This is a genomic window from Ligaoa zhengdingensis, assembly GCF_014384885.1.
GTDB classification, from domain to species: domain Bacteria; phylum Bacillota; class Clostridia; order Oscillospirales; family Ruminococcaceae; genus Ligaoa; species Ligaoa zhengdingensis.
The window spans coordinates 1-57,671 of the sequence record NZ_JACRST010000004.1; the positions used below are offsets into that span (position 1 = coordinate 1).

Annotated in this window: 53 protein-coding genes, 2 pseudogenes and 1 other annotated feature (1 of these 56 running past the window's edge); of the genes and pseudogenes, 27 read left to right on the top strand and 28 right to left on the bottom strand. The window is 61.0% G+C overall.

All coding sequences use genetic code 11. The features are described from left to right. Positions 1-36 precede the first annotated feature (36 nt). From H8711_RS14325 to H8711_RS04160, 6 genes are all read left to right on the top strand, one after another. Positions 37-135 (top strand): SPOR domain-containing protein, encoded by a 99-nt coding sequence (locus H8711_RS14325; protein WP_430413565.1) that lies wholly within the window; start codon positions 37-39, stop codon positions 133-135. Positions 136-321: 186 nt separating this feature from the next. Next, positions 322-1,506, top strand: coding sequence for an alanine racemase (gene alr, locus H8711_RS04140; protein ID WP_249282279.1), 1,185 nt, complete (start codon positions 322-324; stop codon positions 1,504-1,506). Between the two features lie 28 nt (positions 1,507-1,534). Next, the gene (locus H8711_RS04145; RefSeq protein ID WP_249282280.1) at positions 1,535-2,230 is read left to right on the top strand and encodes a DUF4190 domain-containing protein; all 696 of its coding nucleotides are present in this window, start codon (positions 1,535-1,537) and stop codon (positions 2,228-2,230) included. Positions 2,231-2,399: 169 nt separating this feature from the next. Then, positions 2,400-3,056: a hypothetical protein gene (locus H8711_RS04150; protein ID WP_249282281.1), complete on the top strand. Its 657-nt coding sequence runs from the start codon at positions 2,400-2,402 to the stop codon at positions 3,054-3,056. A 147-nt stretch (positions 3,057-3,203) separates the two neighbouring features. Continuing rightward, positions 3,204-4,307, top strand: coding sequence for a peptidylprolyl isomerase (locus tag H8711_RS04155; RefSeq protein ID WP_249282282.1), 1,104 nt, complete (start codon positions 3,204-3,206; stop codon positions 4,305-4,307). 87 nt (positions 4,308-4,394) lie between these two features. Further along, complete coding sequence (locus H8711_RS04160; RefSeq protein WP_249282283.1) at positions 4,395-4,910, top strand: GNAT family N-acetyltransferase; 516 nt, start codon at positions 4,395-4,397, stop codon at positions 4,908-4,910. An 883-nt stretch (positions 4,911-5,793) separates the two neighbouring features. Here H8711_RS04160 and H8711_RS04165 read toward each other — a convergent pair. After that, positions 5,794-6,357 (bottom strand): hypothetical protein, encoded by a 564-nt coding sequence (locus tag H8711_RS04165; RefSeq protein ID WP_249282284.1) that lies wholly within the window; start codon positions 6,355-6,357, stop codon positions 5,794-5,796. A 47-nt stretch (positions 6,358-6,404) separates the two neighbouring features. Then, positions 6,405-7,310 carry a M15 family metallopeptidase gene (locus H8711_RS04170; RefSeq protein WP_249282285.1) on the bottom strand — a complete coding sequence of 302 codons (906 nt, stop codon included), beginning with the start codon at positions 7,308-7,310 and terminating at the stop codon, positions 6,405-6,407. 310 nt (positions 7,311-7,620) lie between these two features. Here H8711_RS04170 and H8711_RS04175 point away from each other — a divergent pair, with 310 nt between their 5' ends. The 9 genes from H8711_RS04175 (at position 7,621) to prmA (ending at position 20,009) form a co-directional block, all read left to right on the top strand. Further along, complete coding sequence (locus H8711_RS04175; protein WP_249282286.1) at positions 7,621-8,550, top strand: homocysteine S-methyltransferase family protein; 930 nt, start codon at positions 7,621-7,623, stop codon at positions 8,548-8,550. A gap of 104 nt (positions 8,551-8,654) precedes the next feature. Next, entirely contained in the window at positions 8,655-10,463 is a 1,809-nt protein-coding gene (gene lepA / locus H8711_RS04180; protein ID WP_249282287.1) for a translation elongation factor 4, read from the top strand. A 16-nt stretch (positions 10,464-10,479) separates the two neighbouring features. Next, entirely contained in the window at positions 10,480-10,998 is a 519-nt protein-coding gene (lepB, locus tag H8711_RS04185; protein ID WP_249282288.1) for a signal peptidase I, read from the top strand. 1,606 nt (positions 10,999-12,604) lie between these two features. Continuing rightward, positions 12,605-13,789, top strand: coding sequence for a radical SAM family heme chaperone HemW (hemW, locus tag H8711_RS04190; RefSeq protein ID WP_249282289.1), 1,185 nt, complete (start codon positions 12,605-12,607; stop codon positions 13,787-13,789). A gap of 188 nt (positions 13,790-13,977) precedes the next feature. Further along, positions 13,978-15,015 (top strand): heat-inducible transcriptional repressor HrcA, encoded by a 1,038-nt coding sequence (gene hrcA / locus H8711_RS04195; protein WP_249282290.1) that lies wholly within the window; start codon positions 13,978-13,980, stop codon positions 15,013-15,015. Then, entirely contained in the window at positions 14,957-15,592 is a 636-nt protein-coding gene (gene grpE / locus H8711_RS04200) for a nucleotide exchange factor GrpE (RefSeq protein WP_343274637.1), read from the top strand. The genes hrcA and grpE overlap by 59 nt, the downstream gene beginning before the upstream one ends. A 206-nt stretch (positions 15,593-15,798) precedes the next feature. Further along, entirely contained in the window at positions 15,799-17,640 is a 1,842-nt protein-coding gene (dnaK, locus tag H8711_RS04205) for a molecular chaperone DnaK (RefSeq protein WP_249282292.1), read from the top strand. A gap of 278 nt (positions 17,641-17,918) precedes the next feature. Further along, complete coding sequence (gene dnaJ / locus H8711_RS04210) at positions 17,919-19,082, top strand: molecular chaperone DnaJ (protein ID WP_249282293.1); 1,164 nt, start codon at positions 17,919-17,921, stop codon at positions 19,080-19,082. Between the two features lie 3 nt (positions 19,083-19,085). Further along, positions 19,086-20,009, top strand: a complete 924-nt coding sequence (prmA, locus tag H8711_RS04215) for a 50S ribosomal protein L11 methyltransferase (RefSeq protein ID WP_249282294.1) — start codon at positions 19,086-19,088, stop codon at positions 20,007-20,009. A 1,218-nt stretch (positions 20,010-21,227) separates the two neighbouring features. On the opposite strand, the gene H8711_RS04220 is transcribed toward prmA, so the two are convergent. From H8711_RS04220 to H8711_RS04250, 7 genes are all read right to left on the bottom strand, one after another. Next, entirely contained in the window at positions 21,228-22,970 is a 1,743-nt protein-coding gene (locus H8711_RS04220; protein WP_249282295.1) for a sensor histidine kinase, read from the bottom strand. An 8-nt stretch (positions 22,971-22,978) separates the two neighbouring features. Next, a complete protein-coding gene (locus H8711_RS04225; RefSeq protein WP_249282296.1) occupies positions 22,979-23,668 on the bottom strand; it encodes a response regulator transcription factor in 690 nt (229 codons plus the stop codon). 116 nt (positions 23,669-23,784) lie between these two features. Continuing rightward, positions 23,785-24,453 (bottom strand): phosphate signaling complex protein PhoU, encoded by a 669-nt coding sequence (gene phoU / locus H8711_RS04230; protein WP_249282297.1) that lies wholly within the window; start codon positions 24,451-24,453, stop codon positions 23,785-23,787. 621 nt (positions 24,454-25,074) lie between these two features. Next, positions 25,075-25,827: a phosphate ABC transporter ATP-binding protein PstB gene (pstB, locus tag H8711_RS04235; RefSeq protein WP_249282298.1), complete on the bottom strand. Its 753-nt coding sequence runs from the start codon at positions 25,825-25,827 to the stop codon at positions 25,075-25,077. A gap of 12 nt (positions 25,828-25,839) precedes the next feature. Continuing rightward, a complete protein-coding gene (gene pstA / locus H8711_RS04240) occupies positions 25,840-26,733 on the bottom strand; it encodes a phosphate ABC transporter permease PstA (RefSeq protein WP_249282455.1) in 894 nt (297 codons plus the stop codon). Further along, a complete protein-coding gene (gene pstC, locus H8711_RS04245) occupies positions 26,733-27,572 on the bottom strand; it encodes a phosphate ABC transporter permease subunit PstC (protein WP_249282456.1) in 840 nt (279 codons plus the stop codon). The genes pstA and pstC overlap by 1 nt, the downstream gene beginning before the upstream one ends. A 173-nt stretch (positions 27,573-27,745) precedes the next feature. Further along, positions 27,746-28,600, bottom strand: a complete 855-nt coding sequence (locus H8711_RS04250; RefSeq protein ID WP_249282299.1) for a phosphate ABC transporter substrate-binding protein — start codon at positions 28,598-28,600, stop codon at positions 27,746-27,748. A 255-nt stretch (positions 28,601-28,855) separates the two neighbouring features. On the opposite strand from H8711_RS04250, the gene H8711_RS04255 reads away from it, so the two are divergent. Beyond that, positions 28,856-29,611: a M23 family metallopeptidase gene (locus H8711_RS04255; protein WP_249282300.1), complete on the top strand. Its 756-nt coding sequence runs from the start codon at positions 28,856-28,858 to the stop codon at positions 29,609-29,611. A 53-nt stretch (positions 29,612-29,664) separates the two neighbouring features. Here the strand turns inward: H8711_RS04255 and spoIIID are convergent, their stop codons facing one another. Further along, positions 29,665-29,925, bottom strand: a complete 261-nt coding sequence (gene spoIIID / locus H8711_RS04260) for a sporulation transcriptional regulator SpoIIID (RefSeq protein ID WP_249282301.1) — start codon at positions 29,923-29,925, stop codon at positions 29,665-29,667. Positions 29,926-30,045: 120 nt separating this feature from the next. Further along, complete coding sequence (locus H8711_RS04265) at positions 30,046-31,977, bottom strand: dockerin type I repeat-containing protein (RefSeq protein ID WP_249282302.1); 1,932 nt, start codon at positions 31,975-31,977, stop codon at positions 30,046-30,048. 661 nt (positions 31,978-32,638) lie between these two features. On the opposite strand from H8711_RS04265, the gene H8711_RS04270 reads away from it, so the two are divergent. The 5 genes from H8711_RS04270 to H8711_RS04290 all read left to right on the top strand — a co-directional run bounded on the left by H8711_RS04270 (position 32,639) and on the right by H8711_RS04290 (position 38,403). Continuing rightward, entirely contained in the window at positions 32,639-35,260 is a 2,622-nt protein-coding gene (locus tag H8711_RS04270; RefSeq protein WP_249282303.1) for a valine--tRNA ligase, read from the top strand. 93 nt (positions 35,261-35,353) lie between these two features. Next, the gene (locus tag H8711_RS04275; RefSeq protein WP_249282304.1) at positions 35,354-36,661 is read left to right on the top strand and encodes a bifunctional folylpolyglutamate synthase/dihydrofolate synthase; all 1,308 of its coding nucleotides are present in this window, start codon (positions 35,354-35,356) and stop codon (positions 36,659-36,661) included. A 317-nt stretch (positions 36,662-36,978) separates the two neighbouring features. Continuing rightward, complete coding sequence (locus H8711_RS04280; RefSeq protein ID WP_249282305.1) at positions 36,979-37,299, top strand: STAS domain-containing protein; 321 nt, start codon at positions 36,979-36,981, stop codon at positions 37,297-37,299. Beyond that, positions 37,296-37,742, top strand: coding sequence for an anti-sigma F factor (gene spoIIAB / locus H8711_RS04285; RefSeq protein ID WP_249282306.1), 447 nt, complete (start codon positions 37,296-37,298; stop codon positions 37,740-37,742). Before H8711_RS04280 ends, spoIIAB begins: the two co-directional genes overlap by 4 nt. Beyond that, positions 37,735-38,403: a sigma-70 family RNA polymerase sigma factor gene (locus tag H8711_RS04290; protein WP_249282307.1), complete on the top strand. Its 669-nt coding sequence runs from the start codon at positions 37,735-37,737 to the stop codon at positions 38,401-38,403. Before spoIIAB ends, H8711_RS04290 begins: the two co-directional genes overlap by 8 nt. A 43-nt stretch (positions 38,404-38,446) precedes the next feature. Here H8711_RS04290 and H8711_RS14330 read toward each other — a convergent pair. Continuing rightward, positions 38,447-38,674, bottom strand: a pseudogene (locus H8711_RS14330) (DUF6794 domain-containing protein); the annotation flags it as partial. 90 nt (positions 38,675-38,764) lie between these two features. On the opposite strand from H8711_RS14330, the gene H8711_RS04295 reads away from it, so the two are divergent. Then, the gene (locus H8711_RS04295) at positions 38,765-39,010 is read left to right on the top strand and encodes a helix-turn-helix domain-containing protein (RefSeq protein ID WP_249282308.1); all 246 of its coding nucleotides are present in this window, start codon (positions 38,765-38,767) and stop codon (positions 39,008-39,010) included. 104 nt (positions 39,011-39,114) lie between these two features. Here the strand turns inward: H8711_RS04295 and H8711_RS04300 are convergent, their stop codons facing one another. The 7 genes from H8711_RS04300 to H8711_RS04330 form a co-directional block, all read right to left on the bottom strand. Beyond that, the gene (locus H8711_RS04300) at positions 39,115-39,777 is read right to left on the bottom strand and encodes an ECF transporter S component (RefSeq protein ID WP_249282309.1); all 663 of its coding nucleotides are present in this window, start codon (positions 39,775-39,777) and stop codon (positions 39,115-39,117) included. A gap of 158 nt (positions 39,778-39,935) precedes the next feature. Next, on the bottom strand, positions 39,936-40,703 hold the full coding sequence (locus tag H8711_RS04305; RefSeq protein ID WP_249282310.1) for a type III pantothenate kinase: 768 nt from the start codon (positions 40,701-40,703) through the stop codon (positions 39,936-39,938). A 32-nt stretch (positions 40,704-40,735) separates the two neighbouring features. Beyond that, positions 40,736-42,397 (bottom strand): DAK2 domain-containing protein, encoded by a 1,662-nt coding sequence (locus H8711_RS04310; protein WP_249282311.1) that lies wholly within the window; start codon positions 42,395-42,397, stop codon positions 40,736-40,738. A gap of 23 nt (positions 42,398-42,420) precedes the next feature. Beyond that, a complete protein-coding gene (locus H8711_RS04315) occupies positions 42,421-42,774 on the bottom strand; it encodes an Asp23/Gls24 family envelope stress response protein (RefSeq protein ID WP_249282312.1) in 354 nt (117 codons plus the stop codon). A 64-nt stretch (positions 42,775-42,838) separates the two neighbouring features. After that, entirely contained in the window at positions 42,839-44,362 is a 1,524-nt protein-coding gene (locus tag H8711_RS04320) for an ABC transporter substrate-binding protein (RefSeq protein WP_249282313.1), read from the bottom strand. Positions 44,363-44,522: 160 nt separating this feature from the next. Next, positions 44,523-44,783 (bottom strand): stage V sporulation protein S, encoded by a 261-nt coding sequence (locus tag H8711_RS04325; protein WP_249282314.1) that lies wholly within the window; start codon positions 44,781-44,783, stop codon positions 44,523-44,525. A 221-nt stretch (positions 44,784-45,004) separates the two neighbouring features. Continuing rightward, the gene (locus H8711_RS04330; RefSeq protein WP_249282315.1) at positions 45,005-45,772 is read right to left on the bottom strand and encodes a TIGR00282 family metallophosphoesterase; all 768 of its coding nucleotides are present in this window, start codon (positions 45,770-45,772) and stop codon (positions 45,005-45,007) included. A gap of 252 nt (positions 45,773-46,024) precedes the next feature. On the opposite strand from H8711_RS04330, the gene H8711_RS04335 reads away from it, so the two are divergent. Further along, a complete protein-coding gene (locus tag H8711_RS04335; protein ID WP_249282316.1) occupies positions 46,025-47,176 on the top strand; it encodes a hypothetical protein in 1,152 nt (383 codons plus the stop codon). Positions 47,177-47,318: 142 nt separating this feature from the next. Here the strand turns inward: H8711_RS04335 and H8711_RS04340 are convergent, their stop codons facing one another. Beyond that, positions 47,319-47,561 (bottom strand): helix-turn-helix domain-containing protein, encoded by a 243-nt coding sequence (locus tag H8711_RS04340; protein ID WP_249282317.1) that lies wholly within the window; start codon positions 47,559-47,561, stop codon positions 47,319-47,321. A gap of 63 nt (positions 47,562-47,624) precedes the next feature. Further along, positions 47,625-47,807 carry a CopG family ribbon-helix-helix protein gene (locus H8711_RS04345; protein ID WP_249282318.1) on the bottom strand — a complete coding sequence of 61 codons (183 nt, stop codon included), beginning with the start codon at positions 47,805-47,807 and terminating at the stop codon, positions 47,625-47,627. A gap of 119 nt (positions 47,808-47,926) precedes the next feature. On the opposite strand from H8711_RS04345, the gene H8711_RS04350 reads away from it, so the two are divergent. Next, entirely contained in the window at positions 47,927-48,385 is a 459-nt protein-coding gene (locus tag H8711_RS04350; protein ID WP_249282319.1) for an SLOG family protein, read from the top strand. A gap of 65 nt (positions 48,386-48,450) precedes the next feature. Here H8711_RS04350 and rplL read toward each other — a convergent pair whose 3' ends face one another. From rplL to H8711_RS04380, 6 genes are all read right to left on the bottom strand, one after another. Beyond that, positions 48,451-48,828: a 50S ribosomal protein L7/L12 gene (gene rplL, locus H8711_RS04355; RefSeq protein WP_249282320.1), complete on the bottom strand. Its 378-nt coding sequence runs from the start codon at positions 48,826-48,828 to the stop codon at positions 48,451-48,453. 69 nt (positions 48,829-48,897) lie between these two features. After that, complete coding sequence (rplJ, locus tag H8711_RS04360) at positions 48,898-49,446, bottom strand: 50S ribosomal protein L10 (protein WP_249282321.1); 549 nt, start codon at positions 49,444-49,446, stop codon at positions 48,898-48,900. A 78-nt stretch (positions 49,447-49,524) separates the two neighbouring features. Then, positions 49,525-49,684 (bottom strand) — a sequence feature (ribosomal protein L10 leader region). 46 nt (positions 49,685-49,730) lie between these two features. After that, positions 49,731-50,006, bottom strand: a complete 276-nt coding sequence (locus tag H8711_RS04365) for a hypothetical protein (protein ID WP_249282322.1) — start codon at positions 50,004-50,006, stop codon at positions 49,731-49,733. 19 nt (positions 50,007-50,025) lie between these two features. Beyond that, positions 50,026-51,198 carry a SpoIIE family protein phosphatase gene (locus tag H8711_RS04370; protein ID WP_249282323.1) on the bottom strand — a complete coding sequence of 391 codons (1,173 nt, stop codon included), beginning with the start codon at positions 51,196-51,198 and terminating at the stop codon, positions 50,026-50,028. 7 nt (positions 51,199-51,205) lie between these two features. Next, the gene (locus H8711_RS04375; RefSeq protein WP_249282324.1) at positions 51,206-52,915 is read right to left on the bottom strand and encodes a [Fe-Fe] hydrogenase large subunit C-terminal domain-containing protein; all 1,710 of its coding nucleotides are present in this window, start codon (positions 52,913-52,915) and stop codon (positions 51,206-51,208) included. Between the two features lies 1 nt (position 52,916). Further along, a complete protein-coding gene (locus tag H8711_RS04380) occupies positions 52,917-53,174 on the bottom strand; it encodes a (2Fe-2S) ferredoxin domain-containing protein (protein WP_249282325.1) in 258 nt (85 codons plus the stop codon). A 914-nt stretch (positions 53,175-54,088) separates the two neighbouring features. Here H8711_RS04380 and H8711_RS04385 point away from each other — a divergent pair. The 3 genes and pseudogenes from H8711_RS04385 to nrdG all read left to right on the top strand — a co-directional run bounded on the left by H8711_RS04385 (position 54,089) and on the right by nrdG (position 57,124). Then, on the top strand, positions 54,089-56,404 hold the full coding sequence (locus H8711_RS04385; protein WP_249282326.1) for an anaerobic ribonucleoside triphosphate reductase: 2,316 nt from the start codon (positions 54,089-54,091) through the stop codon (positions 56,402-56,404). 91 nt (positions 56,405-56,495) lie between these two features. After that, a pseudogene (gene nrdD / locus H8711_RS04390) lies at positions 56,496-56,621 on the top strand (anaerobic ribonucleoside-triphosphate reductase); the annotation flags it as partial. Then, positions 56,621-57,124, top strand: a complete 504-nt coding sequence (nrdG, locus tag H8711_RS04395) for an anaerobic ribonucleoside-triphosphate reductase activating protein (RefSeq protein ID WP_249282328.1) — start codon at positions 56,621-56,623, stop codon at positions 57,122-57,124. The pseudogene nrdD and the gene nrdG, both read left to right, overlap by 1 nt. A 55-nt stretch (positions 57,125-57,179) precedes the next feature. Here the strand turns inward: nrdG and H8711_RS04400 are convergent, their stop codons facing one another. Continuing rightward, a protein-coding gene (locus H8711_RS04400; RefSeq protein WP_249282329.1) for an NCS2 family permease crosses the window boundary here: on the bottom strand, positions 57,180-57,671 show its end. 909 nt of this gene lie beyond the right edge of the window; only the last 492 of its 1,401 coding nucleotides appear in the window; the start codon falls outside the window, past its right edge — the gene reads right to left on this strand; the stop codon is at positions 57,180-57,182.

Below are 57,671 nucleotides of genomic sequence, written 5' to 3' on the forward strand. Positions count from 1 at the left end.
GCGGGCCAGCCCCAGCGGGACAGGCCGATTTACCTCGTGCAGGCCGGCGCTTTCGCCGACAAATCCAACGCTCACCGCCTCGCACAGCAGCTCAGCCACCTGGGGTTTGACGCCTTTGTGAAGGAAGAGCGGTGACAAAACAGGAAAGATTTGTGCGCGGGTGGGCGGAAAAGCCCGCCGCGCGGCTGTTTCAGGGGCCTCACCCCGCCGATTTCGGCGGGGTGAGGCCCCTGTTTTTTGCGTGGAATTGATTGATTCTTTCCCGCTGCGCGCATATAATGGAGAAAGGTTCAATTTTTTCAAAGGGAAGCAGGTTGGGATATGAGCGATTATCTCCGGCGCACCTGGGCGGAAATCGACCTGGACGCGCTGTCATACAATGTCGAACAGATACAGAAGCGGCTGGCCCCCGGCTGCGGGATGCTCGGCGTGGTCAAGGCGGACGCCTATGGGCACGGGGCGCAGCAGGTGGCGGGGGTGCTGGCTCAGCACGGAACCGCGTGGTTCGGCGTCTCGAACATCGAAGAGGGGGTGGCGCTGCGCAACAGCGGGTTTGCCCAGCCGATCCTGATTTTCGGCACCACCCCGCCGGAGCTCGCGGGGGAGCTGGCGCAGCAGCGGATCACGCAGGCGGTGTACTCGCTGGAGTACGCGCGGGCGCTACAGCAGAAGGCGGAGGCCGCGGGCGCTGTGGTGGACTGCCACATCAAGCTGGACACCGGCATGACCCGGCTGGGCTTTTTATGCGACGACGGGCAGTTTGAGCGCTCGATGGCCGAGATCGAGGAGATCGCCGGGTTTGCAAATCTCAGGCTGGGCGGGGTGTTCACCCATTTTGCCAGCGCGGACGACTACGAGGGGGACGCGCCGGACTACACGCGGATGCAGTTCGACCGCTTCCAGCAGGCGGTGGCGCATCTGCGCGCGCGGGGATTGGCGCTGCCGGTCCGCCACTGCGCCAACAGCGCGGCGGTGATCAGCTACCCCGAGATGCACCTGGAGCTGGCGCGTCCGGGCATTATTTTGTACGGCATCGACCCGTCGGACCAGTGCGCAGGCCGGCTGGATTACCGGCCGGTGATGTCGCTCAAGAGCACGGTCGCTTCGATCAAGCGGATCGGGCGGGGCACGCAGGTGAGCTACGGGCGCACCTACCGTGCGCCGCGCGACATCGATGTGGCGGTGGTGCCCATCGGATATGCGGACGGCTACAGCCGGGCTCTTTCGGGGCGCGGCCGCATGCTGGTGGGCGGGCGGTACGCCCCGGTGTTGGGCCGGGTGTGCATGGATCAGCTGATGATCGATGTGACCGGCATCCCGGATGTGAAGCGCGGGGACGAGGTGGTGGCGTTCGGCCGGCAGGGCGGCAACGCCATCACAGCGGCCGAGCTCGCGGAGCAGATCGGCACCATCCCGTATGAAGTCACCTGCCTGATCTCCAAGCGCGTCCCGCGGGTATATCTGCGGGGCGGCCGGGCGGTCGAGGTGGTCAACCACATTTTATAATTGCGAAGTTTTGTGAGGAGGAAAAAAGATGTCCCGTTTTATGATCGATCTGCCGGTGAACCAGCCGGAGGAATTTGTGCGCTTTGTATCGCAGGATTTTTTCGCCAAGGAGGGGTTTGAGCTCAGCCGCTACAAGCAGGAGACGGTTTGGCGCAAGGGCATGGGCCTGCTCACCTGCCCGCAGTTTATGAAGGTGGAGTACCGCGGCGGGGTGGTGCATCTGGAGGCGTGGATGTCGCAGTTCGCGCTGCCCGGCATCTACCTGGGCGAGATGGGCGTCACCGGCGCGTGGGGCTGGGCGGTGAAGCAGACGCTGAAGAGCCGTGTGGACACGCTGATCGGGCTGCTCAGCCAGCAGGCACCCACGCCGCAGGCTGCCGCGACGGTCCCCGAAGCGCCCGCGTCCGCTGCGGGACAGGCCCCGGCGGTAAGCGCGCCCGCGGCGCCCGCAGCGCAGCAGCCGATCCCGGTGGCGGTGCACGACCCGCGCGGCAAGGCGACCGCATCGCTGGTGCTGGGCATCGTGGGCCTGCTGGCGTGGCTTTCGCCCATGTTGGGCACGGCGATCGGCGTCATCGGCATTGTGATGGGCACGATGGGCCGCAAATCCACCGCGCGCGGCCGGGCCACGGCCGGCCTGGTGCTGAGCATTTTGTCGGTGGTGGCGAGCGCTGGCAACTTCATCCTCTCGGTTTATCTGATGTTCTCGGGCATCTTCTGGTGAGGAACCATGATTTTTTGAGCGGGCTGCAACAATTTCCCACTTTCTTTGCACTGATGAAATAGCGGCCTGTTTGCGCGGCGGGGGTGGGCTTGTCAATCCCTGTCAAATCGTGTATGATGGTACAAGCGACGGCCGACTGCGGTGTACGGCGAAGAGAGGAGATTTTTCGATGATGGATTCAGCAACCGGCATGGCTGCGGCCTCCGGGATCATTACGGTACTCAAATACATACTCATCACGCTGGGGGGCGGCATTGCGCTGGGCGCGGTGGGCGGCCTGATTTATGCGGGCATCCGCTACCCAAACCCCAATAAAAGGTCGATTTTTACTGCGCGGCAGAAGGTTATCATGCTCATCTGCGTGCTGCTGGGCGTGGGATTGATTGTCACCGCGTTTGTCTATCAGCCGGGGGAAAAGGACTCGGGCGGCGACCTGATGGTGAACGCGATGATCGACCCGGCCACGGGAATGCCGATGACCGATGAATCCGGCCATGTGCTGGGCCAGGACGGGATGCCGCTGATGGATGAAAACGGCAACTATCTGGATATGAACGGGATGCCGGTTGCGCCGGGCGACGAGATGGAGCCGGACGGCGAGGAGCCCGTGGACGGCGCCCTGCCCGAGGGCGAGGACGGCGAAGCTGAAGACAGCTCGGAAGCGGACGGCGAGGAGAGCTCCGGCGAAGAGGACGCCGGCAGCAGCTCTGAGGATGCCGGCTCGGACGGCGGTTCCACGGTGACAGGCGGCTCGGTGCCCGGCGGCAACGGCGGAGGAGCGGTTGCGATCATCGGCGGCATGGGCGGCGCTGTGCGTGTTGGATAATCGACAAAATTTTGCCATGTAATTTGAACAGCCTGTAAAGTTTTGTGCTTTGCAGGCTGTTTCCATTGCTTTTTGTCCCATGCATGTTGTATAATGGATTCTTGTACAGAAGACCCTATTTTATGAGAAGTATACTGGAGGCTTAATATGAACCTGTTTCAAAAATCAACCGCGCTGCTGATGGCGGCAATTTTGAGTGTCGCCGCGCTTACCGGCTGTTCGAGCGCTGGCAAGGGGGATTCCTCGGACGCGGCCGACCCGGACAAGACCTATTATTTGTACGACGAAAACGACCGGCCCGTGGAGGTGGAGAACATCGCCACCGTCAACGGCGAGCCGATCTCGCTGGAGGAGTACCGCTACTACTTCCTTTCCGAGAAGAGCTACTATGAGCAGATGCTGGCGGCCCAGATGGGGGACGAGGCGTCCTCGGGCCCCGAGGTGATCTGGGCGAACAACCAGGAGACCCTGGACACCGTGAAGGAGCAGGCGCTGCAATACTCGATTTTTGACCGCGTGGCGAAGAAGTACGCGGCGGATAACAACATCACGCTGACCGAGGACGATCAGAAGAAGATCGATGAGATGATGCAATCCACCAAGGACCAATACGAGACCCCCGAGGCGTTCCAAGAGGCGCTGGTGGGCCAAAACATGACCGAGGACCTGTACCGTTTCCTGCTGGAGAGCCAGACGATCCAGGAGAAAATCCAGTCCACGATGGTGGCGGTGGGCAGTCCCCTCGCCCCCACCGAGGAGGAGATCAAAAAGAATTTTGACGAAAACTATCTGCACGCCAAGCATGTCCTCATTATGACCCAGGGCATCACCGACCAGGCCGAACTGGATGAGAAAAAGGCCATTGCCGACCGCGTGGCCGAGCGCGCCAAAGCGGGCGAAAACTTCGACGACCTGGTGAAGGAATACAACGAGGACCCCGGCATGGAGCAGCAGCCCGAAGGCTACTACTTCGGCGAGGGCGAGATGGTGACTGAGTTCTACGAGGGGACCAAGGCGCTCGAGGTAAACGGCATCAGCGATCCGGTGCAGACCAGCTATGGTTGGCACATCATCCAGCGGCTGCCCATCGAGGACGACTATTACGAGACCAACAAGGATCAGATTCAGAGCAAAATCCTGCAAAACGAGGTTATGCCCAAGCTGAACGAGCAGGTGGGCGCCCTGATGGACAGCGCTGTGGTGGAAAAAGCGCCTGAGTTCGACCTGATCGGGGCCACCAACCTGAAGTAATTCGGAAGATGACGCGACACCAAATAAGCCGTGGGGCCTCTGAACGGCTCCGCGGCTTTTGTTTTTGAGCGGAATGGAGGAATTTTGATGAGCGAACAAACGCTGACCCTGCGCCCCGCGCAGCGGGAGGATGTGGGAACAATTTTGGAGCTGATCCGGTTGCTGGCCGAATATGAGCATATGACCGATCAGGTGGTGGCCACCGAGGCGCTGCTGGCTGAGACGCTGTTTGACAAGCGCCAGGCCGAGGTGCTGTTGGCCGAGCTGGACGGACAATCGGTGGGGATGGCGCTGTTTTTCCACAACTACTCCACCTTTTTGGGGCGCGGCGGGCTGTATTTGGAGGACCTGTTTGTGCGCCCGGAGTATCGCGGGCGCGGGTTTGGCAAGCAGATTCTCCAGCGGCTGGCGCAGATTGCGGTGGAGCGGGGATGCGGCCGCATGGAGTGGGCGTGCCTCGACTGGAACGCGCCGAGCATCGGGTTTTACCGTTCGCTGGGCGCGCAGCCCATGGATGAATGGACGGTGTACCGCCTGACAGGCGACACGCTGGCCGCAGTGGCCGGCAACGCCGGCAGGAAAGCCGGGGATGGCACTTGCTAAGGCACAGTGTTTTGCGCACTGTAGCGCAACTGGCCCGGCTTGGGCCTGGGCGCTTTAGTTTGCACCCGGCCTTGCAGCTACGGGCACTGCACCCCACGCCTTAATAAGCACTTTCCTCGGCATTGCTGCCGGGCGCTTGCCCAACCCGGAGCCAAAAATCAAGCGGTGCGGTGCCTGCGCGCTTTGCGGGTATCGCCCGAGGGCACCCCGCAGGGGCAATGGTTCGTGGGAGCGAAGTGCAACCCTGCCACTTTTCACGAAGCGACTTCAGAACCATTGCCGAGGGGGCTTGCCGCACTTCGCTTTCACCAGCGCAGATTTTATCTCCGGGCGTGTAACGGGGTTTTCAAAGGGGTGCCCCCTTTGACACGTTTTTGCTCGCTTTTGGCGTGTACCAAAAGCGAGTCGTCGTGCGGGGCCGAAACCCCGCCGCCAAGTGAATTGCCGACATTTTCTTTTTAAAAGAAGGACATTTAAAAATGAAACATTAAATTAAAATTGCACCAGCCGTCCCGCGGAGGCGCAACCCCGCTGGCCAGTGGCCAGGGCCAAGCCGGGCCAGTTGCGCTACAGTGCGCAAAACACTGTGTCTGTAGCTGCACAGCTAAATGCACACCCCGCCGGGCAGCGCCCGGGGTGCTATGCCGGGTTAGCGTATGGCAATGCGCAAAACGCTCTGCCCGTAGCTGCAAAGCCAAGTGCCAACCCGCCCAGGGATGCTCCTGGGGGCAATGCCGGGTTAGCGCATGGCAATGCGCAAGACCACTCTGCCCGTAGCTGTACAGCTAAGTGCAAGCCCGTCGGGCATGCGCCCGGGGACAATGCCGAAGAAAACACTTGCTAAGGCGTGGGGCACACTGCCCGAAGCCAGTAATTTGCTTTGTCACTCGATGAGCTCCAGCCCGAGCTGCCCCTCGCTGACCTGCGGGATACAAATCACCTCAAAGAGGCAGGAACCGTCCTCGCGCTGTTCCAGGTCGTTTCTGCTCACGCTGGAAAAGGCGCTCTCCTCGAGCAGGCGCTGATAAAACAGGTCGGCGGCTTCGGCGGTCTCGGCCTCGCAGGTGAGGATAATGTCATGGTGATCGTAGGCCATGCCAGTGGGTTTTACCTCCTCGGGCATGGCGGTGGCCAGGCTGAGAAACACCTTGCCATCCAGTTTGGGCACCGAATCGAAGTTGATGGCCGCATCCGCAAAGGCGAACACATACTGCTCAAGCAGGGATACCGTCTTGCCGCGCAGCAGCTTGTTCTGCGCGCCGCGCACCGATACCCCCTGCTGGCGGAACACCTGCGCCACCACCATCTCGCCGCCCTTATCCTTGAGCGCCTGCGCCAGAAAAGTGCCGGTAAACAGGATACAACCCGCCAGGGCGACGCTCGCCGCAGCGGTCATAGCGCTCACGCCGGGCAGGGTCTCACGGTTCCATCTTGCGGTGCGGTTCAACGGCGCGCCTCCTTCCGCCGCCGCATCGCCCAACCGGCATGCGGCAGTCAATCCAACTCGCCCAGATATTCTTCCAAACAAATCTTTTGCTCCATAATTTTTTTCGCATGTTCGCGGCCCACATAGCGGTAGTGCCACGGCTCGTAGGTGATGCCGGTGATCTCCTGCTTATCCTTGGGATAGCGCAGGATAAAGCCGTAATCGGCGCAGTTGGCGTACAGCCATTTGAACTCGTCGAAGGTTTCAAAGTCGTGTTCCAGGTCGGCGTACTTGGTGAAGTAGTCAGCCGATACGATATCCGCCGCCAGGCCGGTGTTGTGCTCGCTGGTGCCCGGAGGCGCAACCCACTTGGCGGCCTCCACCGCCGCGTCCTCGTCGGAGTAGCCCGCCGCCTTGTACTGGTTCACCTTGTTGTTGTAAAGCACGCGGCTGCGGTCGGTGGAGCGGTAGGCCGAGCAGATTTGCAGACTGTAGCCCGCCTCCTTGGCCGCCGCGATCATCGCCTGCATATCCTCGACGATGCGCGCGTCGAGCTGATAGTTGGCGTTCACCGGGGCCAGCTCCACATCGTAGTCCCCATTCAGCTTGTGGGTGGGGTTGACGAGCACCAGCCGCCAGTCGCCGTCGGTTGTGGCGGACGCGGGAAGATCCTCCGGCTCGGACGGCGAAGAGGGGTCATCCGCTGCGGAGCTCGAGGAGGGAATCGCCGCGCCCGAAAGCTCGGACGACGAGGACGGGGATTCGGAGGAGGTGCTGCCGGGGTCTGCCTGCCGGCTGCAAGCCACCACGCCCACCGCGACCGCGCCCACCAGCAGCGCGGCCAGCAGGATGGCGGGCCAAGGGTTGCTGCGGCGCCGACGGCGGCGGTGCGGGGGAGGGGACGAGGGCCTGCCCGCGCGGGCCCGGCCGTTTATTTCGCGCGGGTTGTAGCCGCGCCGTGATTCATTGCTCATTGTTTCATCCTATCCTTTGTACGTACTGTGATTGTGGTGTAGTTTATGTTTGTATTAGGTTACCACGGATATTATATCATAAAAATATGAAATGAAAAGCGGAAGCCTGACGACAAATCGTTCCTTTTCTGGGGGCGCGGGCCTGTTATTCTGTCGGTTTGTGGGGACCGGGGGCGTGTGGAGCGCCCCGCTTCGGCGGCGGAATATTCGATATTGTGTATGGAATCAAAAGTATGGTATAATAGCCGCAATACGGCTATTATATCTTTGCTGCATCATCTGCGGCGGCAGCGGTCAGGGGGTACACGGCATGGACCTTGCGCAGCGGCTCGCATCCTGCCCCGCCATTTTAATGGAGGGTGCGCTGAGCGAACGGCTAAAACGGGAATACTGTCTCACATTCGACGGCCGGGTGGCTCTGGCCGGGCTGGTGTCCACTGAGGCGGGTCGGGATGCGCTCGCCGCCCTGTGGCGGGAATACATCGACATCGCCCGCATCTACCGCCTGCCGTTTCTGGCAACCACGCCCACCCGCCATGCCAACCGCGAACGGGTGGCTGCCTCCCGCTATGACGAATCGATTCTGGCGGAAAACGCGGCGTTTTTGTGTTCGCTGCGCGACCAGAGCCGCCACGAGATGTATGCGGGGGGCCTCATGGGCTGCAAGGGGGACGCCTACACCGGCGAGGGCGCGCTGAACGCCGGGGAGGCCCGCTCGTTCCACGCCTGGCAGGCCGGGCGCCTGGCGCGCGCGGGGCTGGATTTCCTTTACGCGGGCATCATGCCCACCCTGCCCGAGGCGCTGGGCATGGCGCAGGCGATGGGGGACACGGGCCTGCCCTACTTCATCAGCTTCACCCTGCGGCCGGACGGGCGGCTGATCGACGGCACGAGGCTGTGCGACGCGATCGAGCAGATCGACGCGGCGGCCGACCCGCGGCCCCTGTGCTACCTCACCAACTGCATACACCCCGACCGGCTTTACGAGGCGCTTTGCCAGCCGTTCAACCGCACCGCCGCCGTGAAGGAGCGGTTTTGGGGCATCCAGGCGAACGGGTCGCCGCTTTCGTTCGACGAGCTGGACGGTTGCGCCGAGCTACAGTGTTCAGAACCCGACCGCTGGGCGGCCTCGATGCTGCGCCTGCACGACGAGATGGGGCTCAAGCTGTTCGGCGGGTGCTGCGGCACCGACGCGCGGCACCTCGCCGCGATCGCGCGGCGAATCGCCAAACAACCATAAGCGGCGGGGGAATCCGCCGCATTTCCCGCCCGGCCCTGTGTGGGCGGATATTTTGAAATTTGCGGACCGCGTTCCATCCGGGCCGGCCGCAAGGAGGCAAATCTATGGACAATCTCCGCGACACCATCCGCAACTTCAGCATCATCGCGCACATCGACCACGGCAAATCCACCTTGGCCGACCGCCTGCTGGAAAAGACCAGCGCTGTGGCCCAGCGCGACATGGAGGAACAGCTCCTCGACAATATGGACATCGAACGCGAGCGCGGCATCACCATCAAGGCGCGCGCGGTCACGGTGAGCTACCACGCCAAGGACGGGCGGGACTACACCCTCAACCTGATCGATACGCCGGGGCATGTGGACTTCAACTACGAGGTCTCGCGCTCGCTGGCCGCCTGCGAGGGCGCGGTGCTTGTGGTGGACGCATCCCAGGGCATCGAGGCGCAGACGCTCGCCAACACCTACCTCGCCATCGAGCACGACCTCGAGGTGGTGCCGGTGGTCAACAAGATCGACCTGCCCGCCGCCGACCCCGACCGCGTCTGCCACGAGATTGAAAACGTGATCGGCCTGCCCGCCATGGACGCGCCCCGCATCTCGGCCAAGCAGGGCATCGGCATCGACGAGGTGCTCGAACGGATTGTTTCGGACATCCCCGCGCCGGACGGCGATGAAAACGCCCCGCTCAAGGCGCTGATTTTCGACAGCTTTTACGACAGTTACAAGGGGGTTATCGTGTACATCCGCGTGATGGACGGCACGCTCACCCCGGGCATGACCATCCGCATGATGGGCACCGGCGCGGAATTTACCGTGGTGGACGTGGGCACGATGGGCGCGACCCGCCTCAACCCCGCGCCGCGGCTGTGCGCGGGGCAGGTGGGCTATCTCACCGCCAGCATCAAAAATGTGCGCGACACCCGCGTGGGCGACACCGTGACCGACGCGGCCCGCCCCTGTGCTGAGGCGCTGCCCGGCTACCGCAAGGTAAACCCCATGGTGTTCTCGGGCATCTATCCGGCTGATTCGGCCCGCTACCCCGACTTGCGCGACGCGTTGGAAAAGCTCCAGCTCAACGACGCGTCCCTGAGCTTTGAGCCTGAGACCTCAATCGCGCTGGGGTTCGGCTTCCGCTGCGGCTTTTTGGGCCTGCTGCATATGGAGATCATCCAGGAGCGGCTGGAGCGCGAGTTCAACCTCGATCTCGTCACCACAGCCCCGAGCGTTATCTACAAGCTCACCCTGACAAACGGCGAAAAAATCGAGATCGACAACCCCACCAACTACCCCGACCCGGCGCTGATCGCCGAGGCGGAGGAGCCGTTTGTGCGCGCCTCGATTTTCACCCCCAGCCAGTACATCGGCAACATCATGGACCTGTGCCAGGGGCGGCGCGGCGAGTACCGCGACACCAAATATCTGGATGAGGACCGCGTGGAGCTGCACTACGACCTGCCGCTCAATGAGATCATCTACGACTTTTTCGACGCGCTCAAGAGCCGCACGCGGGGCTACGCCTCGTTCGACTACGAGCTTTCGGGCTACCGGCCGTCCAAGCTGGTCAAGCTGGATATCCTGCTCAACGGCGACATTGTGGACGCTCTGTCGTTCATCGTGTTTGCCGACAACGCCTATCCGCGCGCGCGACGCATGGCGGAAAAGCTCAAGGAGAACATCCCGCGCCAGATGTTTGAGGTGCCCATCCAGGCGGCGGTGGGCGGCAAGATCATCGCCCGCGAGACGGTGAAGGCGCTGCGCAAGGACGTGCTGGCCAAGTGCTATGGCGGCGACATCACCCGAAAAAAGAAGCTGCTGGAAAAGCAGAAGGAAGGCAAGAAGAAGATGCGTCAGCTCGGCACTGTGGAGGTGCCGCAGGAGGCGTTCATGGCGGTACTCAAATTAGATGAATAAGGGCGGCGACAGTTGGATGGATACATTTAAGAAGATTATGAAGGAATGGGTGATCCCATTCGGGTTAGAGATTCTGGCGGTGCTTCTGATTGTGAAGTATGTGTTTTTCTTTGCGGTGGTGCCCACCGGCTCGATGCTGCCCACCGTCTCAGAGCACAGCCTGTTGTTTTCCACCCGCATGTACAACCCTGAAAAGAATGTAAAGCGCGGGGATATCCTGGTGTTTTACAGCGACGAGCTGGAGGAGACCCTGCTCAAACGGTGCATCGGGCTGCCCGGCGAGCATGTGGTGATCGACAGCAACGGCCAGGTGACGATCGACGGCGTACCGCTGGACGAGCCCTATGTGGTGTACAAAAACGGCGACACCGGCAACTTTGTGGTGCCTGAGGGCTGCTTTTTGTTCCTGGGGGACAACCGCAACGGTTCGCTGGACGCGCGCTATTGGGATAACCCCTACATTTCCGGCGACCAGATCAAGGGCAAGGCGCATTTCACCATCTGGCCGTTTGACAACTTCGGGCCTCTGAAATAAGCGCGATGTTTCACCCGTTCTGCGGATTGCGGCTGACGCTGCTCCGCAGGGCGGTTTTTACTTTTATATGTGAAAAATATCAGCAATTCATTTGGCAACAGGTTTGCAAGTGATTTGCCAGCTACGGGCAGAGTGTTTTGCGTATTGTAGCGCAACCGGCCCGGCTTGGGCCTGGGCGCTTTAGTTTGCACCTGGCCTGCCAGCTACGGGCAGAGCGGTTGCTTCGGCATTGCCCCCAGGGGCATCCCTGGGCGGGTTTGCACTTGGCTTTGCAGCTTCGGGCACAGTATTTTGCGCACTGTAGCGCAATTGGCCCGGCTTGGGCCTGGGCGCATGCCCAGCGGGGTTGCGCCCCCGCGCGACGCCTCACTTTTGGTACGCGCCAAAAGTGAGCAAAAGCGCGCCAAAGGGCGTTCCCCCCTTTGGCATTCCCCCTTTTGGGGCGGAGTAGACGGCCTGCGCTGTTTTTATCGGTTTTCACAAGTGCCCTCGGCAGGTGCCTTCCAGTCGCTTCGTGCAAATTCCAGGGAGTGCACTCGCTCCAATCAGGCACCTGTCCCGCCTTTGGCGGGATCCCCTCGGGTAATGCCCGCATACACTCAGCCGTCCCCCGCTTGCCCTAGATCCTCCGCCCCTCCGAGGGCGTAAATGCGGTGTTCTATTTGTACCCCCGGCTTCGCCACCGCGCCCCCACACAACGTAAGCGCCTTCCTCGGCATTGCTGCTGGGCGCTTGCCCGACCCGGAGCCAAAAATCAAGCGGTGCGGTGCCTGCGCGCCGTGCGGGTGTCGCCCGAGGGCACCCCGCAGGGGCAATGGTTCGTGGGAGCGAAGCGCGCCCTTGCCTTTTTTCGCGAAGCGACTTCAGAACCATTGCCGAGGGTACTTACCGCACTTCGCTAACACCAGCGCCGATTTTATCTCCGACGCGGGGGTTTCAAAAGGGGGAAACCCTTTTGTGTGCTTTCTTGGTCCTTCTTTTCACATAAAAGAAGGACATTTAAAAAATAAACATTAAATTAAAATTGCACCAGCCGTCGTGCGGGGCCGAACCCCCGCCCAGGCGGCGCCGCGGAAAGCACTTGCTAAAGCATGGGGCGCGGTGGCCGAAGTTGTGAAGCCGGGTGCGAACCCGCCGGGCAGTGCGCAAAGCCCCGCCCCCAGCAGCGCAGCCCCAACCCCGCAAAAAGGCGCAAAAAAACGAGCGCACGGGGGATGTGTCCAAGTCCATCCCCCGCGCACCCGCGAAAAGACGCAAAAAGGGCGCTGCATGTTGTTACTCATACAGCCCCCCGAATGTTCGCCATCCATTCGTGCAACGCAGACCGCCTGCAAAATACAGCGCGGCACATTCTCCCCGGCTCACTCTCCCACCGCGGGCGAACCCGCGGGCGGCCCCTGTCCCTTGCTTTACAGGGCGGGAAAAATGTTGTATAATGTCGTTGCAAGGCGCGGCATTATTGCCGCAGTGTATGAGCTTACCCTCATATGCAGGGCGCAGGAGAGGTCAACTCCTGGGCCTGCCTTGCGCTTTTTGCGCCTTAAACTTATTATAGGCGAATATTGGCAAAAAATCAAGTGTTTTGTCGAAAAAAGGAGGTCCCGCCATGTCCCCGCTCGGCGTCTACCTGCACGTGCCGTTCTGCGCGTCCAAGTGCCCCTATTGCGACTTCTACTCGCTCGCCGGGGACGAGTCCGCGATGGACGCCTACACCGCAGCTGCCCTCGCGGGCATCGACGCGGCTGCGCGCGTGTTCGCCCCGCGCCGTGCGGATACCCTCTACCTCGGCGGCGGCACCCCCAGCCTGCTGGGGGCGGCGCGGCTGGGCGCGCTCATCGGGCGCGCCCGCAGCGCCTTTGGGCTGTCGGACGCGGAGGTGACGGTGGAGGTGAACCCCGCGGACGGGCTGCGTCCGCTGTTCGACAGCCTGGCCGCCGCCGGGGTGGGCCGCCTTTCGATGGGCCTGCAAAGCGCGGTATCCGCCGAGACCGCCTTTCTCGGCCGCCGCCACACCCCGCAGCAGGCGGCTGACGCGGTGCGCGACGCGCGCGCTGCGGGCATCGGCAACATCAGCCTCGACCTGATGCTGGGGATTCCGCAGCAGACCGCCGAAAGCGTGGAACAGTCGATCGATTTCTGCGCCGCGCTGGGGGTGGATCACATCTCCGCCTATCTTCTAAAGGTGGAGGAGGGCACGCCGTTCGCGCGCCGGGGCGTGGGGGCGCTCTGCCCGGACGAGGACGCGCAGGCGGACATCTACCTGCGCGCGGTCGAACTGCTGGGGCAGCGCGGCTACCGGCAGTACGAGATATCCAACTTCGCGCGCCCGGGGCGGGAGAGCCGCCACAACCTCAAATACTGGAACCGTGAGGATTATCTCGGTATCGGCCCGGCGGCGCACGGCTGTGTGGGCGGCGCGCGCTACTATTTTCCACGGGATCTGCGCGGCTTTGTGGAAAACCCGGCGGCCGTGCTCTCCGAACGGGACGATGAGCCGCTCGCGCTCGAGGCCGTCGCGGCGCGCGCTGCGAAGGGCGCAACCGGCCCGGAGGCGCTGGGGGAATACCTGATGCTGCGGCTGCGGCTGGCGGCCGGGTTTGACTACCGCGAGACCCGCGCCCGCTTCCCCGCGTTCGACCCATCCCCCTTGCCGCGCGCGGCTGCGCCCATGGCGAGGGCCGGGCTGTGCCAGATAAACGAAAGCGGGATCGCGCTGACCCCGCGCGGCTTTCTGGTGAGCAACGCGGTGATCGCGCGGCTGCTCGACGCGCTCCCCGGCGCAATCTATTAAAGTGATAGACCCGGCAGGCCAAGCGCCCGCCGGGTTTTTTGCACCCTTGGGGCCAATTGCGGCGCGGGGGGCAAATCCTTTGTAAATATTTTATGAATCCGCTTGACAAATGGAAAATCTCGTGTAGAATAATAATCGTTAGCACTCGATATAAATGAGTGCTAAGTTCGGATAAGAGGTGATTTGCTGTGGAGATTGACAACCGAAAACTGAAGATACTCGCAGCGATCGTCGAATACTACATCCGCACGGGCGAGCCGGTGGGCAGCAAGACGTTGGCGCAGATGCTGGAGTTCCAGGTGTCGCCCGCCACGGTGCGCAACGAGATGGCGGCGCTGTTCGACCTGGGGCTTTTGGAGCAGCCGCACACGTCGGCCGGGCGGATTCCGTCCCACCTGGGTTACCGGGTGTACATCAACCAGCTGATGCGCTGCCAGCCGCTCACCGAACAGGAGCGCGACGAGATCGACGCGCTGTTCAACGTGAGCGACCCTGACCCCGACCGCCTGCTGGCGGACGCGGCCAACGCGCTGGCCGAATATACCGGCTACGCCACCATCTCCACCACAGTGACCCCCAAGCATGTGACGGTGCGCCGCATCGAGGTGGTCCCCATCGACCGCCGCACGGTGATGATGGTGGTGATCGCGTCCAACGGCGTGATTAAAAACAAGGTGGCGCGCGTAAACTATCTTTTAAACCACGAGATCATCGAGTTTTTCAACAAATTTGCGAACGACCGCTTCGGCGGGCGCTCGATGGATGAGATCACCACGATGTATCTGAGCTCGGTGGCGGTGGCGCTGGGCGAGTATTCCAAGATTTTCACCCCGCTGCTGGCCGGCATCTACGAGCTGTGCCGTTCGATCAACGACGGCCCCTACTTTGCCAGCGGCGAGACCAACCTGCTGGGCTACAAGGAGTTCGGGCCGGTGGCGCACGACCTGCTCACCACCATTGCGGACCGCCAGAAGTTCGCCGACCTGCTGCCCATCGGCAGCGGCGAGGGGGTCAAGGTGTCTATCGGCAAGGAGAACCCGCGGTCCGAGCTCACCGATTCGTCGGTGATTGTGGCCACCTACAAGATCGGCCGCGACAGTTGCGGTGCGATCGGCGTGGTGGGGCCGGTGCGGCTGGATTACCGCCGCCTGATCCCGCACATCGAATATTTCGCCAAGACCCTGGGCGAGCTGTTATCCAACACCCTCGACAACGGGGAGGACTAAAAACAGAGAGGAGACATGCGCATTGTCTGCCAAAAAAGCAAACGCGCCGGCGCCCGACGCCGAAGAGATCGAGGAAATCGAACAGGGCGGGGAGCCCGAGACCGGGGCCGCCGCCGAGGAGGCCGCGCCGCCTGAAAAGACCGAAGCGGAGCAGCTGGCCGAACAGGTGGAACAGTTGAACGACCGCCTGATGCGCACCCTGGCCGAATATGACAACTACCGCAAGCGCTCGCAGAAGGAGCGCACGGAGCTCTACCCCGAGGCGGTGGCCGCCACGGTGACCAAGTTCCTGCCGGTGGTGGATAACTTTGAGCGCGCCCTCGAGAGCGCCTGTTCAGACGCGGACTTCAAGAAGGGGGTCGAGATGATCTACACCTCGATGATGGAATGCCTCAAGGGGCTGGGCGTCGAGGAGATCGAGGCGCAGGGCGCTGCGTTCGACCCGAATTTCCACAACGCGGTGATGCACATCGAGGACGAAGCCCTCGGCGAAAACGTCGTCGCGTCGGTGTTCCAAAAGGGATATAAGATCGGCGACCGCGTGCTGCGCCACGCGATGGTGCAGGTAGCCAACTAGGCGGGCAACGCCCGCAGGCGATGCCGGGCAAACCGCACAGCGGTGGCCTGGGCGCACTGCCCGAAGCCGGATACATCGCTGCAAAAGGCGAAGCGGGCAACGGCCGGTGGATTCCCGGGAAAGGTGCATACCGCGCTTTTCCCATCAAAAAGGCAACAATCACTTCACATTCACATAAATTGAAAACAAATTGGAGGGCATTGATTATGGGAAAAATTATAGGCATTGATTTGGGTACCACCAACTCCTGCGTGGCCGTTATGGAAGGCGGCGAGCCGGTCGTCATTGCGAACGCCGAGGGCGCCCGCACCACCCCGTCGGTGGTATCGTGGAACAAATCGGGCGAACGCATGGTGGGCCAGGTGGCCAAGCGCCAGGCGGTGGCAAACCCCGACCGCACCGTAAGTTCGATCAAACGCCACATGGGCAGCGACTACAAGGTACACATCGACGACAAGGCCTACACCCCGCAAGAGATTTCCGCGATGATCCTGCAAAAGCTCAAGACCGACGCCGAGGCGTATCTGGGCGAGAAGGTGACCGAGGCGGTCATCACCGTGCCGGCCTACTTCAGCGATTCGCAGCGCCAGGCCACCAAGGACGCGGGCAAGATCGCGGGCCTGGAGGTCAAACGCATCATCAACGAGCCCACCGCCGCGGCTCTGGCCTACGGCGTGGATAAGGAAAACGACCAGAAGATCATGGTATACGACCTGGGCGGCGGCACCTTCGACGTCTCGATCATCGAGATGGGCGACGGCGTGCAGGAGGTTCTGGCCACCAACGGCGACACCCGTTTGGGCGGTGACGACTTCGACGAGCGCATCATGAACTATCTGGTGGCCGAGTTCAAAAAGGAGAGCGGCATCGACCTTTCCAGCGACAAGATGGCGATGCAGCGCCTGAAGGAGGCCGCCGAGAAGGCCAAGATCGAGCTTTCCGGCATGACCACCGCCAACATCAACCTGCCGTTCATCACGGCGGACGCCACCGGCCCGAAGCATCTCGACATCACCCTGACCCGCGCGAAGTTCAATGAGCTCACCGCGGACCTGGTGGAGCGCACCATGGGCCCTGTGCGCCAGGCGCTGGCCGATTCCGGCCTCAAGATCGGCGAGATCGACAAAGTGCTGCTGGTGGGCGGTTCCACCCGTATCCCCGCCGTGCAGGACGCGGTCAAATCCTTCACCGGCAAGGACCCGTTCAAGGGCATCAACCCCGATGAATGCGTCGCCATCGGCGCGTCCATCCAGGGCGGCGTGCTGGGCGGCGACGTCAAGGGCCTGCTGCTGCTGGATGTCACCCCGCTGTCGCTGGGTCTCGAAACCCTGGGCGGCGTGTTCACCAAGCTGATCGATCGCAACACCACCATCCCCACCAAGAAGAGCCAGATCTTCTCCACCGCCGCCGACGGCCAGACCTCGGTTGAAATCCACGTGTTGCAGGGCGAGCGCGAGATGGCCGCGGACAACAAGACGCTGGGCAACTTCCGCCTGGACGGCATCCCGGCTGCGCCGCGCGGCGTGCCGCAGATCGAAGTCACCTTCGATATCGACGCGAACGGCATTGTGAATGTCTCCGCCAAGGATCTGGGCACCGGCAAGGAGCAGAAGATCACCATTACCTCCTCCACCAACATGTCCAAGGAGGATATCGACAAGGCCGTGAAGGACGCCGAGGCCTTTGCCGCCGAGGATAAGAAGCGCCGCGAGGAAATCGACGTGCGCAACACCGCCGACCAGACGGTCTACCAGTCCGAAAAGACGATTGCCGACCTGGGCGACAAGCTGGATGCAGCCGACAAGGGCGAGCTGGAAACCAAGGTGAACGCCCTGAAGGAAGCCCTCAAGGGCGCCAATATCGACGACATCAAGGCCAAACAGGAGGACCTGCAAAAGAAGTTCTACGAGGTATCCTCCAAGGTGTACAGCCAGACGCAGGGCGCGCCGGGCGCTGACGCTGCGGGCGCCAATCCGGGTGCGGGCGCTGCGGGCCCGAACGTAGGCGAGGACGGCTACGTGGACGCGGACTACAAGGACGCCGACTAAGCGGGGACGCCCCCGCAGGCATGCCGGGCGTTTGATACAGCAATTTCCCGGGCGCTCTGCCCGAAGCCGGAGACGCCGCTGCGAAGGACGTAACCGGCGGGCGGGGACGCCCCCGCAGGCGCCAATCATTCCGATGAAAAAGCCATCAAATAAACCCAACCGGAATCCAAGCGGCGGCCTCGCCGCTTGGATTTCTGGCGAATGGGCGGCTGTACAAACGGCAATGGATATGCTACACTAAAGAGCGCATGACTTTACGATAGATAAGGGTGGTAACTTTGCCAGACAAAAGAGATTATTATGAGGTGCTCGGCGTACAGAAGGGCTGTTCGGACGACGAGCTGAAAAAGGCATACCGCGGTCTCGCCAAAAAATATCACCCGGATTTAAACCCCGGCGATAAGGAAGCCGAGGCCAAGTTTAAAGAGGTCAACGAGGCGTATGAAATCCTCTCCGACCCGCAGAAGCGCCAGCGCTACGACCAGTTCGGCTTTGCCGGGGTGGACCCGAGCTACGGCGCGGGTGGCGCAGGCGGCGGGGCAGGGTTCGGCGGCTTCGATATGGATATCGATTTGGGCGACATTTTCGGCAGCTTTTTCGGGGGCGGCTTCGGCGGGAGCACCCGCACCCGCAACCCGAACGGCCCGATCCGCGGCAACGCGGTGAACGTCCAACTGAACCTTTCGTTCATCGAGGCGGCCAAGGGCTGCCAAAAGGAGGTCACAGTGCAGCGGCTGGAGCGCTGCGACACCTGCTCGGGCACCGGCGCGGCCAACGGCACCCAGCCCGAGACCTGCCCGGACTGCAACGGCACCGGCCAGGTGCGGGTGCAGCAGCGCACCCCGTTCGGCGTGATCCAGACCAGTAAGACCTGCCCCAAGTGCAGCGGCAAGGGCAAGGTCATCAAGACCCCATGCGGCGACTGCCGCGGCATGGGCCGGGTTCGCCACACCCGCAAGATCACCGTCAACGTGCCCGCGGGCATCGACGACGGCCAGACCTTTGTGTTGCAGGGCCAGGGCGACCACGGCGTGAACGCCGGCCCGGCGGGCGACCTCAACGTCACCGTCTCGATCCGGCCCGACCCGATTTTTGAGCGCGACGGGTTCAACGTGTGGTGCGAAATCCCCATCACCTTTGCACAGGCCGCGCTGGGCGACGAGATCACCGTGCCCACCATCGACGGCAGGGTGAAATACGACGTGCCCGAGGGTACCCAGCCCGGCACCACCTTCCGCCTGCGCAACAAGGGCATCCCGTATGTGAACGGGCGCGGGCGCGGCGACCAGTATGTCAAGGTGGCGGTGGAGGTGCCCCGCAACATGAACGCCAAGCAGAAGGCGGCGCTCAAGGAATTCGACGCGCTGTCCGGCGAGAAAAACTACGAGAAGCGCAAGAGCTTTTTCGATAAACTCAAGGACGCAATGAAAGGGGACGAATAACCGGTGGAATGGAGCGAAGTGACGGTCAAAACGCCTGTGGACCGGGCGGAGGAGGCTGCTGCCATCGCGCAGATGGCGGTGCCCTACGGCTTATATATCGAGGATTATTCCGATTTGCTGACCGAGGCGCCCAAGATCGCGCACATCGACCTGATCGACGAGGAGCTGCTGGCGCGCGACCGCGAGCACGCGCTCATCCATCTGTACATCAAGCCCACTGAGAACCCAGCCGAGGCGGTGTCGTTCCTCACCGAGCGCCTCACCGAATCCGGCGTGCCCTTTGAGATCGGCACCGTGAAGGTGCGCGAGGAGGACTGGGCCACCGCCTGGAAGAAATATTATCATCCCACCAAGGTGGGCCGCCGCCTGGTGGTGTGCCCCTCGTGGGAGGAATACAGCCCCGCGCCCGGCGAGGTGGTGCTTTCGCTCGACCCGGGCATGGCGTTCGGCACCGGCACCCACGACACCACCCGCCTGTGCATGCGGCTGCTCGAAGACTACGTCACCCCGGACACCGAGCTGCTCGACATGGGCTGCGGCAGCGGCATCCTTTCGATTTCCGCCATGCTGCTGGGCGGACGGTCGGCGGTGGGCGTGGATATCGACGACACCGCGGTGCGCATCGCCGGGGAGAACGCCGCCATGAACCATGTGGACGGCCGCTGCACCTTCCTGTGCGGCGACCTCACCGACAAGGTGAGCGGTAGCTTCAATGTGATCTGCGCCAATATCGTGGCGGATGTGATTATCCGCCTGAGCCCCGCGATCCCGCAGTATCTGCGGCCGGACGGGGTGTTCATCGCCTCGGGCATCATCGGCGAGCGCGCCGAGGAGGTGGCCCGCGCCCTGGAGGGCATCGGGCTTGAGATCGTCCGCCGCGAGGAGAGCGGCGGCTGGGTGGCCTTGGCCTGCCGCTGGGGTCGGTAATGCCCCCGGGCGCATGCCCGGCGGGTTCGCTTGTAGCCTTGCAGCTACGGGCACAGTGTTTTGCGCACTGCCGTGCGGCTGCCTCGGCACCACCCCCGCGGGACGCCATCCTTTTGGTACGCGCCAAAAGGATGCAAAAGCGCGCCAAAGGGCGTTCCCCCCTTTGGCATCCCCCTAGGGGCGGTCGGCCAATGGCCGAAGGAAAGCCGGGCAGGCTCGTTTGTTAAGTAAAGTGCAGCTTCCGCGCGGAGGACGCACCCGGTATGGCGCAAGCGCCAACCCGGATTGCCTGTCGGCGCTGCCGACCCGCCCGCGAGTCGCTTCGTGAAAAATTTGTAGGGCCCACTCGCTCCACGCGGGCGGCTGTCCCGCTGCGGCTGCGCCGAGCGGGATTCCCTCGGGTAATGCCCGCATCCGCTCTGCCGTCCCCCGCTTGCCCTAGATCCTCCGCCCCTCCGAGGGCGTAAATGTGGTATTCTATTTGTACCCCCGGCTTCGGCCACCGCGCCCCATGGCCTAGTAAGTGTCATCCCCGGCTTTCCTGTCGGCGTTGCCGACCCGGAGCCAAAAATCAAGCGGTGCGGGGCCTGCGCGCCTTATTGGTGTCGCCTGAGGGCACCCCGTAAGGGGCAATGGTTCGTGGGAGCGAAGCGTGCCCTTGCCTTTTTTCGCGAAGCGACTTCAGGACCATTGCCGAGGGTACTTGCCGGGTGTCGGCAACACCAGCGCCGATTTTATCTCCGGGCGCACAACGGGGTTTTCAAAGGGGTGCCCCCTTTGACACGTTTTTCCTGCCTTTTGACGTGCATCAAAAGGCAGTCGTCGTGCGGGGGCGAAACCCCGCCCAGGGATGCCCCTGGGGGCAATGCCGAGGCAGGCGCATGGCAATGCGCAAGGCGCTGTGCCCGAAGCTACAAAGCAAAGTGCAAACCCCGCCGCCAAGTGAATTGCTGACATTTTCACATAAAAGAAGGACATATAAAAATGAAACATTAAATTAAAATTGCACCAGCCGTCCCGCGGGGGCGCAACCCCGCCCAGGCGGTGCCTGGAGGCGTTGCCGAGGAAAGAGCTTATTAAGGCATTGGGCTCGGTGCCCGTAGCTGTAAAGTCAGGCGCACGGCAGTGCGAAAAACACTGTGCCTGTAGCTGCACAGCCGCAAGTAAAAATAAAAAGGACCGGATTGGCCCGTTAGGGTCATCCGGTCCTTTTTGTTTTTACGAGAGGGGCAGCGTCACTGCGATGGTGGTGCCCTTGTTGACAGCGCTCTTCAGCGAAATTTCGCCGCCGTATTTGGCCACCACATGCTTGACGATCGACAACCCCAGGCCAGTGCCGCCCACCTTGCGGCTACGCCCCTTGTCCACGCGATAAAACCGCTCGAAGATGCGCGGCTGATCCTCATACGGGATGCCGATGCCGGTGTCGGCCACCTCCAACCGCAGGCCGCCCGCTTGCCTTTGCAGCAGCACCGAGACGCTGCCGCCGTCCCGGTTGTACTTAACGGCGTTGTCCAGCAGGTTCTGCACCAGGGTTTTCATCTCGTCGGGTACGGCCTGCACGGTCACGTCCTGTGCGTCCACCTTGACGGTCACATGGCGGGCCTCCAACTGTGGCTGAAGGTTGGCGATGGTCTCCTCAATCAGCCCGCGCAGGGGCACGGGCTGGCGGTCGCCGGGTTCGCCGGCGCTGTTCTCCAGGCAGGAGAGGCGCAGAATGTCGTCGATCAGGGCGGCCATGCGGGCGGTTTCGCTCTGGATGCGCGCGAGATAATCGCGCACCTTGTCGGGGTTGTTCACCACGCCGGTGGTGAGCAGCTCGGCAAAGCCGCCGATCGAGGTGATGGGGGTCTTGAGCTCATGGGATGCGTTGGCGACAAATTCGCTGCGCATCCGCTGGACCTGGCGGTCGCGGGTCACGTCGGTGATGAGCACAACCGCGCCGTTGGCCTTGCCGCCTGCCATCCAGTCGGATTGAATGGCGGTGACATGCACCGAAAGCACCATGCCCTCGTGGTCGCTGCTTTCCAGATCGAACAGGGAGGAGACTCCGTTGTCCACAGCGCTCTGCACCGCATCGATCAGCTTGAGCTGATGGGTGTACCGCAGCAGGTTGCGGCCGTCCTCCACCGGCTTGTTTTCGCCCAAAAACCGCTGGGCCGCGCCGTTGAGCTGCAACACGCGCATTTCGTTGTCCACCAGGATCAGGCCGTCCTCCATGCTGCTCAGCAGGTAATCGGTCTTGTGGCGCTGGTCGCTCAGCTCGCGCATGGTGTCGGAGATGTGGCGGGTGAGCGAATTGATGGTGTCGGTGATCGGTTGGAGCTCGTCGTATTCGGAGGGCAGCAGCTTGACCTCATAGTTTTCGCTGTCCAACTGTTTGAGGGAATCAGCCACCCCAGCGAGCGGGCGGGTGATGCTGCGGGCGGTGGCCGAGGCGAGGATGGGGGAGACGATGAGCGCCACAATCAGGCCCGCGAGCAGCGCCGGGATGAGGTCGAGCATGGTGGCGTTGATGTTGTCAACTGGGGCGGCGATGCGGTAGATCACGTCGCCGTCCCGCCGGGCCACATAGACCATCGACGCGCCCAGCGTGTCGGACCGGCGCTTCTCGTAGCCGGTGCCCGCGGCCAGCGCCTGGCGGATCTCCGGCCGGTCGGCGTGGTTCTCCATGTCCGCGCTGTCCGAATGGGAATCGCCCAACACGGTGCCGTCCTTGTTTAATATGGTGATGCGGTAATCGAAGGAGAGCTGCGCATAGCGTTTGGCCAGCCCGGGGTAATCGGCGCTGGCGGGATCCTCCCCGTCGCTTTGCAGGGTGATCGCGGTCAGGATATCCTGCATGTTGCGCACGATGCTCTGTTCCTTGTTGTATTGCAGAATCACGGCGCTGGCCAGGCTCGAGATGAGCACCACGGCCAGACACAAGAGGATGCAGCGGATGACAATTTGTTTTTTCATAAGCCACCTCAGCCGATAAATTTATAACCCACGCCGCGCACCGTCTTGATAAAGCGGGGCTGCTCGGCGCTGTCGCCCAGCTTGGCGCGCAGGGTCTTGATGTGCATATCCAGCGTGCGGGTTTCGCCCAGGTAGTCGTAGCCCCAGATGGACGAGAGCAGCTCCTCGCGCCCCACCACGCGGTCGCTGCTCATCAGCAGCTTGAGCAGCTCGAATTCCTTGAGGGTGAGCTCCACCGGGCGACCGTCCACCGTGACCTCGCGGTTGCGGTTGTCCAGGGTGACAAACTGGCCGCGCAGCAGGTCCTCGGCGGGCCGATACACCACCTCGCGGCGGCGCAGCGCGGCCCGGATGCGCGCGGACAGCTCCAGCACGCCGAACGGCTTGGTGATGTAATCGTCCGCGCCGATATCCAACCCGCGCACCTTGTCGATCTCGCTGGATTTGGCGGTGAGCAGAATTACCTGCACCTGGGAGGTGGCGGGGTTCTGCTTGATGGTTTGCAGCGCCGTCAGGCCGTCCATGCCCGGCAGCATGATATCCAGCAGCAAAAGGGATGGAACCGCCGTCTTTAGGCGATCGAGCAGCTCCTCTGCGGTTTCAAAGCACTCCACGGCGTAGCCGAAGCTCTCCACCGTGCAGCGCAGCAGCTCGCGGATGTTGTCCTCATCCTCGGTGACAAAAATCAGATGGCTCAATCAAAAAGCCCCCCTTTAAAGAGCGCCTGGGATGTCGATACGGCCATTGGGGCGGCCGCACCGGCGCACAAATTATCCCGGCCACAGCTATTATAACATAATCCGGGCATCCGGTCTCACAAAATCTGCGTCTCCTTGTGCAGGCCGGTGTCGTAAAACACCACCCATTCGCAGATGTTCACCGCGTGGTCGCCGATGCGCTCGAGATATTTCGCAATCATCATCAGGTCGATGGCCTGGTTGGCGGTTTCCGCGTCGCTGCCGTTTTCGAGCATCTTGATGAGCTCGTCGCGCACCACGTTGAACAGATCGTCCACCTCGTCGTCGCGCTGGATGGTGGCCTTGGCGAGGTCCAGGTCGTTTTCGATGAACGACTGTACGCAGGCGCGCACCATCTGGGTGGCGATGTCCGCCATGTCGGGGATGTGCTGGGCCATCGCCTCGGGCTTGTTGCCGTCCAGCCGGATGGTGAGCTCGGCGATGTCGGCCGCGTGGTCGCCGATGCGCTCCATGTCGGTGATCATCTTGAGCGCCGTGGAGATGGCGCGCAGGTCGCGCGCCACCGGCTGTTGGCGCATCAGCAGACGCAGGCAGCGGGCTTCAATCTGCTTTTCCATGTCGTCCACCGAGTGGTCGGACTGGATGATCTCGCTCGCAATGGCTGTGTTCGACTGTTCGAGCGCGCGGATCGATTTGGCGATCGCCTCTTCGATCATGCCGCCCATCTTGATGAGGTCGAGGTTGAGCTGCTCGAGCTCCATATCAAAGGTTGATCTTGCGGTCATGGTAAAAAGCTCCGTTCCGCCGCCGCGCCCGGCAAAAATTTGGAAAAAGGGGAGGCCCTGCGGCGCGGAAAGGAACGCAGAGCTTTTTTGCGCATGAGGGCGGGAGCGCCGTATTGCGGCGCGGATCGCCCAGCGCATCCACCGGAGGCAGGGCTGAAAGCCCTCGCTCCGTTCCGCCGCCGCGCCCGGCAAAGATTTGGAAAAAGGGGAGGCCCTGCGGCGCGGGAAGGAACGCAGAGCTTTTTTGCGCATGAGGGCGGGAGCGCCGTATTGCGGCGCGGATCGCCCAGCGCATCCACCGGAGGCAGGGCTGGAAGCCCTCGCTCCGTTCCGCCGCCGCGCCCGGCAAAAATTTGGAAAAAGGGGAGGCCCTGCGGCGCGGGAAGGAACGCAGAGCTTTTTTGCGCATGAGGGCGGGAGCGCCGCATGGCGTAAGCGTTTACCCGGTTTTCAGCCGGCCGTTACCTTCCGGCTTCGGGCAGGGCGCCCGGCGCATACCTGTGCGCCAGCCCCGGCATCGCCTGCGGGGGCATTCTGTGGTTATTGCCGGCGCCCGCTGTGCGGAGGACGCACCCCGCATGACGTAGGCGTTTCCACGGTTTTCAACCGGCCGTTGGCCGGTTAGCCGAAGCGGCCGGTGATGTAATCCTCGGTGCGCTTGTCGCTGGGCATTGAGAACATGCGCTCGGTCTCGTCGAATTCTACCATCTCGCCCAGCAGGAAAAACGCGGTGCGGTCGGAGATGCGGGCGGCCTGCTGCATGTTGTGGGTGACGATCACCACGGTGTATTGCTGCTTCAGGTCGCTCATCAGCTCCTCAATCTTCATGGTGGAGATCGGGTCGAGCGCGGAGGTCGGTTCGTCCATCAGCAGCACGTCCGGCTGCACCGACAGGGCGCGCGCGATGCACATGCGCTGCTGTTGGCCGCCGGAAAGCCCCAGCGCAGATTTTTTCAGGCGGTCCTTCACCTCGTCCCACAGCGCCGCACCGCGCAGGCTCTGCTCCACCAGATCGTTGAGCTCTGCCTTGGAATGGGTGCCGTGCAGGCGCGGCCCGTAGGCGATGTTGTCGTAGATGCTCATGGGGAACGGGTTGGGTTTCTGAAACACCATGCCTACCCGCTTGCGCAGCCAGGTCACATCCACCTCGGGCGCGTAGATGTCCTGCCCGTGGTAGAGAATTTCGCCGGTGATCTTTACGCCGGGGACCAGGTCGTTCATGCGGTTGAGCGTCTTTAAAAAGGTGGACTTGCCGCAGCCCGACGGCCCGATAAACGCGGTGATCTGGTGCTCTGGAATCTTCATATCGATCCCCTTGAGCGCCTGGAAGGAGCCGTACCACAGCTCCAGATTGTTGGTGGTGATGATATCCATAACAGGCTCCTTCTAAAACTTATTTTTGAGCTTTCGGTTGACCAGCTTGGCCGCAAAGTTGATGCACAGCACTAGAATCATCAGGATGGCCGCGATGGCGAAGGCCACGCCGAACTCGCCGCGCTCAAAGGCGTAGACATACAGCATCACCGAAAGGGTGCCGCCGGAGCGGCTCATGGCCGCGAAGATGTTCTTGGCGATGATCGAACCGATGCCCGCTGTGAACAGCAGCGCGGCCGATTCGCCCACGATGCGCCCCACCGCCAGGATGCAGCCGGTCACAATGCCGTCGATCGAGCTGGGCAGGATGATGGTGCGGATCATATACCACTTGGTCGCACCCAGCCCCAACGCGCCCTCGCGGTAGCTTTCCGGCACCGTTTTGAGGCTTTCCTGCGTGGTGCGCACAATGGTGGGCAGAATCATCACCACCAGCGTGAGCGCGCCCGCCAGGATGGAGGTTTGCAGGTTGCAGAACTGCACAAAGAACAGCATTCCCACCAGGCCGTAGATGATCGATGGGATACCCGTGAGGGTTTCGGTGGTGAATTCGATCAGCCACACCAGCCGCCGGTTGGTGGCGTATTCGGTGAGATAGACCGCCGCGCCGATCCCCAGCGGCAGCACGATCAGAAGACTGATGAGGATGATATACAATGTGTTGAGCAAATTGGGTAAAATACCGATTGTATCTTTGAGCGCGCTGGGCGCGGTGGAGACCAGCTCCCAGGTGATGTTGGGCAGGCCGCGGTAGAAGATATAGCCGATGAGCCCCACCAGCAGGGCACAGGTGATCAGCGCCGCCAGATAGAGAAAGCCCTTGATGAGCAGGTCGTAGGCGCGGCGGCCTTTGGACAGGGGCGGGATGACGATCTTTCCGGTTTCATCGCGTTCGTAGTTCGCCATCATTTATCCCCTCCTTTTTTCTTGAGGATGCAGCCCAGAATCACGTTGATGACCATGATGAACAGGAACAGCACCAGCGCGATGGAAAACAGTGCCTGCCGCTGAAGCCCCGAGGCGTAGGACATCTCCTTGGAGACCGCCGTGGTGAGAAAGGTGACCGATTTGAAGAGCTCCGGCATGTTGGCCACGTTGCCGGCCACCATCATCACCGCCATGGCCTCGCCGATGGCGCGACCCACGCCGAGCACCACGCCCGCGGCGATGCCGCTGCGCGCGGCGGGGATGCTCACCTTGAAGATGGTTTCGATCTTGGTGGCCCCCAGCGCGAGGGAGGCCTCCTCGTATTCGGGGGGCACCGCATTCAGCGCAGTTTCAGATACGCTGATGATCGAGGGCAGAATCATGATCGCCAGCACCAGGATGGCGGCGAACAGCGAGGTGCCGTTGGCCAGCCGAAAGGTCTTAGCCACCGCGGGCACCAGCACGATCATGCCGATCAGGCCGTACACCACCGAGGGGATGCCCGCGAGCAGCTCCACGGCCGGGCGCACCACGTTGGCCACCCGCCGGGGCGCGACCTTGGAGAGAAACACGGCGGTGAGCAGCCCGACGGGAACCCCCAGCAGGATCGCCCCGCCGGTGCCGTAGAGCGAAGTGAGAATGAACGGCAGGATGCCGAACTGTGGGTCCTTGGCGGTACTCTTCCACACCTTGCCGAACAGGAAATCGGCGAGCCCGATCTCCCGGATGGCGGGCAGGCCGGAGAGGACCATATAGAGGGTAATCACCACGACCGAGAGGATGGCGGTCATGCCGCACAGAAAAAAGATGGTGTTCATCAGCCGTTCCGTTATTTTTTTGAGCTTCACAAGCGTCAACTCCCAGGTGGGGCGCGAGGCTGGGCCTCCTCCCCGTTCAAATTCTGTTCAAATAAACTTTACACAAAAAAGCTCTGAGAAATGCCTCCAGATGCCGCTGCAAGTGGAGGCATTTCTTTGCGTAGGGGGATGGGTTATTTGGCGACCGAAACCGCGCCCGCGCCCGCGATGATCTCGGCGTTGGCCGGATCGAGCGCAAAGTCGATGAACGCCTGGACCTCGGGACGAAGAGTTTCGCCCTTCTTGGTGACCATCACGAACGGGCGCTGTACCTTGTAGGTGCCGTCCAGCACGGTGGCCTCAGAGGGGGTCACGCCGTCCACCGTGACCATGTTGACGCTGTCCTTGACCGAGGAGAGGGAGGCGTAGCCGATCGCGTTTTCATTGCTCTCCACTGCGGCGATCACCGCGCCGGTGGCGGTCAGCTCCTGAGCGTACACGCATTTTTCCGAGGTGCCGGTGATGCTTTCAAAGCCATCGCGTGTGCCGGAACCGGCTTCGCGGCCGATCATCACGATCGGGGCGTCTGCGCCGCCGACATCCTTCCAGTTGGAGATTTCGCCGGTCGCAATCTTGGAGATCTGCTCGAGGGACAGGTCCTTGACGCCGTTGGCCTTGTTGACGATGATCGCAATGCCGTCGAGCGCCACGGTCGTGCCCTCCAGGTCTGCGGTTTCCTCATCCTTCAGCGCGCGGCTGGAGAGGCCGATATCCGCGGTGCCCTCCTTGGCGGCGGTGATGCCAGAACCCGAGCCGGTGGGGTCGTAGGTGACATCTACACTGCCGTTTTGCTGCATAAACGCTTCGCTCAGCGCACCGATCACCTTTTCCATCGAGGTAGAGCCGTTGGTGGAAACCTTGCCGCTGAGCTGGGTTGCGCCCGACGGGGAGGACTCACCCGAGCCCTCTGCGGGGGCGCCGGAGTCGGAACAGGCGGCCATCGAAACAGCGAGCAGGGCGCTGAGTGCTATCGCAAGAATCTTTTTCATCGTAAAAGTCTCCTTTTCATTTGTACCAAAATTATCGGTTTCTTTTTGTCCGTTTTGCAAGCCTATTGTACCGTTCCGTGCGGCTTTACAATATCATACGAGCGTAAATCTTGTGTAAAGTCTGTGTAAATCGGGCGGCGAAACGGCTTGTACAGTAAAATTGTTGCCGTTTTGCCCTGTATAAATACCAAGAGCACGGCTCAAAATAATCGTAAGCCAATCAAGTAACTTCTTTTGGAGGTGTAGTTTCATAAAATGAAAAAGAACAGCTTATCCAATTTTTTAAACGGCAAGGGGTTCTACGCCGCGCTTGCCCTCTGTCTGGTGGGCGCGGGCACCGCGGCCTGGGTGGTGGTGGACAAGACCCTCGGTTCCATCACCGAGCCGTCCGCGCCGCCCGAGGCGAGCAGTATTGTGGAGGAGGATGCCAGTTGGGGATTTCCAGAACAGTTAGAGGAAGCGGGCAAGGAGAAGTCCGGTATCGAAATCTCATCAAGTTCCTCCTCATCGGAGTCAACATCGTCCTCGTCGCCCGAGCAGTCGTCCGCTGCACCCGAGCCGTCCGAACAGCAAACGCTTTCGCTCGAACCGCAGATTTCAGCATTCGCGCTGCCCATCAAATCCGCGGAGGTGTTTAACCAGTACAGCGCAGGCGAGCTGGTGAAAAACACCACCCTGGATAAATGGTGCACCCACGACGGCATCGACCTGAAGGCCGAGGTGGGCACCGAGGTGCTCTGCGCGGCCGACGGTACTGTCAGCCGCATCTACGACAACGGCATCTGGGGAAAAACCATCGAGGTGTCGCACGCAGGTGAGCTCACCAGCATCTACAGCGGGCTGGAAAAGGAGGTCATGGTGAAAGAGGGCGACACCGTGGCCGTGGGCCAGGCGATCGGCAAGGTGGGTGAGACCAACCTCGCTGAGGCCAAACTTGAGCCGCACCTGCACTTTGCGATGAAGCAGGCGGGCAAGTTTGTGGACCCCCTGCAAACCATGGGCAAAATTTAAAAGAACGGCCGCCGCATACCCGCGGCAAGCACAAGAACGGTTAAAGCCAGGCTCTAACCGTTCTTTTTTTGTTTCGCATATTTATTTTTGGTGGCCATCCCGCCACGGATATGCCGTTCCTGCTTGTTGACGTCCAACACCTGCTTCACCTTGCCGTACAGCTCCGGGTTGAGCTTTTGCAGCCGTTCGGATACGTCCTTGTGAACCGTGCTCTTGCTGATGTGGAATTCTTTTGCGGTGCTGCGCACGGTCGCGCCATGCTCGATGATGTAGGTGCCGAGCGCTATCGCCCGTTCCTCCGGCAAACCCTTCAAAGCGTGTTCCTCCCCGCATTACGTGTTTATCCCATCTATATGCGCCGCGGCACGCGGGTATGCTACAGCGCAAAATGGCCGGACAGCAAGATTCCGCTGTCCGGCCACTTAATGCGTTGGTCAGATGGTTTGTTGGATGGTGGAGATGCCGAGGATATGCTTTTTGAGCAGCAGCAGGTCGGCAATGTCGGTCTCGCCATTCCGGTTGAGATCGGCCGCTTTGGCGGAGAGATCGCTCAGCTGCCTGATCCCCAGGACGCTGCTTTTGATTTGCAGCAGGTCCACCACATCGATGGTCCCGTCGCCGATCAAGTCGCCGTACAGAAGCACCCGATAGGTGGCGCCGCCGCACCGGACCTCGCAGCCGGTGCCGACGCACTTCGGCGTTGTGCCGTCCGGCGCCTGGACCGACACGTCCTTGCCCAGCGCCCGATAGTGCGCCTCCAGCCAGGCCGGGGTTATGCCCACCGGCAGGCCGGAGAGGATACCGGATTGGTTTTCTTCGTTCAGGCCGAAGTCGTCCGGTTGTTCAGGATTGTTTTCCGCCATCACAAAGGTGCTGAAGCTGGTCACCGCAAACGAGGCGTAATGCACCCCACCGGATGCTGAGAGAATCGGATGGATCTCCTCATAGCTTCCGTCCTGATGGTAGTGCAGGATGACTAGAAAGTCCGGGTTGATCGAGGCCGGGACAGGCAGGGTGATCTTCACAGGGAAGCTCAGCTCCGGCTCCACGTTTTCCAGTTCCATAGAGAATTGCACCGTGTTGTGGTAGATAGTGGGGATCACGACGCCCTCGTCGGGCTCGCCGATGTGGAATGTGACGGCGCGGTCCTCGCTGCCTGCGGGCAGGTTGAGGCCCGCGCCCGCGACCGATATGTGATCCACGCTGAAGTGGTTCTGCATCCCGTCTGCAACCTCAATTTGGGTGGAAACGCCGGCGGCCGCTTCCAGCTCCCGCACGATATCGACGATGCCGCTGTTGTCGGTATCCGCGAGCATGGCGGCGGAAAGGTCGTCGCGGTTGAGCTCCTTGGCCGCGCTTAAAATCTCGTCGCGATCCTCCAGCAGGAGGATATCCTCCAGAGTTTCCTCCAGCGAGCCGGAAATCTCGGTGAGGTCGTAGGGGCCGCAGAGCTCCGACCAGGGGCCGTTGCGCAACACTTCGATGTTGTTGCTGAGCGCGCGCACTTTGAAATAATAGTAACCGGCGCCTTCAATCGTCCAATCATCCAGCATATCCTCGGTTTCTGCGGTTCGGAACCAGGTGCTGCCAGTGAAATACGGCTCCTCATCCGGGCTGGGAGTATAGAGATATTGGATCTCATACCCGTAGGAAACGCCGTCCGGTGCGTCGATGTCATCCCAGTAGATATTGCGGGACTCCGCGCCCTCCCCCCAGCGCAGCCCATCCACCTGCGGAAGCTGCGCCTCGGGGGCGGTGTAGGTCCAGAGGTCAGAGGTGGCAACGTCGCTGTCTGTATATTTGGTTCCATCCCCCAACGCCTGCACGGTGAAGTAATAGGCGCCGCTCTCCAGGTCGGAGAGAAGGAAGAGATCGTCACTCTTGAGATATTCTTGGACACCGCGCCAACGGGTGTCGCCAACTTTTTCATCGTCTTCGGTGTAAATGCACACCTCAAAACGGTCTTGATAGGGCTCCTGATTGCGCCAGCTTATCATGCCGGGAACCTCTGCGGAGGTATACTGCCATTCGCCGTTTTCATCCTGTGTACAGCGATATTCCATTCCCCACTGCAGATCGGTCGGGGTGGCCAGCTTCTCGTCTGGAGAGGATTCCCCCGGCTTGGGTCGCGGCGTCTCGTAATCCTCCCCGGGATCAGTCGGATCCAACTTGGTATCCTTGTCCTTCATGGCGTCGATGATGTCGCCGGGCACAGTACCGCCCTCTGAGGAGCCCCCCTTTTTGGAGCCCTCTATCTTCTCAATAACAGAACTCCAGTAGTCGTCGGCGCTGCTCGCGAACGCCTGCGCGGGCAACAGGGCCAACAACACCGCCAATGCTAAGATAAACGAAACCGCTCTTTTCATCCTACAGTCCCTCCTAAACAGTGAATCAATCTGATGGCATGCCGTCAAAATAAGGGTGGATTGAATGGAAGAAGATGTTTTGTATGGCGCGCTGCTGCACAAAATGATGTGTCGAATTGAAACGAATTTTGACAATTTCATTATAACGTAGCCGCAAAGAAATGTACAGTATTTTCCAGAAAATATTTTGGCAGCACATCGCCGAAGTCACAGCCTCGACCTTGACTTTTTTCTCTGGATATGCTATGCTGAATCCTGTATCTAAATAGAGGCACAGGCGACGACAGGGAGGAGTACGCGCAGACCCAATGCACAGAGAGGGAACGGCTGGTGCGAGTTCCCGTGAAGGCGGCGCGGAAGGTAGCCCTCGAGCCTTGAACCGAACGGGCGGCGAGCCCCCAAGTAGGCTTCAACGGAGTTCCACCGTTACCGGGAAGCGGCGCGGCCACAGCGGCGCCGGCGGAGTGCGGGGTATTTGCGCCCCGAAGTTAGGTGGTACCACGGATCGTCCGATTCGCCCTAAGCTGGAAAACAGCTTGGGGCTTTTTTGTTGTGTTTTACACAACAAAAGCAGGATGCGCGGGGCGGTTTGCCCGATGCGCAAGCCTTGTCTGTGTTATGTCCCGCAGCTCAATTTGATCGTATAGGAGACTAGAAAACCATGAGAAAACAGCTCGAAAAGGTCTACGACCCCAAACAGGTGGAGGACCGCACCTACCAGTTCTGGTTGGACGGCGGCTACTTCCACGCCGAGGTGAACCCGGATAAGAAGCCGTTCACCATCGTGATTCCGCCGCCGAACGTCACCGGCCAGCTCCACATGGGGCACGCGCTGGACGAAACCCTCCAGGATATCCTGATCCGTTGGAAGCGGATGCAGGGCTACGAGGCGCTGTGGATGCCCGGCACCGACCACGCCGCTATCGCCACCGAGGCCAAGGTGGTGGCCGCGCTCAAGGAGGAGGGCCTCACCAAAGAGGGCCTGGGCCGCGAGAAGTTCCTCGAGCGCGCCTGGGAGTGGAAGGAAAAATACGAGGGCCGCATCGTCAGCCAGCTCAAAAAGCTGGGGTCCTCCTGCGACTGGGAGCGCCAGCGCTTCACCATGGATGAGGGTTGCTCCAAGGCGGTGCAGGAGGTGTTCCTCAAGCTGTACGACAAGGGCCTGATCTACCGCGGCGAGCGCATCATCAACTGGTGCCCTCACTGCAAGACCTCCCTTTCCGACGCCGAGGTGGAATACCAGGAGAAGGCCGGCTCCTTCTGGCATATCAAATACCCGCTGGCGGACGGCAGCGGCTTCCTCGAGGTGGCGACCACCCGCCCTGAGACCATGCTGGGCGACACCGCCGTGGCCGTGCACCCCGACGACGAGCGCTACAAGGCGCTGGTGGGCAAAAACCTCATCCTGCCGCTGGTGGATAAGGAAATCCCCATCGTGGCGGACGAGTATGTCGAGATGGATTTCGGCACCGGCGTGGTGAAGATCACCCCGGCGCACGACCCCAACGACTTCGAGGTGGGCCTGCGGCACAACCTGCCGGTCATCAACATCTTCACCGAGGACGCGCACATCGCCGAGGGCTGGGGCAAATATTCCGGCATGGACCGCATGGAGGCCCGCCGCGCGATTGTGGCCGACCTCGAGGCGGGCGGCTACCTGCTCTCCACCGAGGATTACAGCCACAACGTGGGCGAATGCTACCGCTGCGGCGAGACGGTGGAGCCCCGCGTCTCCAAGCAATGGTTCGTCAAGATGGAGCCGCTGGCAAAGCCCGCGATCGACGCGGTGCGCCAGGGTGAGACTAAATTTATCCCCGAGCGGTTCGACAAGATCTATTACCACTGGCTCGAGAACATCCGCGACTGGTGCATCTCCCGCCAGATCTGGTGGGGCCACCGCATCCCCGCGTGGTACTGCGACGGGTGCGGCGAGATGATCGTGGCTGCCGAAGCCCCGACGAGCTGCCCGCACTGCGGCGGCAGTCATTTCACCCAGGACCCCGACACCCTGGACACATGGTTTTCGTCGGCGCTGTGGCCGTTTTCCACCCTCGGTTGGCCGGACAAGACCCCCGAGCTCGACTACTTCTACCCCACCGACGTGTTGGTCACCGGGTACGACATCATCTTCTTCTGGGTGGTGCGCATGATGTTCTCGGGGCTGGAGCACATGGGTAAGGCGCCGTTCCACACGGTGCTCATCCACGGCCTGGTGCGCGACGCGCAGGGCCGCAAGATGAGCAAGAGCCTGGGCAACGGCATCGACCCGCTGGAGATCATCGATGAGTACGGCGCGGACGCGCTGCGCTTCATGCTGGCCACCGGCAACAGCCCGGGCAACGATATGCGCTTCTCGGAGGAGAAGGTCAAGGCCAGCCGCAACTTCGCCAACAAGATTTGGAACGCCACCCGGTTCATCCTCATGAACTTGTCGGAGGAGATCACCGCGCCCGGCCTGCCCGACGCGCTGGAAATCGAGGACAGATGGGTGCTCACCAAATATAACAACCTCGTCAAGGAGGTCACCGACAACTTGGAGAAGTACGAGCTCGGCCTCGCGGTGCAGAAGCTGTACGACTTCATCTGGGACATCCTGTGCGACTGGTACATCGAGCTCACCAAGACCCGCATCCAGGCGGGCGGCGACACCGCGCGCGACGCACAGAAGGTGCTGGTGACGGTGATGACCGGCACCCTCAAGCTGCTGCACCCGTTCATGCCGTTCATCACCGAGGAGATCTGGCAGGCGCTGCCCAACGACTGCGAGAGCATCATGGTGGCCCCCTGGCCGGTGTACGACGAGGCGCTCAACTTCGCGGAGGAGGAGCGCGACTTCGAGCGGGTGATGGCGGTCATCAAGGCGGTGCGCATCCGCCGCGCCGAGATGAACGTGCCGCCGAGCAAGAAGGCCAGCCTGCACATCGAGACCAAGTTCGGCCCGGTGTTCGAGCGCTGCGCCGCCTTTATGCAGCGGCTGGCGTCCGCTTCGCAGGTGGAGGTCGCCCCCGAGCAGAACATCGAGGGTGCGGTGCAGGTCATCACCGACTCCGCGCGCGTGTTCATCCCGATGGACGAGCTGATCGACAAGGAGAAGGAGCTCGCGCGCCTCGAGAGGGAGAAGGCGGGCTGCGAAAAGGAGATCAAGTCGTTCGAGGGCAAGCTGGCTAACGAAAACTTTGTCGCTAAGGCCCCCGCGCATGTGGTGGAGGCCGAGCGCGCCAAGCTGCAAAAGTTGCGCGAGCGCTATGAAAAGATTCTCGAGAGCATCGCGGCGATGAAATAAACCCAACAACAAAGCGCCCCGCGCCCCGCCCCGGCGAGCTGCCGGAGGGGGTGCGGGGCTGTTCATTTGATACGACAAAGGAGCGGATTGCGGATGGAACCATGGGAGCATGACGAGCGGTGGGCGCTTGAGCGCATCCACAGCCACCCCCGCTTTGCCGGGGCGGCCTCGCTCGAGCGCATTCGGGCGCTGATGGCCGCGCTGGGCGACCCGCAGAAGGCGCTGCGGTTTGTACACATCGCGGGCACCAACGGCAAGGGCAGCGTGGCCGCCATGACGGCGAACGTACTCACCCATGCGGGGCACCGCACCGGGCTGTATATCAGCCCGTTCGTGCTCTGCTTCCGCGAGCGGATGCAGATCGACGGGGAGATGATCCCGCCCGGGGAGCTGGCGGCGCTCACCGAGGAGGTGGAGGAGCGCGCAGGCGGCCTTGCGGCGGGCGAGTTCGAGTATGTCACCGCGTTGGCGCTCACGTGGTTCGCGCGCCGGGGCTGCGACATCGTGGTGCTCGAGGTCGGCCTGGGCGGGCGGTTCGACGCCACCAACGTGATCGACCCGCCGCTGGTGCAGGTGATCACCAGGCTGGGGCTGGACCACACCGCCATTTTGGGCGGCACCATCGAACAGATCGCGCGGGAAAAGGCGGGCATCATCAAGGGCGGCGTCACCGTCGCGGCCCCGCACCAGCCGCCCGAGGCGCTGGCCGAGTTGTACGCGCGCTGCGCCGAGACCGGCGGCACGCTGATCCAGCCGGGGATCGGGTCGGTCGAGCGGCTGCCGTCGGACGACCCGCTGGGCGGCGAGGTGTTCGACTACGGCGGGCTGCGGCTGCACCCGTCGCTGCCCGGCGAGCACCAGATCGACAACGCCATCACGGCGGTGGAGGTCTGCCGCCAGCTTCGCGCGCAGGGGTTCGCGCTGTCCGACGAGGCGATCGCCTGGGGCGTCGCGCACACCGTCTTCCCGGCGCGCATGGAGGTGCTCTCCCGCCGGCCGCTGGTGGTGCTGGACGGCGCGCACAACCCGGACGGGATGCGGGCGCTCGCCGGTATGCTCGACCGCCTGCGCGGCGCGGGGCGGCGCATCACCCTGCTGATGGGGATGCTGGCGGACAAAGACTGGACGCACGCGGCCGAACTGGCGGCGCGGCACGCCGACCGGCTGGTCGCGGTGACGCCGGACAACCCGCGCGCCCTGCCGGGCTCGGAATTGGCCGCGGCGGCCCGTTTTTGCACGGATGCAGCGGCATCGGAAGATATTCCACAGGCAGCCACAATGATTGTGGAAAGCCTGCGCGAGCGGGACGCGCTGGTCTGTTGCGGGTCGCTCTATCTGGCGGCCGAGCTTCGGCCGGTGCTGCTCGGGCTGCTGGGGCAAAACCAAAATCCAACAAAATAAGACCGCCCGCGCGGACAGGCTTCGAGTAAAAATTTGAGGGGAACTCTCTATCATAGGGATAGGGAGTTCTTTTTTTCTGTGTATGTTTCGCGCAACAGTAATATTGTTCTCTGATAAAACCATTTTTAGATGGTTTTATCCCGGCGCTTTGCGCCGGGCCGCCGCAAGCGGCGGCAGAGAAAATATTGACGACGTAATCAGCGGCTTCGCCGCGGGGCCGCAGAATGCGGCCCCGATAAAATGATTGAATCGTTTTATCGGTTACTAGTATAAAAAGGACAAGGAATGGTAAAAAAACTTGCAAAGGGGCAGGGGATATGTCGATCAATATAGAGACGGATGACGGCGTGGTCGAAGTGTATTTAAGCGGCGAAATCGACCACCACAGCGCCGGCGAACTGCGCGAGCGCATCGACGAAGCGATCGGGGCAGTCACGCCGCAGCGGGTGATCCTGGATTTTCGCGGGGTCACGTTTATGGACAGCTCGGGCATCGGGCTGGTGATGGGGCGCTACAAGCTGCTGGAGGGCACCGGCGCGGTGCTGGAGCTGCGCGGGCTCTCCTCACCGGTGAAGCGCGTGATGCGCCTGGCGGGGCTCGACCGGATTGCGGTGATGGACGGAGGAACAAAAAAATGAAACAGATCAACGAAATGAAGCTGCAAATTCCCGGCAAAAGCGCCAACGAGAGCTTTGCGCGCGCAGCGCTTTCGGCCTTTGCGGCGCAGCTCGACCCCACGATCGACGAACTGGCGGATATCAAGACCGCGGTCAGCGAGGCGGTCACCAACTGCATTGTCCACGGCTATCGGGATGAAATCGGTCCGGTGTACATACACGCAAAACTTTATGAGGACAATACGCTCACCATCAAAATACGCGACAAGGGCTGTGGCATCCCCGATATCAAGCAGGCGATGGAACCGCTGTTCACCACCTGCACCACCGGGGAGCGCGCGGGCCTTGGCTTTGCGGTGATGCAGAGCTTTATGGATAAGGTGCGGGTAACCTCCAAGCCGGGAAAAGGTACATGCGTGGTACTCACCAAAAAGCTGTTGTCCAAAGGAGCCGGGAATGCCTGAATGTACCGTTTCGCGGCAGGAAATGATCGAAAATAACCTGGGCCTGGTGCACGCCTGCGCCCATAAGTTTAAGGGGCGAGGCATCGAATACGACGACCTGTTCCAGGCGGGCAGCATGGGGCTGGTCAAGGCGGTGGACGCGTTCGACTGGAACCGCGGGGTCAAGTTTTCCACCTATGCGGTGCCGGTCATCCTGGGGGAGATGCGCAGGCTCTTCCGCGACGGGGGCAGCGTCAAGGTCAGCCGCACCCTCAAGGAGCTGTCGCTCAAAACCGTGCGTATGCGCGAGCAGATCGCCGCGCGCACCGGGCGCGAGCCCACCATCGGGGAGCTGGCCGAGGCGCTCGACCGCGACCCGGCCGATATCGCAGAGGCGCTTTCCGCCTCCGCGCCGCCCATCTCGCTCACCGAGAGCGACGAGGAGGGCGGCGGGCAGTTCGATATCCCGGTGGATTCCCCCGAGGAGGAGATGGCCGACTCGATCTCGCTGGGGCAGGTGGTGGGCCAGCTTGAGCAGAACGACCGCCGCCTGATTGTGCTGCGCTACTACGGCGGCAAGACCCAGACCCAGACCGCCGAGCTGCTGGGCATGACGCAGGTGCAGGTATCCCGCCGCGAAAAGAAGATTTTGATGCGCCTGCGCGAGCAGCTGACGGGGTAGCGGGCCGCGCCCGCTTTTCGCGCTCGTAGAGGTAGAACAGGCGGATGATCAGGTCGGACATGTCGTCCTTCTGGCTGACGCCAAGGCGTTGAAAGGATTGATATAGAATGCTGTGTTCTGCAAGTAGATGTTCCCGTATCCAAGTACCGAGTCCATAATGATAAGCGGTTAGGTTGGAATAGCTGCATTCCGCAAATTCCTCCATTGCCGCTCTATCAAACTGTGATTCGATGCAAAAAATACACTTTTTGATCTCCTGAAATAAAGGCATAGCGATCACCTCAACATCATTTTACTGCATTTGCTAACCACAAGCAAGCATTACTCTGCTAATTTTTGGCTAGCATAAAGGTGTGGGGTGATGGAGTTGGAGCATTACGAAAGATACTATAAACTGATCGGGGATAACATCGCGTTTTATCGGAAAAAGAAGCATCTGACGCAGGAAGGGCTCGCCCTCAAAGCGAACGTGTCGCGAACCCATATCAGCCACATCGAGGCGGAGCATGTGCACAAGGTTCCGTCGCTGGATATTCTGTTCCGCATCTGCGAGATTCTGTCGATTGAGCCGTATCAGCTGTTTATTGAACCCGAAAGGTGCCGCTAGGCATTTCATCTTGTCCCCGCGCCTGGCGGGGACTTTTTAATTTTATCATAGAAAAAGAAGCGGCCCGAGCGGATTCCGCCTGGACCGCTTTTGAACTGTAATATTTAGCCGGCGCGCCGTTGTAGCTTGGAAAGGGGCGTCACCACCGCTGCCGTGATGAGCGGGGTCACAATCGCCTCGGGGATGCCGTTGAACAGGATCGAGGCGCCGAGGAGCCCCCAGATCACCTGGCTGCCGTTGGCCTCGGCATAGGGCGTGGCGAAAAACAGCAGGATGCCCAGCAGCACCAGGATGGTGTTGGTGAGCGACCCGCACACGCCGGCCACCATTGCAGATTTGCTCACGCTGTGGGTTTTGGCCATCAGCTTTTGATACACCTTGCCCGAGACCACGCCGATGAGGATGCGCGGCCCAAAGCAGATGAGCAGGCTGCACACCGCATACCACGCCGCCAGCAACAGGTTGCCCTGCGCCAGATTGACGCTGTAAAAGGGGCTGAACACAAACGCGGTGGGGATGACGGGACTCCCCCCGTAGATGGTGAACCACAGCAGGCTGACAAAGCCGAACACGCCGCCCAGAAACGCGCCCGAGCGGGTGCCCAGCAGCAGCGCGCCGATCACCACCGGGATTTGCGCGAGCGTTGCCACAATCGGGCTGCCCGGCAAGGGGAAAGAACCCAGCGGGGTGAAGCCCATGATGAACAGGATGGCGGACAACAGCGCCAGCTGTACCAGGCGGGTTGTCCTTGCGGAACCGGTTGACATAAGTATTCCTCCTTGCTGCCGCTCCGTCACGGATGCGGCGCAAATAATATTTATCAGACGGGGTATCCCACGGCGGCGCTGGCGGTTCGGCTCGGATAAGCTCCGTCACCGACCGGGCGCACGGCGGGGGCCGCCCCGTTGATATCCGTTTTCAGGGGTCAGCTATTGCGGTTGTAGAGCGCAAGCAGGCCGTCGAGCAGCAGGTGGTCGTCGCGGATGATCTCGCACTCGCAGTAGGGGATGACCACCCCGGCCAGGCCGCCGCAGGCCACCACCGTGACCCCGCTGCCCAGCGCCGCCCGGTAGCGGCGCACCATGCCCTCGATCATGCTGGCTGCGCCGAGTATCACGCCGCTCTTCATGCAATCGATGGTGTTGGAGCCGATCGGGTGCTTCACCTCGTCGTCCAGATTGATCTGAGGGAGCTGCGCCGTGCAGTCGGCCAACGCCTTGAGTCCGATCATCACGCCGGGCATGATCGCGCCGCCCAAAAAACTGCGCTGCTCATCCACCACCGTGATCTTGGTGGCGGTGCCCAGGTCGATGATGACCACGGGCAGCGGGTACTTTTCCATCGCGCCAATCGCGGTGGAGAGCAGGTCAGCGCCCAGCCCGCCCGGGTTGTCGATGCGGATGTTGAGCCCGGTCTTGATGCCGGGGCCCACCATCAGGGTTTTCACCGGCTGCACGAGGCGCACCGCATGGCGCATCACCGGGGAGAGCGGGGGCACCACCGAGGAGATGATCGCCCCCTCGATGCTGTCCGGCGGGAAACCGTGCAGCCCCAGGATCTCCTTGAGCACCACCGCGTATTCAAACTCGGTGCGGGCCGCATCGGTGCTCACCCGCGCACAGAAGCGCAGCTCAGCGCCCTCGTAGCCGCCCACCACGATGTTGGTATTGCCGATATCAATGGCTAAAATCATCTTGTCTCATCCTTTGCTGCGGGTTGGGGCCGTCATTCGGCCGCAATCAGGAAATAGTAGACCGGCTGGCCTCCGGACAGCATGGTGAACTCCACATCCTCCGGCAGTTTCTGGCGCAGCGCCTCTTCCACCGCCTCGGCCTGTTCGGAGGTCACGTCGCAGCCGTAATACACCGTGACGAACGCGGTGTCCTTTTTGAGCAGGCTGCGGGTCAGCTTGGTCACCGCTTTGACAAGGTCGGTGGTGACAAACGCGAGCTTGCCGTTTTCCAGCGCGAGAATCTCGCCCTTTTTGATGTCGTGCCCGTCGAAGTCGGAATCGCGCGCGGCAAAGGTGACCGAGCCGGTGGAAACCCGCTCGTACGCCTCGGTCATGGCCATCTGGTTGTGCTCCGCGTCCGCGTCCGGGTCGAAGTTGAGCATGGCGGTCATGCCCTGGGGCACCGTGCGGGTTTGCAGCACAAACACCCGGCGGTCGGCCAGCTTGATCGCCTGCTCGGCCGCCATGATGATGTTTTTGTTGTTGGGCAGCACGAACACCGTCTTGGCCGGCGTCGCGTGGATGGCGGTGAGGATGTCCTCGGTGGAGGGGTTCATCGTCTGGCCGCCGCTCACCACATTGTCCACGCCCAGCTCCTTGAACAGGGTCTGCAAGCCCTCGCCGGCCGCCACCGCGACAAAGCCGTATTCGCGGTTCGGGTCCACCGGGACATATTCGGGCGCCTGGGCCTTCTTCTTGCGGCCCTGTTTTTTCTTTTCAAACTGGTCGCGCATGTTGTCGATCTTCAGGTTGATGAGGGAACCGAATTTGAGGCCCTCCTGCAGGGCGTTGCCGGGGTTGTCGGTGTGCACATGGCACTTGATGATTTCGTCGTCGTCCACCACCACTGCACTGTCACCGATCGATTCGAGGTAGGCGCGCAGCTTCAGGGAATCCTCCGCGCCCTCTTTCTTCACCACGATGAACTCGGTGCAGTATGTAAAGGTGATGTCCTCGCCCTCATACTCCGCCGCCGCGTCCCGGCTGTCCTCGTCCCAGGATACCGCGATTTTCTTTTCGGTCTGCGCCTTGCTTTCGATGATGGCCCCGTCCGCAAAGACGCTCATCATCCCTTCAAAGATGACGACTAGGCCCTGGCCGCCCGCGTCCACCACGCCGGCTTTTTTCAGCACCGGCAGCAGCTCCGGGGTTTTGGCGAGCGCGTCCTTCGCCGCGTCGATCACCTCGCCCCACACGAGCACCGGGTCGTTTTCCTTTTTGCACACCACCTTGGCGCGCTCAGCCGCCATGCGGGCCACCGTGAGGATGGTGCCCTCGGTCGGCTTCATTACTGCCTTGTACGCGGCCTCGACGCCCTTTTGCAGCGCCTGTGCGATGTCCGCGCCGTCCGCCTGCTTTTTGCCTGCCAGCCCCTTGGAGAAGCCGCGGAACAGCAGCGACAGGATGACGCCTGAGTTGCCGCGCGCGCCGCGCAGCAGGGCCGCGGCCGCTGTGTGCGACGCCTCGGCCACCGTGGTGTTGTCGTCCAATGTGGAGAGCTCGCGCGCCGCGGCCGTAATGGTCATGGACATGTTGGTGCCGGTATCGCCGTCCGGCACGGGAAACACGTTGAGCGCATCCACCGCCTGTTTTTGATTTTCAATGTGGTGCGCGGCGGAAATAAATGCGTCGCGCAGCTGGGCCCCTTCTATCACAAACATACACTCCTTGCTTTTGCTTACTCGGTTTTCATCGAATCCACATAGACGTTGACGCGCGCGACCTCCATGCCGGTCGCCTCTTCGACCGTGTAGCGCACCTTATTCACAATGCTTTTGACGATGGCGGAGATGTTCACCCCGTAGGTCACCACGATGTGCAGGTCCACCACCAGCCGTCCGTTGAGGATGCGCACCCGCACCCCTTGGTCGGGGGCCTCCTTCTTGGTGATGATCGAGCGGAGCCCCTGGGTGGCGTCGGTCACGGCCATGCCCGACACGCCGAAGCATTCGGACGCCGCGTGGCCCACCAGGTTTGCGAAATATTCCTGCGAGATGTTGGTTTCGCCCAGATGCGTTTCCAGTTTCACCATAATGATTCCTCCTTTTACGGCTCGCGCCGCGCTGTAGTTTCAGAACAAAACGGATGCGTCCGCATCACCAGTTTTCGATGTTATAAAAGATATCCTGCTCGGTGGCGAGACTTTCAAAGTACCAGCCGCGCGAGAACGAAACGGTGCCGCTGCGGTAGAGGATCGGCAGAAACGGCAGATTTCGGCCAAATTCCTGGACGAACTCCTCCATCCCCATGGCGCCGCTGCGGAAAGCGGCGTTGGCTGCCAGCAAGGTCTCGTTTTCCGTCACGCCGAACCCCAGCTTTTCGGCGGGGGAGAGCATCCGGCTGATATCCATGTTGTCGTAGAGCTTGACCTCCGCCAGATACAGGTCGAAATCCCACTTGGTCAGCGCGTTCTGGTAGTCCTCATATTTTTTCGAGTCGATCACCAGCTCGATGCCGAATTCGCGCAGGGTGCGCTGCAATTCGGTGGCGATCTGCAGGCGGCCGGAGTTCTCCGCGTTCACCAGCAGGCGCAGGGTGAAGCGCCCGCGCCCGGGGATCACATAGTAGCCCTCCGCGTCCTTGCGCTCGGCGCTGTAACCGAGCTGTTCCATCAGCAGGGCGGCCGCGGTGAGATCCTGCGGCTGCGTGAGGTCCAGCGCCTGCACCTCGATGAAATTGGGCTGGAACGGGGTGTAAGCGGGCAGTGCGCGCGCCGCATAGGCGCTCTCGGCCAGGCCCGCGCGGTCGAGGCACAGGTCCAGCACCTTGCGCATCCGCGCGTCGGCCAGCACCGCCTTGGTGCTGTTGACGCCCAGGTACACCAGGTTGTTGAGCGGGACCAGTTGGGTGCTGCTGCCGATTGTCGCGGTCTCGTTGTCCGCAAGGTCGGAATATACATAATTTATTGTACCAAGTTTCAGGCTATAAATCAATGTATCTTGATCCAATTGGTTGATTAATTCGATCGTTTTGATCCGGCCGCCGGTCCCGCCGTACCAGAGGGGGTTCTGTTCCAGGTGCAGGTTCTCGCCGCTGCCCGCCAGCACATACCGCCCGCTGCCCACACCCGGCCGCTCTTGCGCCACGATGGGGAAGGTGAGCAGGTTGGCGAACAGCCGGTCCGGGGTGTTCAGGGTGAACTGAACGGTGCGGCTGTCCACTGCCGCCACCTCCTTGACGTTGGAGAGCAGGCCGGAGTAGCTGTTGCCGGGGGCGAGCACCTGCTGCGCGGAATAGACCACGTCGTCCGCGGTGAGCGGGGCGCCGTCGCTGAAGGTGACGCCGCTGCGCACCGTGACGATGCATTGATCGCCGGTCATGCGGATCTCCTCGGCCAGCACCTTGTGCACCTCATAATTCTGGTCCAGCTTGACGAGCGGGTCGTACATCAGCGGAATCAGGTTGAGGTTCATGGTGCTGGATGCGCTGTAGGGCTCGAGTGGGTTAGCACTATTATATGCAATTTTTAACCTGTCAAACGCAGGCGCGGATTCTGTGGGCTCCTGCGGCTGCGACTGCTGCGGTTCGTCCTGCGAGGCGTTGGGCGGCTCCAGCGGCATACAGCCCGAGCAGAACAGTGCGGCAAGCGCCAGTAAAAGCGCTAAAAATCGTTTCATCATACGCATCCTCCGGTGGTGATGGAATCGGTTTGGTATCCTTTATTGTACCCCTTTTCCGGGCCAGCGGCAAGGGAGGCGCGCGCGCATTTACAATTCTGTCATAGAAAAGATGAAGACGCCCCCGCTGGCTGCGGGGACGTCTTCGCAAATGAGTTTGTTGCTAGCGTGGTTCCACGATCAGCTTGATCGCGGTGCGTTCCTCCATGTCGATGACGACATTGGCGAAAGCAGGGATACAGATGAGGTCGATTCCAGCAGGGGCGAGATAACCCCTTGCGATGGCGACCGCTTTGACCGCCTGGTTAGAGGCACCAGCGCCCACCGCCTGTACCTCAACTGCGCCCTTTTCACGGATTACCCCCGCAATCGCGCCTGTCACAGAATTTGGTACGGATTTTGCCGAAACTTTTAGTACTTCCATAGTTGTCTTCCCTCCTGCTTGCGCTGTTGGAAACACGCAAAGATTACCTCAGGTGGGAACCCGTCCGGCCCAGACAGAATGGAAATTCGACGCATCGCGCTCCGGATAACACGATGGCCGAATGGCCGTAAATGTTCTGATCCACCGTTCGGCGCGTATTTCCTGCTTTCTATCATACAGTATTTTCACATATTTATCAAGTATTTCGGCAAATAATCTGATTATTTTATCTCAATTCTTGTAATTTTAGTAGTTTTACCGCTTTTTTCGTCGATATCTGCAACAATTCCACAAAGATGGCAGGGGCCATCGGCGTTTTCAAAGCGGGTGGGAAGATGGGTGCTCAACCGGCGGATGGCGAGCTCGGGGCGCACCCCCAGCACCGATTCCGACGGCCCGCACATCCCGAGGTCGGTGATATAGCCCATGCCGCCCGGATAAATTCTCTCATCAGCGGTTTGTACATGGGTGTGCGTACCGAACAGCAGGCTCACCCGGCCGTCGAGGTAATAGCTGAGGGCCAGCTTTTCGCTGGTGGCCTCGGCGTGGAAATCCACAATTTTGATGCGCGCATCGATCGTGTCCAGCATCCGATCGATCCAGGCGAAGGGATTTTCAATGTTGTCCAGATAGACGGTGCCCTGTAAATTGATCACCGCCACCTGATAGGAGAGCATATCGTAGAGGTACCACCCGAAGCCGTGCGCCGAGGGGTGATAGTTGGCGGGCCGCAGCAGGCCGGTGTTCTGGTCGAGCAGGTCGTTGATCTCCCGCCTGCGCAGGCCGTGGTTGCCGGTGGTGATGACATCCGCGCCAGCGTCAAACAGCTGTTTGGCCGAGCTGGGCAGGATGCCGTTGCCCTCGGCGGAGTTTTCCCCGTTCACCACGCAGAAGTCGACGCCCTCCTCCTGCCGCAGGCGCGGCAGATGGCGGCGTACCATGTCGCAACCCGCCTGGCCGACCACGTCGCCCAAAGCTAAAACTCTCATAAGGTCGATCCTTTCCGCATTTAAATTTACGATATTTTTTTGCTTGGCCCCATCAAAAGGGTCGCAAAAAGGCCGTTTTCGATTATTATACCGTAAACGGCCTTTCGGGGAAAGAGGTAACGACTTTTTACAAAATCGTAACAAATTAATTGGTAATTCTCACCGCGAGCACAAATTGTTTTCACAAAGCGTGGGTACAATTAAGCTACACGAGCAGGGCCCGCTCGCAAAACTTTTATGGAGGAATCAACGATGAAAAAAATTCTCGCATGCGTGTTGGCTGTTGTGCTTGCCTTTGGCATGTGCACGGTGGCCTTTGCGGCGTCGGATGTCACTGCGATCGACGTGCTTTCCGGCACTGTTTACACCTATGACGACGACGACAAAGCGATGTATCTCGCGGATGCCGACGACCTTGACGCCAACACCACCTATTATATCCCGGTAGTTGATGTCACCAGCGGCACCGCAGCCGACATCACCAAACTTTCCGATCTCACCAACAACTATAAAATCCGTAATTCGATCTCCGACGGCTCCAGCTATATCTCTTCCAAACCCGCGTTTGTGATCAAGAGCGTCTCTGCGACATACGGTGACTATCACCCGGTCAGCGCCAGCAAGACAGCGTTTATCACCTTTACCACCGCAGATAAGTTCAATATGGAAGAGGTAGACCTCGATATGACCATCAAGGTTTATCCGGATGAAAGCAGCTACGACATCTCTCTGAACGGCGTTGCGCAGGTTGTCGGCACTTCGACTCCCGCTGAGATCGAAGAATTCACCAACAGCACCATCTGCTACCGTGAGACGGAGGCTTCCTCTTACTTCCTGGTTCCGTCCGGCGCGCCGATCGTCACCTTTGACGACATCGACGACGAGATCGAGATGGAGTTCGGCGACGACGATGAAGAGGTGGTCTTTATCGTGAATGCTACCAATCAAAAGGATCTGTTCCTGCGCTTGGATACCGAGGATGAAGCGCTGGAGGACAAATATCCCAACGCGGAGCTCGAAATCCGTTACTTCGCGGGCAACAACAAGACCTTCCGCAAGACCGGCGAGCTCACCATCCCCACCGATCTGGATGACGGCGACGAGCCTTATCTCTATGAAGTGGTCGATGGCAAACTCACCCTCTGCGAGGATGCTAAATATGACAGCAGCGACGAGGCGTTTGTCATCAAAACCAACAAGCTGGGCAACTACGTGATCTCCGACACCAAGCTGGTGGACGAGGACGCAGATGACAGCGATGAGGATGGCGACAGCACCGACAGCACCGATAGCAGCGGCGACGCTACCACCAACCCGGACACCGGCGCGAACGACTTTGTCGGCCTGGCGGTTGCCCTGGCGGTTGTTTCGGTCGCGGGCATCGCTGTAGCGAAAAAACGCTGATCGATTGACCGGTAACGCACGCAAATAAAAAACGGAGGCTACAAAGCCTCCGTTTTTTTGATCGTTTCGCAGAGCAAAACGATAGAAACGACACAGCGCCCGAACTGAATGCGCGAAAAAATAGCTGTGAAGCAACGAATTTTTATTCGCTTTCCTGCTCCAGGCTGTCGAATTCAGGCGTGTTGAAAAACTCGCCCAGCGTGATGCCCAGACCGTCGCAGAGCCTCTTGATGGTGACGATGCCGGGATTCATGCTCTTTTGATTCAACATACTGTACACCGTCATCGCGGGCATCCCTGAGATAGTGGCGAGCTTGTTGACGGCGATGCCCCTTTCCGCGCACAGCTCCAAAATTCGGTCAGCAACGGCCTGTTTTGTTTTCATGATGACACCACCCAAACAAAAAGATTCGTCAACACAAAAACGGAGGCCGCGCGCCCCCGTTTTTTATTCGTCGTTCCCGGCCGGTTCCGCCATATGCTCCAGCGCGTAATCGATACACTGGTTGATTAGGCCGTTCCGACTGAGATGATAGCGCTCCGCCAACCGGTCAATCTTCTCCAACTTCTCAAAATCAATGCGAACTGTAACGGGCTCTTTCTTGTATTGTTTTGGAATAAAGTTAGACATTGCACCTCACCTCTTGAAATATTGTGCTCTTTATTGTATTCTTTATCATGTTCATTTTATAGCTGCATATTTTGATACTATAATTAGCATTAAATAAAATATCGTGAGGTGAATTTCAAATGACCTGTTGCTTCACCGGCCATCGCGCTCTGCCGCCGGAGGAGATACCAGCCATCAAGAAGCGCCTGGAGGACGCGGTCGCGGATGTGATCGGGCGGGGCGCGGACACCTTCCTGGCGGGCGGCGCGCTCGGGTTCGATACCCTCGCCGCGCAAACCGTGCTTGCAATGCGCGCGCAGCATCCGCAGACCCGGCTCATCCTGGTTCTGCCCTGCCGCGACCAGGCAAAATTCTGGGGCCCGGCCGACCGGGAGGCTTACGAATGGGTGAAGGCGGGCGCGGACCGGGTGATCTATACCGCACAGACCTACCGCCGGGGCTGTATGCACCTGCGCAACCGTTATCTCGCCGAACACAGCGATTGCTGCATCTGCTATCTCACTCAGCCAGCGGGCGGCACGCGCTACACCGTGGCGGCCTGCCGGGCGCGCGGCTTGCCGGTGCTCAACCTGGCTTGAAGGCGCAAAAAAGGGGAGGAACCCAACGGGTTCCTCCCCTTGCTCTTCTACAGAAGCGCTGAGACTTATTTCAGCTCGACAGAAGCGCCCGCTTCCTCCAGCTTTTTCTTCATCTCGTCGGCGTCAGACTTGGAGACAGCCTCTTTGATGGTCTTGGGAGCGTTGTCAACCAGCTCTTTCGCCTCTTTCAGGCCCAGGCCGGTGATCTCCTTCACCAGTTTGATGACGCCCATCTTGGAAGCGCCCGCGCTGGTCAGAACCACGTCAAACTCGGTTTTCTCGTCAGCAGCCGGAGCAGCCGCAGCAGCAGCGCCAGCCATCATCACGGGAGCAGCAGCGGAAACGCCGAACTCCTCCTCGATCGCTTTGACCAGCTCGTTGAGCTCGAGAACGGTCAGAGCTTTGATATCTTCTACAAATTTCAGAATTTTCTCAGAAGCCATGTTAGCTTACCTCCTAAAATAATTTTTTTGCATCCCCACATTTAGATGCTCATGAGAAGAGAGCCGCAATTACGAGGGCTCGTTGGTGGGTTCCTCCGCAGCGGGTTCCGCAGCGGCAGGCTCGCCCGCTTTCTCGGCAATCGCATTGAGCGCGACAGCCAGACCGCGGATGTTGCCGTTGAGGGCGCTGAGCAACATGCAGAGCAGCTGCTCCTTGCCGGGCAGTTTGGAAAGCGCCATGACTTCATTGACATCCATGTACTTGCCGTCCATGAAGCCCGCTTTGATCTGGAATTTGCCTTTGGAATCCTCAGCAAATTTGCCCAGAATCTTTGCAGGTGCAACCACGTCGTCCGTGGAAATCGCCAGCGCGGTGGTGCCGTCGAGCACCGAGCAGATCTCAGAAAAGCTCGTGTCCTGAGCCGCAAAGCGCAGCAGAGTGTTTTTCACAACCTTGTATTCCACGCCCGCCTCGCGCAGCTCCTTGCGCAGCTTGGTGTCGTCTGCAACTGTGATGCCCTTGTAATCCACCAGGACACCCGCCGCAGCGCTGTCCAGCTTGCTGCGCAGCTCCGCTACAATTTCCTTTTTGCTTTGTAATACTTTCTCACTTGGCAAAATCGTTCACCTCCTGATCGACGAAATGAATCTATCCAATCATCCGTTTACCGAAATGATTCTATAGCACAAGGGCAGGGGAACAATCAAAAAGCGCCCCTTCCGCCAAAAGCGAAAAGAGCGCAACCGCAAACGCGCCGTCAGGCGCGATATCATCGATTACAAGTCTCTCCTCGGCAGGCGGTTTCCCGTTATGTCTTGCGACACCTGCTGTCTAAGGAATAAACAGCTTATTTATTATATGCGATTTGCGGCGGCTTGTCAAGCCCTTTTGAAAAATAACGTCACAGCCCCCGCCGGCTGAGCAGCAGCAGAATCTGGCTGTTCATCAGTTTTTTGCCCATCAGCTCGCGGAATTGGGCGGAGCTTGTCCGCCCGGCCGCGCGCAGCGGCGCCATTTTGCGCGAGAGCTCCTCCTGCGCGGCTTCCAGCTCCTCGCGCAGGTCCTCAAACTTTGCCAGGCGCTCCACCGCGTCCCCGGCGTAGCCGCCCTCCACGGGCCGCACGGCCTCGCGCGCCACGCGGTAAGCGCCGCTTTCGGTCTGTTCGGTCATCCGCATGGGCGGTTCCCCCTTTCGGTTAAAAATATTCCACCGTGACCTTTTTGCCGGTCTTTTCGATCTCGGCGGCCAGCTCCTTGATGAGGTTGAATTTGAGGCTCAGGGAGACGGGCATCCCCGGGTTCTGGTGCGCGGGATTGAGCGCGCGCCCCACCAGGAAGTGCACCTCGGTGCTGTCCTGAAGCAGCAGGCGGGTCAACTCGGACGCGCCGTCCTTCTTGTTGAGCGAGTACATGTCCCAACTGTCGCTGTCCGCCTCGTTCATATTCTTGATGATATCGAGGCATTTGCCCAGGGTGAGCACGCCCTCAGTCACCAGGTCGATGCCCGGGATGCGCGCGGTGGGCGGCACGGCGGGGTTTTCATAGTCGAGCAGCACCTCCAGCTCGCGCCCGGTGACGCGGCTGACGATCTGCGAGGTGGTGCCGCCGCACACCACCTTGAGCCCGCCGGAGTACATCAGCTTGTCCACCACGACCTTGTCCATGTTGGGGTCGCGGGGCGGGCCCACCATCACAAAGGCGGGGCGGTTGGGCTTGAGCTTGAGGGTGCACACGGTGGAGTCATCCCCCGGCTTGCCCATATACAGGGTGTTCACCGCGCCCAGCAGCTTGCGGCAGACCACCACCGGGGCCATATCGCTGGAGAAGTTTTCGGTGATGTACTTGACGATGTTGTCGTACTGCCAGCCGAGGTCGAGCAGCGCGCCCACCCCCGCGTGCACCACGCCGTCCGAAAAGGTGATAATGGTGTCGCCGTTCTCCGCGTAAAAGTCGCTGACAAACACCTTTTTACCGCCGATGTCGAGCTCGGTGCGCTCGATATCGGTGATGGTGTTGCCCTTAAAATAGATGAGGTTGGGGTTGTCGAACTCGGCGGTGCGCACGTGGCCGGTCTTGCCGACATTCACAATGGTGAAGGTGGAGTAGGCGATGCCGCGCTCGCTGCACACCGGCAGGGTGCTGGCGATCGTCTCCACCGCGTCGCTCAGCGAAGCGCCGCTGCTCATCATGGTGGCGATGATCTTGCTGGTGAGGGTGGAGAGGATGTTCGCCTTCACCCCGCTGCCCAGCCCGTCGGCCAGCACGGCCATAAAGCGCTTGTCGTTGCGCACAAATTCCACCTTGTCCCCGCACAGCTCCTCGCCGTAGTGGTTGAGGCTCTCGTAAGCGGCGTCTACAAACAGTTCCATAGCGCCCTCACTTTCTGTCCGCGGACTCCGGGCCCGCCATCGACTTCTTCAGGTTGGTGAGCGCCACCTTGGTCTCCGCGGTGGTCTCACCCAGCAGGCTTGCGATTTCCTGCGCCACCCGCATCTGCTTGTCGATGACCTGCTGCGCGGTGTCGATGGTGTGGGCGCGCAGCTGGGCCAGCTCCTCCTGGCGCTTCTCATCGTCCGAGATGTCCTTGACGAACACCAGGTACATGTTGTGCTCCTTGATGTAGATGAACGTCTCCTCGGCCGCATGGTCGTTGCGGAACAGCTTGCTGCGCCGGGTGACGATCTTGCCGGAATCCCGCGCCTCGTCGAAGGCGGTCTCGCCGTAGAACTCGGGGAGGGGCAGGCCGATGATATCCGCGCGCGCCGCGCCGAACATCTCCTCGGCGGAGGGGTTGAGCTCCTGCACCAGCAGGTCGTTGTCAAAGGCGATGATCGCGTTGGGGCTGTGCTCCATCACCATGTTGGAAAGGTTTTCGGCGCGGTCGCGGAAGAAGGGCAGGCACATGTTGATGTCCGCCTTGCCCTGGTAGACCGCCACCGCCTTGGCGCGGCAGGTGGGGTAGCCGCAGCTGCCGCAGTTGAGCTCCTGCTCAGGGGTGTATTTGCCAATGCGCGCCAGAATCTGGCGGATCTCCGCCTCGGAGGGCTCGGGCGCCTTGTCCGATCGGTTGGCGAACACCCGCGGGTGCGGGTACTGTGCGCTGGCGGAGAGCGCGGGACGCGCGTCGTGGGGGAGGGCCTCCCCGGATATCTTTTCTTCCAGCAGCATGGCGCGCTTGCCGCCCATGCGCATGATCGGGCCGCCCAGGCAGCCGCCCGCGCAGATGTTGGCCTCGACAAACACGTGGTCCAGCTCGCCGTTCTGGATCGCGTCGAACACCTCGATGCAGCGGAAGATGCCGTCCACCGCGATCGGGCGGTAATCGCCGTAGCGCTCCTTGGGGATGGTGGCCAGGATGCCGCGCGGCTTGGGGTACAGGCGGGCGACCGCGTTCCGCACGCCCACCGCCTCGTGGTCCTCCTGCTCCAGGCGCACCCCTTGCTCGGCCATCCACCGGTCGACCGACGAGAAGGTGAGCGCCACGTTCACCAGCCCGCCCGCGAGCGGGTCGGCTGCCTCGTCCTTCTTCGAGAGGCAGGGGCCGATGAACACCACCTTGATGTCGCCGTAGCTCTCGCGCATCAGGCGCGCGTGCGCCATCATTGGCGAGGAGACAGGCGACAGCATCTTGATGAGCTCAGGGTATTTGCGCTCGATCAGCATCACCACCGACGCACAGGCGGTGCCGATGATGTTCTTCATCGAGCCCTTTTCCATCAGCTCGGCGTACTCGCGGCTGGTCTCGGCCGCGCCGATCGCGGTTTCCTCCACGCCCGCAAAGCCCAGCTTTTTGAGCGCGGCGGACAGGACGCTGAAGTCGTCGGTGCCGTACCAGCCCTGCCAGGACGGCGCGACCGACGCATAGACCGGCTTGCCCAGGCGCAGCAGCGATTTCACCTCGTCCACGTCGTTGCGGATATATTTGGCGTTCTGCGGGCAGCTCTGCACGCAGATGCCGCACAGGATGCACTCCTTGTCGATGATCTTGGCGCGGCCGTCCTTGAAGGCGATCGCCTTGATGGGGCACTCGCGGATACATTTATAGCAGTTGCGGCAGTTGGTGGGGTTGAGTTCGATCACGCTCATCTCACGCGCCCTCCTTTGCAAGCGGATAGATTTTGTCGTAGAATACCTGTTCGGCGTTGGCAAAGCCGACGTTGTCCACCGCCTCGCCGTTCACCGTGATGGCGATGCCGTTGAGGCAGTGACCCATGCAGAACGCCGCCTTGAGCTTCACCACGTCCTCGAGGTCGTTGCGCTTAATCAGGTCGGTGAACGTCTTGATCACCTGGTAGGAGCCGCGCATATGGCAGGAGCTCCCCACGCACACGCTTACTTCAATCATGACTGTGCATCCTTTCCATCGGGGGCGCGCCCCGGTTTGTTGTTTCGCCGGCGTTCGCGGCGTTTCCCGCGAATCCACGATTTTATGATACCGTACTCGCCCGCGAAATTCAATAGAATCCCGCGATTTCTGGGTGGGTTCTGCGGCAAAAGAACAAAGTTTCGCAAATTTCGTTTGCCCTATTGCAAACCTTGGCTTTTCCCAGTATAATAAAAATAGTTACAAAGCAACTATTTTTTCGCGCATCCGGCCGCTTTGCCGGCTGGGCGGAGCCGCCACATGGGCATTTTTATAGCTCCGCTCTGTGAAGCTATAAAAAATAGAGAAAATCGCTCGGAGGGATCCCAGGAGGGTGGGAGACCGCCGCGCCCCGCAGCAGCACAGTGACGATATGGATAGGAATTCGATCTATTCTTTTTACAAAATTTTGACAAGCTGGCAGTCTGCGCATCGCCGGGAGCACGGGGCGTTTCAGGGGAACTTCACGGGCGTTGTTTTTTGTTTCCTCGCGGTGGGTCCGGCGGGCAAGGATGCCCATTTGCCAGTGTTCCAGGCAGCGACCCCCTTGCCCGTCCGGCCTCCGCTGGGGATATACCTCTGCCATAGCGCTAGCGCTGGGACGGAGGTTTTTTACTCTGTTTTTCTTCCCATCCCATTGTGGGAGAAATCACCAAAAGGCCCGAACCGCTTGGCAGGGGGCTTTTTTCTTTTTGTCCGGGGCAAAAACCGCTGGATCTGGTAGTTTCCAGAAAAATCGACGCTAAAAATTGTGCATTTATCAATTGACAAGGAATTGCGAAAAGGATATGATAGACAAGTACTCTTACGGACGAAACACAATATGTTGTGTATGCATTGCGTTTTCATATACAAATGTAGTAAAGAACAGGAGATAGCTCAGTGGAGGGAATGGCATGATCGCAAACATTGTCAAGCGCGACGGGCGCAGTGTGGAGTTCGACATCGAGAAGATCGCTACCGCCATCTACAAGGCGGCGCAGGCGCTGGGTGGGCGCGACCACGAGATGGCGCTGCGCATCGCCCAGGATGTGGCGGACTATCTGGAGAAGGACCAGAATTTGACGGAACCCACCGTGGAACAGATTCAGGACGCGGTGGAAAAGATTCTGATTGAGCAGGGGCACGCCCGCACGGCCAAGGAGTACATCCTTTACCGCGCCGAGCGCACCCGTGTGCGGGAGAGCAACACCCGCCTGATGAAGGTCTACGAGGACCTCACCTTTAAAGAGGCGTCGGACAACGACGTGAAGCGGGAAAACGCCAACATCGACGGCGACACCGCCATGGGCACCATGCTCAAATACGGCAGCGAGGGCGCGAAGCAGTTCTATGAGATGTTTGTGCTCAACCCCGCGCACGCCAAAGCCCATGCCGAGGGGGATATCCACATCCACGATCTGGACTTTCTCACCCTCACCACCACCTGCTGTCAGATCGACATTGAAAAGCTGTTCCGCGGCGGGTTTTCCACCGGACACGGCTTTTTGCGCGAACCCAACGACATCCAGAGCTATACGGCGCTGGCCTGTATCGCCATTCAGTCCAACCAGAACGACCAGCACGGCGGGCAGAGCATCCCGAATTTCGATTACGGCATGGCGCCCGGCGTGCGCAAGACCTACCGGCGGCAGTACCTCGCCAACCTGGGCAAGGTGATGGAGGTGCTCTGCGGTGTGGAAAATGGGCAGGAGGCCGCCAAGCAGCTCTGCAAACGAATCGAGCGGGAGCACGGGGCGTCCCCGGTGTTGGCTGACGACAACGGCTACCGCGACTTGGAAGCGCCGCTACTGGCGGAGCTGATCCCCGCCGAACAGGTGGAGCGGGTGCGCGAAACCGCGCGCCGCTACGCGCTCCAGGAGACCCGCCGTTCCACCTATCAGGCGATGGAGGCGCTGGTACATAACCTCAACACCATGCACTCCCGCGCGGGCGCGCAGATTCCGTTCTCCTCCATCAACTACGGCACCGATACCTCGCCCGAGGGGCGGCTGGTGATCGAGAGCGTGCTGCTCGCCACCGAGGCGGGCTTGGGCAACGGCGAGACGCCCATCTTCCCCATCCACATCTTCAAGGTGAAGGAGGGGATCAACTACAACGAGGGCGACCCCAACTACGACCTGTTCAAGCTGGCCTGCAAGGTGTCCGCCAAGCGGCTGTTCCCCAACTTTTCCTTTTTGGACGCGCCGTTCAACGCGCAGTATTACAAGCCCGGCGACCACAACACCGAGGCGGCTTATATGGGCTGCCGCACCCGCGTGATCGGAAACGCCTACGACCCCACCCGCGAGGTGGTGGGGGGGCGCGGCAACCTCAGCTTCACCTCCATCAACCTGCCCCGCATGGCCATCAAGGCCAAGGGGGATGTGGACCTCTTCTTTGAGGATCTCGACCGCAAGATCGGCCTTGTGATCGATCAGCTGATGGAGCGCTATCAAATCCAGGCCGCCAAGAAGGTGAAGAACTACCCCTTCCTGATGGGTCAGGGCATCTGGCTGGATTCCGACAAGCTCGGCCCCGAGGATACGGTGGGGGAGGTGCTCAAGCACGGCACCCTCACGCTGGGCTTTATCGGCCTCGCCGAGTGCCTCAAGGCGCTGATCGGCAAGCACCACGGCGAGAGTGCCGAGGCGCAGAACCTGGGCCTCGACATTGTGGGCTATATGCGCAAGCGCATGGATGAGGAGACCCGCCGCACCGGCTTCAACTTCTCGCTGATCGCCACCCCGGCGGAGGGCCTTTCCGGCCGGTTTGTCCGCATGGACCGCGAGCGCTACGGCGCGATCCCGGGCGTGACCGACCGCGAATACTACACCAACTCGTTCCATATCCCGGTGTATTTCAACATTTCGGCCTTCGATAAGATCCGCCTCGAGGCGCCCTACCACGCGTTAACCAACGGCGGGCACATCACCTATGTCGAGCTGGACGGCGACCCCTGCAAAAACCTGGATGCGTTTGAGCGGGTGGTGCGCTGCATGAAGGAGTGCGGCGTCGGCTACGGTTCGATCAACCACCCGGTGGACCGCGACCCGGTCTGCGGCTACACCGGCATCATCGACGACGTATGCCCGCGCTGCGGCCGCCGCGAGGGCGAGCCGGTGAGCGTGGAAACCCTGCGCCGCCTGGGCGTGTGGCGCGGCGGGGCGGACACCTGCGGCTACTGCGGCGATATCAACGAGGAGCGCGACCGCACCGTCAATCCCATGTGACGATACTGCTTTTATCTGAATTATTAAGGAGGAACCGATTATGAGCTACAACTACAATCCTGCAACCCAAACGGTCGGCGAAGGGGTCGGCTTCGAGCGCATCCGCCGCATCACCGGTTATCTGGTGGGCACCGTGGACCGCTTCAACAACGCCAAGCGCGCCGAAGAGCGCGACCGCGTGAAACACGGCCTGGACAGCGGCCTTGAGCAGCTGTGATGCCGCTGCGTCTGGCCGGGGTGGTGCGCGAGTCGATCGTGGACGGCCCCGGCTTTCGCTTTGTGGTGTTTGTGCAGGGGTGCCCCCACCACTGCCCCAGCTGCCACAACCCGCAGTCGCACGACTTTGCGGGCGGCTACGACTGCGATCCCCAGCGGATTCTCGACGAGATCGACAAAAACCCGCTGCTCTCCGGCGTGACCTTCTCGGGCGGGGAGCCGTTCTGCCAGCCGGAAGCGCTGTGCGGGCTGGCGCGCGAGGTAAAGGCGCGCGGCCTCGGCCTGATGGCCTACAGCGGCTACACCTACGAGGAGCTGCTGGATCTGGCGAAGGAACGCCCGGCTGTGGGCGAGCTGCTGGAGCTGTGCGACTACCTGGTGGACGGTCGGTTTGTGCTGGCTGAGCGCGACCTGACCCTGCAATTCCGCGGCAGCCGCAACCAGCGGATCGTGGATCTCGCCGCCACGCGGCGGGAGGGCGAGGTTGTGACAACCGAGCTTTGAGACGAAAAGAAGCCCCCATCCATTTGGATGGGGGCTTCTTTTATGCACCGGTCAGTTAAATGGCCAGAACAAACTTCAGGATAAAGAAGAAGGACAGCAACCAGGTGATCCAGGAGGTCTCCCTGACTTTGCCGGAGAACAGTTTGATCAGGCAGTGGGAGATCAGGCCGAAGCCGATGCCGTTTGCAATGGAGTAGGTGAGCGGCATCATAGCGACGGTGAGGAACCCGGGGATCGACTCGGAGATGTCGTCGAAGTTCATGTTCTTCAGGCCGCTGAGCATCAGCGCGCCGACGAAGATCAGTGCGGGAGCGGTGGCTACGCTCGGAATCAGGCCGACAAAGGGCGCCGCGATCAACGCGAGCAGGAAACAGATCGCGGTGGTCAAAGAGGTCAGGCCGGTGCGGCCGCCCTCTGCGATACCGGAGGAGGATTCCACGAAGGTGGTGACGGTGGAGGTACCCAGCAGGGCGCCGGACGCGGTGGCGATGGCGTCGGACAGCAGGGCGGGTTTCATGCGGGGCATGTTGCCGTCCTTGTCGAGCAG

Coding starts and splice junctions, on each gene's coding strand:
- H8711_RS04170 (WP_249282285.1), bottom strand. CDS start 7,310: ATGAGCAATGAATCACGGCGCGGCTACAACCCGCGCGAAATAAACGGC.
- H8711_RS04305 (WP_249282310.1), bottom strand. CDS start 40,703: ATGATTTTAGCCATTGATATCGGCAATACCAACATCGTGGTGGGCGGC.
- H8711_RS04270 (WP_249282303.1), top strand. CDS start 32,639: ATGAGAAAACAGCTCGAAAAGGTCTACGACCCCAAACAGGTGGAGGAC.
- H8711_RS04265 (WP_249282302.1), bottom strand. CDS start 31,977: ATGAAAAGAGCGGTTTCGTTTATCTTAGCATTGGCGGTGTTGTTGGCC.
- pstC (WP_249282456.1), bottom strand. CDS start 27,572: ATGAACACCATCTTTTTTCTGTGCGGCATGACCGCCATCCTCTCGGTC.
- H8711_RS04160 (WP_249282283.1), top strand. CDS start 4,395: ATGAGCGAACAAACGCTGACCCTGCGCCCCGCGCAGCGGGAGGATGTG.
- lepB (WP_249282288.1), top strand. CDS start 10,480: ATGGATACATTTAAGAAGATTATGAAGGAATGGGTGATCCCATTCGGG.
- H8711_RS04380 (WP_249282325.1), bottom strand. CDS start 53,174: ATGATTGAAGTAAGCGTGTGCGTGGGGAGCTCCTGCCATATGCGCGGC.
- H8711_RS04330 (WP_249282315.1), bottom strand. CDS start 45,772: ATGAGAGTTTTAGCTTTGGGCGACGTGGTCGGCCAGGCGGGTTGCGAC.
- H8711_RS04385 (WP_249282326.1), top strand. CDS start 54,089: ATGATCGCAAACATTGTCAAGCGCGACGGGCGCAGTGTGGAGTTCGAC.
- H8711_RS04370 (WP_249282323.1), bottom strand. CDS start 51,198: ATGGAACTGTTTGTAGACGCCGCTTACGAGAGCCTCAACCACTACGGC.
- phoU (WP_249282297.1), bottom strand. CDS start 24,453: ATGACCGCAAGATCAACCTTTGATATGGAGCTCGAGCAGCTCAACCTC.
- pstA (WP_249282455.1), bottom strand. CDS start 26,733: ATGGCGAACTACGAACGCGATGAAACCGGAAAGATCGTCATCCCGCCC.
- H8711_RS04255 (WP_249282300.1), top strand. CDS start 28,856: ATGAAAAAGAACAGCTTATCCAATTTTTTAAACGGCAAGGGGTTCTAC.
- H8711_RS04275 (WP_249282304.1), top strand. CDS start 35,354: ATGGAACCATGGGAGCATGACGAGCGGTGGGCGCTTGAGCGCATCCAC.
- H8711_RS04365 (WP_249282322.1), bottom strand. CDS start 50,006: ATGCGGATGACCGAACAGACCGAAAGCGGCGCTTACCGCGTGGCGCGC.
- H8711_RS04375 (WP_249282324.1), bottom strand. CDS start 52,915: ATGAGCGTGATCGAACTCAACCCCACCAACTGCCGCAACTGCTATAAA.
- H8711_RS04295 (WP_249282308.1), top strand. CDS start 38,765: ATGGAGTTGGAGCATTACGAAAGATACTATAAACTGATCGGGGATAAC.
- H8711_RS04145 (WP_249282280.1), top strand. CDS start 1,535: ATGTCCCGTTTTATGATCGATCTGCCGGTGAACCAGCCGGAGGAATTT.
- H8711_RS04250 (WP_249282299.1), bottom strand. CDS start 28,600: ATGAAAAAGATTCTTGCGATAGCACTCAGCGCCCTGCTCGCTGTTTCG.
- rplL (WP_249282320.1), bottom strand. CDS start 48,828: ATGGCTTCTGAGAAAATTCTGAAATTTGTAGAAGATATCAAAGCTCTG.
- H8711_RS04320 (WP_249282313.1), bottom strand. CDS start 44,362: ATGATGAAACGATTTTTAGCGCTTTTACTGGCGCTTGCCGCACTGTTC.
- H8711_RS04280 (WP_249282305.1), top strand. CDS start 36,979: ATGTCGATCAATATAGAGACGGATGACGGCGTGGTCGAAGTGTATTTA.
- H8711_RS04340 (WP_249282317.1), bottom strand. CDS start 47,561: ATGAAAACAAAACAGGCCGTTGCTGACCGAATTTTGGAGCTGTGCGCG.
- alr (WP_249282279.1), top strand. CDS start 322: ATGAGCGATTATCTCCGGCGCACCTGGGCGGAAATCGACCTGGACGCG.
- H8711_RS04150 (WP_249282281.1), top strand. CDS start 2,400: ATGATGGATTCAGCAACCGGCATGGCTGCGGCCTCCGGGATCATTACG.
- lepA (WP_249282287.1), top strand. CDS start 8,655: ATGGACAATCTCCGCGACACCATCCGCAACTTCAGCATCATCGCGCAC.
- H8711_RS04315 (WP_249282312.1), bottom strand. CDS start 42,774: ATGGTGAAACTGGAAACGCATCTGGGCGAAACCAACATCTCGCAGGAA.
- H8711_RS04325 (WP_249282314.1), bottom strand. CDS start 44,783: ATGGAAGTACTAAAAGTTTCGGCAAAATCCGTACCAAATTCTGTGACA.
- H8711_RS04290 (WP_249282307.1), top strand. CDS start 37,735: ATGCCTGAATGTACCGTTTCGCGGCAGGAAATGATCGAAAATAACCTG.
- nrdG (WP_249282328.1), top strand. CDS start 56,621: ATGCCGCTGCGTCTGGCCGGGGTGGTGCGCGAGTCGATCGTGGACGGC.
- H8711_RS04300 (WP_249282309.1), bottom strand. CDS start 39,777: ATGTCAACCGGTTCCGCAAGGACAACCCGCCTGGTACAGCTGGCGCTG.
- H8711_RS04335 (WP_249282316.1), top strand. CDS start 46,025: ATGAAAAAAATTCTCGCATGCGTGTTGGCTGTTGTGCTTGCCTTTGGC.
- pstB (WP_249282298.1), bottom strand. CDS start 25,827: ATGGATATCATCACCACCAACAATCTGGAGCTGTGGTACGGCTCCTTC.
- H8711_RS04175 (WP_249282286.1), top strand. CDS start 7,621: ATGGACCTTGCGCAGCGGCTCGCATCCTGCCCCGCCATTTTAATGGAG.
- spoIIAB (WP_249282306.1), top strand. CDS start 37,296: ATGAAACAGATCAACGAAATGAAGCTGCAAATTCCCGGCAAAAGCGCC.
- H8711_RS04155 (WP_249282282.1), top strand. CDS start 3,204: ATGAACCTGTTTCAAAAATCAACCGCGCTGCTGATGGCGGCAATTTTG.
- H8711_RS04220 (WP_249282295.1), bottom strand. CDS start 22,970: ATGAAAAAACAAATTGTCATCCGCTGCATCCTCTTGTGTCTGGCCGTG.
- H8711_RS04350 (WP_249282319.1), top strand. CDS start 47,927: ATGACCTGTTGCTTCACCGGCCATCGCGCTCTGCCGCCGGAGGAGATA.
- H8711_RS04345 (WP_249282318.1), bottom strand. CDS start 47,807: ATGTCTAACTTTATTCCAAAACAATACAAGAAAGAGCCCGTTACAGTT.
- hemW (WP_249282289.1), top strand. CDS start 12,605: ATGTCCCCGCTCGGCGTCTACCTGCACGTGCCGTTCTGCGCGTCCAAG.
- dnaK (WP_249282292.1), top strand. CDS start 15,799: ATGGGAAAAATTATAGGCATTGATTTGGGTACCACCAACTCCTGCGTG.